The organism is Candidatus Methylomirabilota bacterium, from assembly GCA_035315345.1.
Lineage (GTDB): Bacteria > Methylomirabilota > Methylomirabilia > Rokubacteriales > CSP1-6 > CAMLFJ01.
On the sequence record DATFYA010000080.1, the window covers coordinates 1 to 55,841 of the forward strand.

Annotated in this window: 55 protein-coding genes and 1 tRNA gene; 32 read left to right on the forward strand and 24 right to left on the reverse strand. The window is 70.4% G+C overall.

The window, feature by feature from the left end; all coding sequences use genetic code 11:
- Positions 1–84: 84 nt before the first annotated feature.
- Positions 85–414 carry a hypothetical protein gene (locus VKN16_09600; GenBank protein HME94456.1) on the reverse strand — a complete coding sequence of 110 codons (330 nt, stop codon included), beginning with the start codon at positions 412–414 and terminating at the stop codon, positions 85–87.
- 88 nt (positions 415–502) lie between these two features.
- On the opposite strand from VKN16_09600, the gene VKN16_09605 reads away from it, so the two are divergent.
- From VKN16_09605 to VKN16_09620, 4 genes are all read left to right on the forward strand, one after another.
- The gene (locus tag VKN16_09605) at positions 503–2,089 is read left to right on the forward strand and encodes an FAD-dependent thymidylate synthase (protein HME94457.1); all 1,587 of its coding nucleotides are present in this window, start codon (positions 503–505) and stop codon (positions 2,087–2,089) included.
- Positions 2,090–2,205: 116 nt separating this feature from the next.
- Positions 2,206–2,814: a TetR/AcrR family transcriptional regulator gene (locus VKN16_09610; GenBank protein ID HME94458.1), complete on the forward strand. Its 609-nt coding sequence runs from the start codon at positions 2,206–2,208 to the stop codon at positions 2,812–2,814.
- The gene (locus VKN16_09615) at positions 2,811–3,380 is read left to right on the forward strand and encodes a DinB family protein (GenBank protein HME94459.1); all 570 of its coding nucleotides are present in this window, start codon (positions 2,811–2,813) and stop codon (positions 3,378–3,380) included. Before VKN16_09610 ends, VKN16_09615 begins: the two co-directional genes overlap by 4 nt.
- A gap of 22 nt (positions 3,381–3,402) precedes the next feature.
- Positions 3,403–3,885 carry a hypothetical protein gene (locus tag VKN16_09620; GenBank protein HME94460.1) on the forward strand — a complete coding sequence of 161 codons (483 nt, stop codon included), beginning with the start codon at positions 3,403–3,405 and terminating at the stop codon, positions 3,883–3,885.
- On the opposite strand, the gene VKN16_09625 is transcribed toward VKN16_09620, so the two are convergent.
- The 5 genes from VKN16_09625 to VKN16_09645 form a co-directional block, all read right to left on the reverse strand.
- Positions 3,882–5,165: a M20 family metallopeptidase gene (locus VKN16_09625; GenBank protein HME94461.1), complete on the reverse strand. Its 1,284-nt coding sequence runs from the start codon at positions 5,163–5,165 to the stop codon at positions 3,882–3,884. The two genes, VKN16_09620 and VKN16_09625, sit on opposite strands and share 4 nt — an antisense overlap.
- Positions 5,162–6,331, reverse strand: coding sequence for a M20 family metallopeptidase (locus VKN16_09630; GenBank protein HME94462.1), 1,170 nt, complete (start codon positions 6,329–6,331; stop codon positions 5,162–5,164). Before VKN16_09630 ends, VKN16_09625 begins: the two co-directional genes overlap by 4 nt.
- A gap of 79 nt (positions 6,332–6,410) precedes the next feature.
- Entirely contained in the window at positions 6,411–6,599 is a 189-nt protein-coding gene (locus VKN16_09635) for a hypothetical protein (GenBank protein ID HME94463.1), read from the reverse strand.
- An 88-nt stretch (positions 6,600–6,687) separates the two neighbouring features.
- Positions 6,688–7,989 carry an ATP-binding protein gene (locus tag VKN16_09640; GenBank protein ID HME94464.1) on the reverse strand — a complete coding sequence of 434 codons (1,302 nt, stop codon included), beginning with the start codon at positions 7,987–7,989 and terminating at the stop codon, positions 6,688–6,690.
- A 163-nt stretch (positions 7,990–8,152) separates the two neighbouring features.
- Positions 8,153–9,277 (reverse strand): M48 family metallopeptidase, encoded by a 1,125-nt coding sequence (locus VKN16_09645; protein HME94465.1) that lies wholly within the window; start codon positions 9,275–9,277, stop codon positions 8,153–8,155.
- 90 nt (positions 9,278–9,367) lie between these two features.
- Between VKN16_09645 and VKN16_09650 the strand changes: the two genes are divergently transcribed.
- From VKN16_09650 to VKN16_09670, 5 genes are all read left to right on the forward strand, one after another.
- On the forward strand, positions 9,368–10,282 hold the full coding sequence (locus VKN16_09650; protein ID HME94466.1) for a MoxR family ATPase: 915 nt from the start codon (positions 9,368–9,370) through the stop codon (positions 10,280–10,282).
- Positions 10,283–10,287: 5 nt separating this feature from the next.
- Positions 10,288–10,848, forward strand: coding sequence for a hypothetical protein (locus tag VKN16_09655; GenBank protein ID HME94467.1), 561 nt, complete (start codon positions 10,288–10,290; stop codon positions 10,846–10,848).
- 30 nt (positions 10,849–10,878) lie between these two features.
- The gene (locus tag VKN16_09660; protein HME94468.1) at positions 10,879–12,288 is read left to right on the forward strand and encodes a VWA domain-containing protein; all 1,410 of its coding nucleotides are present in this window, start codon (positions 10,879–10,881) and stop codon (positions 12,286–12,288) included.
- The gene (locus VKN16_09665) at positions 12,270–12,929 is read left to right on the forward strand and encodes a DUF3047 domain-containing protein (GenBank protein ID HME94469.1); all 660 of its coding nucleotides are present in this window, start codon (positions 12,270–12,272) and stop codon (positions 12,927–12,929) included. The genes VKN16_09660 and VKN16_09665 overlap by 19 nt, the downstream gene beginning before the upstream one ends.
- 395 nt (positions 12,930–13,324) lie before the next feature.
- Entirely contained in the window at positions 13,325–14,134 is an 810-nt protein-coding gene (locus tag VKN16_09670) for a hypothetical protein (protein HME94470.1), read from the forward strand.
- Here VKN16_09670 and VKN16_09675 read toward each other — a convergent pair.
- From VKN16_09675 to uvrA, 5 genes are read right to left on the reverse strand one after another with little or no spacing between them, the layout of a single operon-like run.
- Positions 14,082–14,588, reverse strand: a complete 507-nt coding sequence (locus tag VKN16_09675) for an OB-fold domain-containing protein (protein ID HME94471.1) — start codon at positions 14,586–14,588, stop codon at positions 14,082–14,084. The genes VKN16_09670 and VKN16_09675 overlap by 53 nt on opposite strands.
- A gap of 4 nt (positions 14,589–14,592) precedes the next feature.
- A complete protein-coding gene (locus VKN16_09680; GenBank protein HME94472.1) occupies positions 14,593–15,807 on the reverse strand; it encodes a hypothetical protein in 1,215 nt (404 codons plus the stop codon).
- 44 nt (positions 15,808–15,851) lie between these two features.
- Positions 15,852–17,108 (reverse strand): MFS transporter, encoded by a 1,257-nt coding sequence (locus tag VKN16_09685; GenBank protein ID HME94473.1) that lies wholly within the window; start codon positions 17,106–17,108, stop codon positions 15,852–15,854.
- Positions 17,095–18,348 carry a LytS/YhcK type 5TM receptor domain-containing protein gene (locus tag VKN16_09690; GenBank protein HME94474.1) on the reverse strand — a complete coding sequence of 418 codons (1,254 nt, stop codon included), beginning with the start codon at positions 18,346–18,348 and terminating at the stop codon, positions 17,095–17,097. Before VKN16_09690 ends, VKN16_09685 begins: the two co-directional genes overlap by 14 nt.
- The gene (gene uvrA, locus VKN16_09695; protein HME94475.1) at positions 18,348–21,155 is read right to left on the reverse strand and encodes an excinuclease ABC subunit UvrA; all 2,808 of its coding nucleotides are present in this window, start codon (positions 21,153–21,155) and stop codon (positions 18,348–18,350) included. The genes VKN16_09690 and uvrA overlap by 1 nt, the downstream gene beginning before the upstream one ends.
- Positions 21,156–21,259: 104 nt before the next feature.
- Between uvrA and VKN16_09700 the strand changes: the two genes are divergently transcribed.
- The 4 genes from VKN16_09700 (at position 21,260) to VKN16_09715 (ending at position 24,197) form a co-directional block, all read left to right on the forward strand.
- The gene (locus VKN16_09700) at positions 21,260–21,739 is read left to right on the forward strand and encodes a transcriptional repressor (GenBank protein ID HME94476.1); all 480 of its coding nucleotides are present in this window, start codon (positions 21,260–21,262) and stop codon (positions 21,737–21,739) included.
- A gap of 56 nt (positions 21,740–21,795) precedes the next feature.
- Positions 21,796–22,245, forward strand: coding sequence for a rubrerythrin family protein (locus tag VKN16_09705; GenBank protein HME94477.1), 450 nt, complete (start codon positions 21,796–21,798; stop codon positions 22,243–22,245).
- A gap of 87 nt (positions 22,246–22,332) precedes the next feature.
- The gene (locus VKN16_09710) at positions 22,333–23,619 is read left to right on the forward strand and encodes an anaerobic glycerol-3-phosphate dehydrogenase subunit C (GenBank protein ID HME94478.1); all 1,287 of its coding nucleotides are present in this window, start codon (positions 22,333–22,335) and stop codon (positions 23,617–23,619) included.
- Positions 23,607–24,197, forward strand: a complete 591-nt coding sequence (locus VKN16_09715) for a DUF3501 family protein (GenBank protein HME94479.1) — start codon at positions 23,607–23,609, stop codon at positions 24,195–24,197. The genes VKN16_09710 and VKN16_09715 overlap by 13 nt, the downstream gene beginning before the upstream one ends.
- 25 nt (positions 24,198–24,222) lie before the next feature.
- On the opposite strand, the gene VKN16_09720 is transcribed toward VKN16_09715, so the two are convergent.
- Positions 24,223–24,924 (reverse strand): urate hydroxylase PuuD, encoded by a 702-nt coding sequence (locus VKN16_09720; protein ID HME94480.1) that lies wholly within the window; start codon positions 24,922–24,924, stop codon positions 24,223–24,225.
- Positions 24,925–24,964: 40 nt separating this feature from the next.
- On the reverse strand, positions 24,965–25,201 hold the full coding sequence (locus tag VKN16_09725) for a hypothetical protein (GenBank protein ID HME94481.1): 237 nt from the start codon (positions 25,199–25,201) through the stop codon (positions 24,965–24,967).
- Positions 25,202–25,548: 347 nt separating this feature from the next.
- Here VKN16_09725 and VKN16_09730 point away from each other — a divergent pair, with 347 nt between their 5' ends.
- The 4 genes from VKN16_09730 (at position 25,549) to VKN16_09745 (ending at position 27,466) form a co-directional block, all read left to right on the forward strand.
- Positions 25,549–26,247: a hypothetical protein gene (locus tag VKN16_09730; protein ID HME94482.1), complete on the forward strand. Its 699-nt coding sequence runs from the start codon at positions 25,549–25,551 to the stop codon at positions 26,245–26,247.
- A complete protein-coding gene (locus VKN16_09735) occupies positions 26,244–26,660 on the forward strand; it encodes a response regulator (protein ID HME94483.1) in 417 nt (138 codons plus the stop codon). Before VKN16_09730 ends, VKN16_09735 begins: the two co-directional genes overlap by 4 nt.
- A gap of 320 nt (positions 26,661–26,980) precedes the next feature.
- The gene (locus VKN16_09740; protein ID HME94484.1) at positions 26,981–27,229 is read left to right on the forward strand and encodes a hypothetical protein; all 249 of its coding nucleotides are present in this window, start codon (positions 26,981–26,983) and stop codon (positions 27,227–27,229) included.
- Between the two features lie 161 nt (positions 27,230–27,390).
- Positions 27,391–27,466 (forward strand) — tRNA-Met (locus tag VKN16_09745).
- A gap of 110 nt (positions 27,467–27,576) precedes the next feature.
- Here the strand turns inward: VKN16_09745 and VKN16_09750 are convergent.
- Complete coding sequence (locus VKN16_09750; GenBank protein ID HME94485.1) at positions 27,577–30,432, reverse strand: AAA family ATPase; 2,856 nt, start codon at positions 30,430–30,432, stop codon at positions 27,577–27,579.
- Between the two features lie 102 nt (positions 30,433–30,534).
- On the opposite strand from VKN16_09750, the gene VKN16_09755 reads away from it, so the two are divergent.
- Positions 30,535–31,809 carry a vanadium-dependent haloperoxidase gene (locus VKN16_09755; protein HME94486.1) on the forward strand — a complete coding sequence of 425 codons (1,275 nt, stop codon included), beginning with the start codon at positions 30,535–30,537 and terminating at the stop codon, positions 31,807–31,809.
- A gap of 151 nt (positions 31,810–31,960) precedes the next feature.
- Here VKN16_09755 and VKN16_09760 read toward each other — a convergent pair whose 3' ends face one another.
- Positions 31,961–32,104 (reverse strand): hypothetical protein, encoded by a 144-nt coding sequence (locus tag VKN16_09760; protein ID HME94487.1) that lies wholly within the window; start codon positions 32,102–32,104, stop codon positions 31,961–31,963.
- 118 nt (positions 32,105–32,222) lie between these two features.
- Between VKN16_09760 and VKN16_09765 the strand changes: the two genes are divergently transcribed.
- The 13 genes from VKN16_09765 (at position 32,223) to VKN16_09825 (ending at position 43,883) form a co-directional block, all read left to right on the forward strand.
- Positions 32,223–33,419: a CoA transferase gene (locus VKN16_09765; GenBank protein HME94488.1), complete on the forward strand. Its 1,197-nt coding sequence runs from the start codon at positions 32,223–32,225 to the stop codon at positions 33,417–33,419.
- Positions 33,416–34,201 (forward strand): enoyl-CoA hydratase, encoded by a 786-nt coding sequence (locus VKN16_09770; protein HME94489.1) that lies wholly within the window; start codon positions 33,416–33,418, stop codon positions 34,199–34,201. Before VKN16_09765 ends, VKN16_09770 begins: the two co-directional genes overlap by 4 nt.
- Positions 34,202–34,264: 63 nt before the next feature.
- A complete protein-coding gene (locus tag VKN16_09775) occupies positions 34,265–35,299 on the forward strand; it encodes a glycosyltransferase family 4 protein (protein ID HME94490.1) in 1,035 nt (344 codons plus the stop codon).
- 5 nt (positions 35,300–35,304) lie between these two features.
- Positions 35,305–35,706, forward strand: coding sequence for a 6-carboxytetrahydropterin synthase (locus tag VKN16_09780; GenBank protein ID HME94491.1), 402 nt, complete (start codon positions 35,305–35,307; stop codon positions 35,704–35,706).
- Positions 35,703–36,125 carry a 6-carboxytetrahydropterin synthase gene (locus VKN16_09785; protein ID HME94492.1) on the forward strand — a complete coding sequence of 141 codons (423 nt, stop codon included), beginning with the start codon at positions 35,703–35,705 and terminating at the stop codon, positions 36,123–36,125. The genes VKN16_09780 and VKN16_09785 overlap by 4 nt, the downstream gene beginning before the upstream one ends.
- 6 nt (positions 36,126–36,131) lie before the next feature.
- Positions 36,132–36,695 carry a GTP cyclohydrolase I FolE gene (folE, locus tag VKN16_09790; protein ID HME94493.1) on the forward strand — a complete coding sequence of 188 codons (564 nt, stop codon included), beginning with the start codon at positions 36,132–36,134 and terminating at the stop codon, positions 36,693–36,695.
- Positions 36,692–37,408, forward strand: a complete 717-nt coding sequence (locus VKN16_09795) for an SDR family oxidoreductase (GenBank protein HME94494.1) — start codon at positions 36,692–36,694, stop codon at positions 37,406–37,408. The genes folE and VKN16_09795 overlap by 4 nt, the downstream gene beginning before the upstream one ends.
- Positions 37,409–37,493: 85 nt before the next feature.
- The gene (locus VKN16_09800) at positions 37,494–37,820 is read left to right on the forward strand and encodes an iron-sulfur cluster assembly accessory protein (GenBank protein ID HME94495.1); all 327 of its coding nucleotides are present in this window, start codon (positions 37,494–37,496) and stop codon (positions 37,818–37,820) included.
- Between the two features lie 28 nt (positions 37,821–37,848).
- The gene (locus VKN16_09805; GenBank protein ID HME94496.1) at positions 37,849–38,538 is read left to right on the forward strand and encodes a molybdenum cofactor biosynthesis protein MoaE; all 690 of its coding nucleotides are present in this window, start codon (positions 37,849–37,851) and stop codon (positions 38,536–38,538) included.
- Between the two features lie 64 nt (positions 38,539–38,602).
- Positions 38,603–39,943, forward strand: a complete 1,341-nt coding sequence (gene tilS, locus VKN16_09810; protein ID HME94497.1) for a tRNA lysidine(34) synthetase TilS — start codon at positions 38,603–38,605, stop codon at positions 39,941–39,943.
- Positions 39,944–39,964: 21 nt separating this feature from the next.
- Complete coding sequence (locus VKN16_09815) at positions 39,965–41,440, forward strand: DegQ family serine endoprotease (protein ID HME94498.1); 1,476 nt, start codon at positions 39,965–39,967, stop codon at positions 41,438–41,440.
- Positions 41,441–41,514: 74 nt separating this feature from the next.
- Positions 41,515–42,990 carry a sigma-54 dependent transcriptional regulator gene (locus tag VKN16_09820; protein ID HME94499.1) on the forward strand — a complete coding sequence of 492 codons (1,476 nt, stop codon included), beginning with the start codon at positions 41,515–41,517 and terminating at the stop codon, positions 42,988–42,990.
- Positions 42,991–42,998: 8 nt separating this feature from the next.
- On the forward strand, positions 42,999–43,883 hold the full coding sequence (locus tag VKN16_09825; protein ID HME94500.1) for a phosphate/phosphite/phosphonate ABC transporter substrate-binding protein: 885 nt from the start codon (positions 42,999–43,001) through the stop codon (positions 43,881–43,883).
- A 9-nt stretch (positions 43,884–43,892) separates the two neighbouring features.
- Here the strand turns inward: VKN16_09825 and VKN16_09830 are convergent, their stop codons facing one another.
- Positions 43,893–44,945 carry a prolyl oligopeptidase family serine peptidase gene (locus VKN16_09830; GenBank protein ID HME94501.1) on the reverse strand — a complete coding sequence of 351 codons (1,053 nt, stop codon included), beginning with the start codon at positions 44,943–44,945 and terminating at the stop codon, positions 43,893–43,895.
- Between the two features lie 240 nt (positions 44,946–45,185).
- Here VKN16_09830 and VKN16_09835 point away from each other — a divergent pair, with 240 nt between their 5' ends.
- A complete protein-coding gene (locus VKN16_09835; protein HME94502.1) occupies positions 45,186–45,659 on the forward strand; it encodes a hypothetical protein in 474 nt (157 codons plus the stop codon).
- A gap of 29 nt (positions 45,660–45,688) precedes the next feature.
- Here the strand turns inward: VKN16_09835 and VKN16_09840 are convergent, their stop codons facing one another.
- From VKN16_09840 to VKN16_09875, 8 genes are all read right to left on the reverse strand, one after another.
- Positions 45,689–46,291, reverse strand: a complete 603-nt coding sequence (locus VKN16_09840; protein ID HME94503.1) for a class I SAM-dependent methyltransferase — start codon at positions 46,289–46,291, stop codon at positions 45,689–45,691.
- Positions 46,292–46,445: 154 nt separating this feature from the next.
- Positions 46,446–47,633: a hypothetical protein gene (locus VKN16_09845; protein ID HME94504.1), complete on the reverse strand. Its 1,188-nt coding sequence runs from the start codon at positions 47,631–47,633 to the stop codon at positions 46,446–46,448.
- Positions 47,620–49,407, reverse strand: a complete 1,788-nt coding sequence (locus VKN16_09850) for an ABC transporter ATP-binding protein (GenBank protein ID HME94505.1) — start codon at positions 49,405–49,407, stop codon at positions 47,620–47,622. Before VKN16_09850 ends, VKN16_09845 begins: the two co-directional genes overlap by 14 nt.
- Complete coding sequence (locus VKN16_09855; GenBank protein ID HME94506.1) at positions 49,404–51,704, reverse strand: glycosyltransferase; 2,301 nt, start codon at positions 51,702–51,704, stop codon at positions 49,404–49,406. Before VKN16_09855 ends, VKN16_09850 begins: the two co-directional genes overlap by 4 nt.
- A gap of 592 nt (positions 51,705–52,296) precedes the next feature.
- Positions 52,297–53,643 carry a magnesium transporter gene (gene mgtE, locus VKN16_09860; GenBank protein ID HME94507.1) on the reverse strand — a complete coding sequence of 449 codons (1,347 nt, stop codon included), beginning with the start codon at positions 53,641–53,643 and terminating at the stop codon, positions 52,297–52,299.
- A gap of 9 nt (positions 53,644–53,652) precedes the next feature.
- Entirely contained in the window at positions 53,653–53,961 is a 309-nt protein-coding gene (locus VKN16_09865; GenBank protein ID HME94508.1) for a LapA family protein, read from the reverse strand.
- Positions 53,958–55,349 carry a bifunctional oligoribonuclease/PAP phosphatase NrnA gene (locus VKN16_09870; GenBank protein HME94509.1) on the reverse strand — a complete coding sequence of 464 codons (1,392 nt, stop codon included), beginning with the start codon at positions 55,347–55,349 and terminating at the stop codon, positions 53,958–53,960. The genes VKN16_09865 and VKN16_09870 overlap by 4 nt, the downstream gene beginning before the upstream one ends.
- Before the next feature lie 54 nt (positions 55,350–55,403).
- Positions 55,404–55,829 (reverse strand): hypothetical protein, encoded by a 426-nt coding sequence (locus VKN16_09875; GenBank protein HME94510.1) that lies wholly within the window; start codon positions 55,827–55,829, stop codon positions 55,404–55,406.
- Positions 55,830–55,841: the final 12 nt, after the last annotated feature.

Genomic DNA, 55,841 nt, shown 5'->3' on the forward strand with positions numbered 1-55,841 from the left:
GATCTCGCGCTTCTGCTGGTCGGTGCGGCCGGCGTACCACTGAACCGTGATGTTGGGCATGGCAGCCTCCTCTGGTCCCGTCGGCTACTTGAGCCGGCGGAGGTCGTCGGGAAAGTTCGAGGTGAACGAGTACGACTTGACGATCCAGTCGTTGTTGAAGCGTACCGTGAGGTCCTTGCTGACCTCGTAGCCCGCGTCGCGCTGTCCGTAGAACCATCGCCACGTGGTGTCGCCGTTGTCCAGGCCCATCTGATAGGGCTCGCCGAACATGCGCACGAGACCGTAGCGGTCGGTCTTGCCGTTCACGATCCATCGCGACTCGGGCGAGGGGAAATCGCGACCGAACGTGACCGAGACGCACCCGGCGAGGAGGACCAGCGCGACCAGACCGAGCAGCCATCCGCGCCGAGGCATGCCGCGGATTATTGCATCGGACCTCGGAGCGTGCAACCGGACGCGCCGACGGGCGCTCGCGGCGGGCCGCCGCGACGTGCGTGCTAAGATGACCGCCGTGGAGACCTTCACACCCGAGGAGCGCGCCGCCCTCGGGCCGTACTTCACCAATCTCGACGGGCCGGTCTTCGCGCTGGTCAACCTGCCCGAGGTGGTCAAGGGCGCGCTGTTCGCGCGGTACTCCCGCTCCGCGAAGTCGCTCCGCCGTCTCTTCCTCGACGAGTTCCTGGAGCCGGCGCGGGGACCGGTGACCGCGGAGACCATCGGCACGAGCCGCGCCGATCGGCTCTACGAGCGGGTGCTCAGCGACTACGGCGACGATTCGGTCGCTCAGCTGGGCGGCGTCCACCTCGCGGTCGAGGGCGCATCCAATCTCCTGACCAAGGTGCTCGAGTGGGGCCGGCTCATGGCCTACCTCGAGCAATCCACGCGCTACGTGCCGTACACCGATCGCCCGGACGGGCGCTTCAAGTACCACGTGCCCGCCGAGCTCGACGATCATCCCCTGCGAGCCCGGTACGTCGAGGTGCTCGACCGCGCCTTCGAGACCTACGCCCGCTGGATCGACCCGATGCGGGAGTACTGGATGAGCCGTTTTCCCCCGCCGCCCGGGGAGAGCGAGGCGGCCTACCGCATGACCATCCGCGCCAAGGCCCTCGACAGCCTGCGTGGCCTCCTGCCCGCGGCCACGCGCTCGAACGTGGGGATCTTCGGGACCGGCCAGGGCTACGAAGGGCTGCTCCTTCGCATGCGGGCCCATCCGCTGCGGGAAGTTCGCGACTATGCCGAGCTGATGTTCGCCGAGCTCGACCGGGTGATCCCCGCATTCCTCCGTCGCCTATCGCGGCCGGAGCGGGGCGGCGTGTGGGCGCGCTATCTCGAAGACACCCGCGAGGCCACCGCGGCGGCGGCGGTCCGCCTGCTTGCCGGCATCGAGCCGGAGCCCCGTCCGGAGGTGACGCTGACCGATTTCGATCCCGACGGCGAGGTGAAGGTGGTGGCCGCCGCGCTCTACGCCGCCTCGCGGCTCCCGGACGACCAGCTGCTCGCGGCGGCCCGCCGGCTGTCGGTCGAGGAGCGACGACAGGTGCTGGACGCCTACGTGGGGCGGCGGGAGAACCGGCGCCACAAGCCGGGCCGCGCGTTCGAGCGCACCGCGTACCGCTTCGACGTGCTGGGAGACTACGGCGCGTTTCGCGATCTGCAGCGGCATCGCCTCCTCACGCTGGAGTGGCAGGCCCTCTCGCCGCGTCACGGGCACGTCACCCCCGACGAGCTCGCCGAGGCGGGGGCGCTCTGCGACTGGACGCGCGTGATGGAGGACTCGGCGGCCCTGCACGATGCGCTCACCGCCGAGATGCCGGCGGTGGCCTCCTACGCGGTGGCCATGGCCTATCGCGTGCGGTTCTACATGGAGCTGAACGCGCGGGAGGCCATGCACATGATCGAGCTACGGACCGCGCCCCAGGGCCATCCCGCGTACCGGCGCATCTGCCAGACCATGCATCGCCTCATCGCGGAGCAGGCGGGCCACCGGGCGCTGGCCGGCGCGATGCTCCACGCCGATCATTCGGGCGCCGAGGCCGGGCGCCTCGACGCGGAGCGGGCGGCCCAGCGGCGCCGCCAGGGCGGCTAGACCGCGCGCCCGCGGGCGGCCGAGCCCCGCCGCCCGCTTGACTCCCCCGCTCCTCCGCGGCATACTGCGGCCCGCCATGATAATTGGTCGACCAACCAAAAAACCGTGAGCGGGCGTTGACCCCGAAGCTCGGGGTGCGACCGGTGCGGCGGGAGCAGATCGTGCGGGCCACCATCCGCTGTCTCGCCCGCGACGGGTACGCCGGCCTCACCATGAAGCGGGTGGCCACGGAGGCCGCGCTGAGCCAGGGTATCCTGCATTACTACTTCCGCGACAAGGCCGCCATGCTCGCGGCGGCGGCCCGGCGGGTGACCGCGGACCTCGACCGCCGCGTGGCCGCGGAGGTGCGCGGCGCCCGGGACGCCCGCGCGCGACTGCGCGCGGTGATCCGGGCGTGCCTGGAGACCGCCATCGAGAGCCGCGACTTCTGGACCGTGTTCATCGAGTTCTGGGGCGAGGCCTTCCACGACCGGCGGCTCGCCGCGGTGAACCGCCAGGCCTACGCGCGGGCCCGCCGCCTGATCGGGGTGCCGCTGGCCCAGGGCGTGGCCGACGGCCGGTGGAGACGGGTGGACGTTGAAGAAGCCGCCGCGGTGGTCCTGGGACTGCTCGACGGCCTCTCGCTTCAGCTCACGTTCGATCGCGGATTGATGACGCCGTCGCGGGCGGCAAGGGTCGCCGAGGACGCGCTGGTGCGCTATCTCTCCGCCGGAGACTTCTCATGACGATGCCCGCCGAGCAGGTGAAGGCCATGGCGTACCTCAAGGAGCGCGGAACCGATGCCCCCCTCGCGCAGATTCGGGAGCGGGTGGCCGACGCGTTCGCCACCATGGATACCCTGCTCGACTCCGTGTCCGCGGCGCAGGCCGGGAAGCGGCCGGGCGACGGCGAGTGGTCTCCGCACGAGGTGGTGGACCACCTCGTGGAGACGCACCCGCGGGCCCTGGAGGAGATGCGCGCGCTGATGGACGGCCGGCATTCCCCGGTCAGCCCGATCCCGGCCGGTCTGCAGTCGGCTCACCCGATGGCCCGGAGCTGGAGCGACCTGCGCGCCGCCCTGCGGTGGCTTCATCGGGAAGTCCTCGACGTGCTCACCGTAGCTCCGGATCGCCTGACCGAGGTCCGCGCGCCGATCGTCATGGTGATCAACGTCCGCGCATCCGATGGGACCGTGAAGCCGTTGCACTGGACCGAGCACTGCGACTGGAAGGCGTGTGCGATCATCTTCCGTCTCCACGAGATGGACCACCTGACCCAGATCAGGAAGGCGCTGCGGGCCCGCGGCGATTGACCGCACGTGTACACTACACGACATGCTCCGGCTGGTCCGACTCCTGCTCGTGGCGCTGGCCCTGCCCGCGTCCTGGTGGGGGACGGCTCTCGCCGCCGACGCTCCGGAGGAGCCGGCGCCGGTCTCGCTCTCGCGCGCCATCCCGGACCTACACCTCTCGGTCGCCGACATGCCCGGTGAGACGACGGTGCGCCTGCCGCTGGCGTCGGACAGCTACCGCCTCTACGGGTTGCTGAGCCCGTACCTGTCGCTGGGCTCGAGCGGTTCCCCCGGCGTGTCCTGGAACTCCACGCTGCCGCCGAGCCTCCGGAGCGACCGCGACGGGGCTGACAGCGACCTTCGACTCGGGGCGGGGTTCGCGCTGCCGCTGTCCAGTCGCGCCCAGCTCTACGGGGAGTACCGCTTCCTGCGTGGTCGCCTCGACCCCGGCGTCGGCCGGGGCCTGCTCCAGCGCGAGCCGGACTCGGCGGACTTCCGCGCCGGGGTTTCCATCAAGCTGAACTAGCAGCTCCGCGCGAACTCGTCCTTCGCCCTCTGCAGCTCCTCCGGCTGCGCCAGCAGGTCCAGCGCGGTCATGGCCAGCGCCTTGGCAGCGGCCACCATGCCGGAGCGGGCGATCGGCGATCTGGCCCACTCCGCGAACTCCCGCGAGTGGCCGGGCACCCCGTCCGGGGAGATGCGGATGTAGGGGTGGATGGTGGGGAGGGCCTGGCTCACGTTGCCGCAATCGGTGGAGCCATAGCCCGCCTCGCCGTCGTCAGGGTCCACCGGGAAGTCGATCCGCGCCAGGTTGCGGCCGAACAGCTCGGCCATCGCGATGTTAGCCTTCAGCGGGTCGTGGATGATGGCGTCCGCGGTCACCTTCACGGTGCAGCCGGTGGCGGTGGCCGCGCCCTCCGCGCACGCCTCGAAGCGGCGCAGCAGCTCGCGGCAGTAGTCGCGGGTGGGCGCGCGCAGGTAGAACTCGGCGGCGGTGTGCTCGGGGATGATGTTGGCCTGATCGCCGCCCTTGGTGATGATTCCGTGCACGCGTGCGTCCGGGCGCAGCTGCTGCCGCATGCCGTCGAGCGAGACGAAGAGCTGGATCATCGCGTTCAGCGCGTTGATTCCGCGCCACGGCCAGGACGACGCGTGCGACGCCCGTCCGAGGAAATCGCACCGCACCTTGATGATGCCGAGGGTCGGACGCCACACCTGGGTGCCGCACCGGCCGTGGATCATCATCGCGGCGTCGACCTCCTCGAACACGCCGGCCTCCAGGAGCCGCACCTTGCCCGCCCCGCCTTCCTCGGCGGGCGTCCCGATCACCTGGATGCGCCCGGGGAAGGGCAGGGTCCCGAGCGCCGCCGCGATGGCCGCGCCGGCGCCGGTGCCCGCGGTGGCGATGACGTTGTGACCACACGCGTGCCCGATGTTCGGCAGCGCGTCGTACTCGGCCATGATCGCGATGGTCGGGCCGGGCCCCTGACCCGCGATGGTGCCGCGGAAGGCGGTGGGAAGCCCGCCGATCCCGCGCTCCACCGCGGCGCCCTGACGAGCGAGGAAGTCGGTGAGCCACCCGGCCGCCTTGTGCTCCTCGAAGCACAGCTCGGGGTTGGCGTGGATCTGATGGCTGATTTGCTCGAGCTGGTCGGCGAGGCGGTCGACCGTCTCGGCGACGCGGGTCTTCGCGTCTTCGAGCGCGCCGCGGTTGGGCCTCTTCGCCCCTGCGGGGGATTTTCTCAGCGGTGGTCCGGAGGACGCTCGCGCGCGGCGGTTGGGCCTCTTCGCCCCTGCGGGGCTCATCGGGTTCTCGCGAATTCTTCCTTGGCGGCCTTCACGCGCGCGGGATCGGCGAGCAGATCGAGGGTGGTCAGCGCCATCGTCTTTGCCGCGGCCACCATCCCGGCGCGCGCGAGGGGCTTCACCGCCGCGTCGGCGAATTCCCGCGTGTGGATTGCCATGCCGGTCGGCGCGATGCCGATCATGGGCTGGATGGCCGGGATGACCTGGCTCACGTTGCCGATGTCGGAGGAGCCGAGGCGGTCGGGAATGGCCGGCCCCTCGGCCAGCCCCACCGTCTTCATGTTGGCCGCGAAGAGATCCAGCATCACGCGGCTCGACTTCATCGGCTCGTAGACGCTGTCGTGCTGGATGAGCTTCAGGGTGCAGCCGGTGGCCTTGGCGGCGCCCTCGGCGGCCGCGGTCACCCGCTTGAACAGATCCCACATCGTCTCGATCCGCGGCGCGCGCACATAGAAGATCGCCGAGGCGTACTCGGGGATGATGTTGGCGGCCGCGCCGCCGTTCGTGATGATGCCGTGGATGCGGCAGTCGGGACGGACCTGTTGCCGCAGCATGCTGACCGCGTTGTACATCCCGATGACCGCGTCGAGGGCGTTGACGCCCTCCCACGGGTCGGCGGAGGCGTGGGAAGCCTTCCCGCTGAACTCGAAGGTCCCCCGCACGATGCCGAGCAGGTCCTGATGCAGGAGGGTGCGGTCGAAGCCGTGGATCATCATGGCGCAGTCGACGTCCCGGAAAATGCCGCTCTTGATGAGCTTGACCTTGCCGCCGCCGCCCTCCTCGGCGGGCGTGCCGATGACCTGGATCCGGCCCTTCGGCAGCCGGGCCCGAACCGCGGCCAGCGCCGCGCCGGCGCCCGCCCCCGACGTCGCGATGACGTTGTGTCCGCACGCGTGCCCGATGCCGGGGAGCGCGTCGTACTCGCAGAGGATGGCGATGGTGGGGCCGTCACCGGTCTCGATGGTGGCCCGGAACGCGGTGTCCACGCCGCCCACGCCCGGCTCGACCTTGAATCCCTGCGCGGCCAGGAAGTCGCCGAGCCACCCGCACGCCTGCACTTCCTGATAGGCAAGCTCCGGATGGGCGTGGATCCGGTGGGACAGAGCTTCCAGCTCGTCGGCGAGCCGATCCACGGCCTGCGTGATGGAATCCTTGAGGGTGTTCATGACGACCTCCGCGGTGGGATCGAACGCTACCGCCCGGAGAGTACCACGCCGGACGGACTCGAATCGGGACGAGGCGGGATCAGGGCGACTGGGCGCAGAAGACGAAAAACAGCGGCCGGTTCTCGCCCGAGCTGCCGCGGCCCGGTTCGTCCACGCAGCGAACGCTCGGCGACGAGCTGGACGACCCGCCCGCCGGCGCGCAGGCCGCCAGGGCGAGGGTGACCGCGGAGAGCGTGACGATGCGGGCGAGGCGGACGGGACGGCGCATGGGTCAGGAAGATTACCACGCGGTCCGGGTACGGCGGGACGACTCCGAGACGCGGAAGGGCGCCCTGGGGAGCGCCGGAGCGGCTAATTTAGATGGAGGGCGCCAGCGCCGAATCGGCCGCGGCAACACCGACCGGCAGCTCCATCACGAAGATCGCGCCGCCGCCCGGACGATTGTCGGCCCAGAGACGGCCTTCGTGCTCGGCGACCACGCTGTGGGCCACCGACAGGCCCAGCCCGCGTCCCTCGCCCGGCCCCTTGGTCGTGAAAAAGGGATTGAACACGCGGGCGAGATCGTCGGGCGGGACCCCGGGACCGTCGTCGGCGACCTCGATTCGCACGCCGTCGTGGCCGGGCCGGACCCGGATCGTGAGGGTGCCTCCGCCCCGGGCGGCGGACATCGCCTGCTCGGCGTTCTGGATGAGGTGGAACAGCGCTTCCTGGAGCTGATTGCTGTCTGCCCAGATCTCGGGCACTTCCTGGAAATCCGTCTGCACCGTGATGCGCGCGCCTTCGAGCCGTGACTGATGCAGCGCGAGCACCTTGTAGATCTGATCGCTCACCTTGCAGCGGCCCCGCCGCAGCGGCGAGCGCTCCGCGAACAGTACGAGCTCGCGCACGATGTTGGCCGCACGCTTGGTGGCGCCGTCGATGGTCTTGAGCCCGTTCAGGACCGACTCGTGATCTTGCGACTGCAACAGCAGATGGACCTGCCCGAGGATGATCATCAGGGGGTTGTTGATCTCGTGGGCCACGCCCCCGGCCAGCTCGCCCACCGCGGCCAGCCGCTCCGCGCGGACCACGTCGGTGTGCGAGCGGCGCAGCTCCTCGAGCTGCAGGCGAGTCTCCGAGTACAGCCGCGCGTTGTCGAGCGCCAGCCCGATCTGGTCGGCGGTGGACTCGAGGAGCGCGATCTCCTCGCCGGTGAATCGCTCCTCGGTCTGCCGGCCGAGCGAGAGCGTCCCGAGGATCCGGTGGCGGGCGCGGATCGGCACGCACAGGAAGCCGCGGATGCCGTCGGCGGAGACCGCGGCGCGGGCGGCGGGCAGCAGGTCCGGAGCCCGGCCGGCTTCGTCCACGCGTCGGACCCGTCCCGAGGCGGCCACGCGGCCGATGAGGCCCTGGCCGATCGGGAGCACCTCGTTGACCTCGCGCAGCCGCGGCGACAGGCCGCGCTCGCCCCGCAGGAGCAACATCTTGCCGTCAGAGGACACCAGGTGCAGGCTCGCGATCTCGTGGCCGGTGACGTGGGTCAGCGCGCTCAGCGACTTCTGGATGACCTCGGTGAGATCGAGGGAGCGGCTGACGGCTTCGGTGACCGTGCGGAGGATCTGGAGGTGACGGATGAGAGACGTGGTGCCGCCCACTCCTCGGTTGCCGACTCGCGCCATTGTCACCTCGGGCTCGCTCCCATTTCCGTTTGAAAAACGGTCTATGGCTGCCAAGCAAGCAAAGTGCCACCGGTCACGATAAAGAAATAGCCTTATAGGGTAATGAGTTCGGTGACTTTTGGCGGCTGCCGTAGAATGGCACCGGTGCTGCCCGGACACACTGTCAAGTCAGAGTCGGGCGAAATTGCCGCGCCTCGGCGATCCGCCCGCCGATGGCGGGGTGGGAGTAGAAAAAGAACTCCTCCAGGGGGTGGGGGTCGCGCTCGGCCAGGTTCAGCCCGGCCAGCCGCTCCAGCGCCCCGATGAAGGCGCCCGCGTCCGGGATGGTCTCGAGCGCGAATCGGTCGGCGCTGCGCTCGACGTGGCGAGACCAGCCGTTGGCCATCGGCAGGGCGAGGAGGCTCACCACCAGCAGGACTAGGCCGAAGAAGGGCAGTCCGGCCGGATCGGCCGGCCCCTCGAGCGCGAGCCAGCGCGCGCCGGCGGTCAGCGCGTGGCTGGCGACCCAGAACGTCACCAGCGTGAGCGCGCCCTGCACGAGGAGGCCGCGCTGGACGTCGCCGTGAAGCTGATGCGCCAGCTCGTGAGCCACCACCGCCGCGATCTCGTCGGGCGTGAACTCGTTCAGCAGCGTATCGAAGAGCAGGATCCGTCGGGTCCGGCCGAGGCCGGTGACCGCGGCGTTCGCGGTGCGGCTCTTTCGTGACTGATCCACCACCCAGATTCCGGTCACCGGCACTCCGACGCGCGCCGCGAGCGTGACCAGCCGCGTCCTGAGCGGGCCGTCCGGCAGCGGAGTGACCCGATAGAAGAGCGGCACGAGCCAGACGGGCGCGACGAGCGCGAGCAGGGCGTAGCCGGCCAGGAAGATGGCGGCACCCCAGAGCCACCACCACGGCGTGACCCGAAGCAGGCCGTACACGATCTCGACCGCGGCCAGGCCGAGCCCGGCGCCCAGCAGGCCCGCCTTGAGCACGTCGAGCAGCCAGCGACCGAGCGACTGATGGAGCAGGCCGTAGCGGCGCGGGAGCCAGTACCGCGCGATCCAGGTCAACGGCATGGTGAGCAGGCGGTGGGTCGCGGCCAGGATCACCACCGCGATCGCGAGCTCCAGCCACCAGCGGGAGGTCCACTGCCGGATCCACGCGGTCAACCAGACCGCGGCTCTGGTCTCGACGAGGACCAATAGATAGGCCGCGGAGAGCGCGATCTCGGTCAGCGACAGCGCGAGCTGACGACGGTGATAGGCCCGTGCGCGCGACTTCTCCGGCGCCGATCTCGCGTCCATGCAACGAGTGTCGCACCGTACGACGGCGCCCGCCAATCGGCGGTGGCGATTGTGCTACACTTGCCGGCAGTTCACACTCAGGGAGCCGCCATGTTTCAGTCCGTGGAGGACGTCCAGCAGCAGTTCAAGAACGCGCGCTACATCGCCAATCGTCGCATCTCCACCGTCGTGTTCCTCGCCTCGCGCATGGGCCGTCCGGTCCTCATCGAGGGGCCGGCGGGCGTGGGCAAGACGGAGCTGGCCAAGACGCTGGCCGAGGTGACCGCGCGCCATCTCATCCGCCTCCAGTGCTACGAGGGCCTCGACGAAGGCAAGGCGCTCTACGAGTGGAAGTACGCCAAGCAGCTCCTCTACACCCAGCTGCTCCGCGAGCGCATCGGCGAGCTGATCGCCGACGCGCCCTCGCTGCCCGACGCGGTCGCGCGCATCTCGGGCCAGGACGACGCCTTCTTCTCGCATCGTTTCCTGGCCCCGCGGCCCCTGCTGCAGGCCATCGAGTCGCCGGATCCGGTGGTGTTGCTGGTCGACGAGATCGACAAGGCGGAGCCCGAGTTCGAGGCTTTCCTCCTCGAGGTGCTGTCCGACTTCCAGGTGTCGGTGCCGGAGCTGGGCACCATCCGGGCCACCCAGATCCCGCTGGTCGTGCTCACCTCCAACAACGCCCGCGAGCTGTCGGACGGGCTCAAGCGGCGGTGCCTGCACCTCTTCATCGACTTCCCGCCGGCGGACGAGGAGCTGGCCATCATCCGGCTGAAGGTTCCCGAGGTGTCCGAGCGGCTGGCCCAGACGGTGGTCACCGCGGTGCAGCGCATCCGCGGGCTCGAGCTGCGCAAGGCGCCCTCGATCTCGGAGAGCCTCGACTGGGCGCGCTCCCTGGTCATTCTCAACGCGGAGACGCTCGATCGCGAGCTGGTGGAGTCCACCCTGACCATGCTCGTGAAGCACGAGAAGGACCTGGAGCGGGTCAAGGGCGCCCTCGACAAGGTGCTGGCCGACCTGGGCTAGAGCCCATGAGCGGGGCCTGGTCCACCCTCACCGAATTCCGCGAGCTGTGGTTTCCGAGCCCGCGGATTCGCCTGTCCGAGCTGGGCACGGCCGGGCCGGTCTACATCGAGGGCGGCCGCTGCATCTCGGGCGCGCTCGGCGAGTACAGCAAGCTGTGGATCCTCGCCGCGGCCCGCTGGCACTTCTACTACGTCCATCCCACCCCGCGCGACTTCTATCGCGTCACCATGCCGGAAGCGATGCCCCACCTGCTCCATCCGGGAGAGATGACGGTGGAGACGCTGCGGCAGGGCCTGTCCTACAAGGTGGTGCTGGGGCTGCGCTGCACCGAAGGGCCGGTCCGGGTCCTGCACCTGGTGGGCGACGTCGCCGACGTGACCCGGGCGCAGGAGCGCGACGAGGAAGCGCCGGCCGGGCCGCTCGGCTGGAAGCTCGAGATGACGCATCTCATCGCCCAGGGCTCGTTCCACGGCCTCATCCGCCTCGAGGACGGGCGCCTCTACCCGATCAGCCGTGACGGCGGCGAGGACGTCTTCAAGTCCTCCTGGGTCCACTTCAGCCGATGAGTCCGAGATGATTCACGCACGCGGACTCTGATGGATCAGCGGATTCTCGAGTTCATCGGCGATTTGCGGCGGGCCGAGATGCGCATCTCGCCGAGCGAGGCGCTGGATGCGCTGGCCGCCTCCACCGAGATCGGGCTGGAGGATCGCGAGACGTTCAAGAGCGCGCTGGCCACGACGCTGGTCAAGGAGTCGCGCGACCTGGCGACCTTCAACCGCATCTTCGATCTCTACTTCCTGGATCTGCAAGCTCTCGGCGAGGGCCTCAAGAAGGCGCTCGGGCCGGAGGACCCCAAGATCCAGGAGATGCTCGATCGGCTCACCTCCGAAGCGGGCATGGAGCTGGACGACCTCACCGAATTGATGCTGAGCGGGCAGGGCACCGACATGGAGATGGCCATTCGCCAGGAGGGCCAGGGCACCGGGCTCGAGCGGCTGATGTATTTCCTCCAGGTCGGCTACTTCTCGCGACGCATCTACGACAAGTTCGACTGGGAGGCCATCGAGCGGGATCTGAGCCGGATCATGCAGCTGCTGGAGGCCAAGGGGCTGGATCCGGGCATGCTGGCGCGCATCCGCAACTACCTCGATCTGCGTCTGGAGGCGTTCCGGCGCATGATCCGTCAGCACGTGGAGCGCGAGCTGGAGCGCCGCGCCTTCCGTCAGGGCGAGAAGCTGACCCGCGAGGTGCTGAGCGACAAGCCGCTGTTTGCCCTCTCCGCCGACGAGGTCGCCCAGATGAAGGCGGTGGTCGCGCGATTGGCCCGCAAGATCAAGGACGCCCTCGCTCTCCGGCAGCGGCAGGAGGAGAAGGGCCGGCTCGATTCCCGGCGCACCATCCGGCAGAGCCTGCAGTACGGCGGCGTGCCGATGGAGGTGCGCTTCCGTCGACGGCACCGCGAGAAGCCGAAGCTCATCACCCTCTGCGACGTGTCGGACTCGGTCCGCAATGCGTCCCGCTTCATGCTGCAGCTGGTGTGGAGCCTCCAGGACTGCTTCTCGCGGGTTCGCTCCTACGTCTTCGTGTCCGAGATCGCGGAGGTGACCCAGGCCTTCAACACCTATCCGGTCGACACCGCGATCGACTGGGCACTGAAGTCCTCCTCGGTCGACTATCACTGCCGGTCCGACTTCGGGTACGCGTTCAGCCGCTTCGTCAAGACCGAGCTCGAGTCGCTCGACCGCAAGACCACCGTGCTCGTCCTGGGAGACGCGCGCAACAACTACAACGACCCGCAGGCGTGGGCCATCCGGCAGATCCGGGAGCGCGTCAAGGGCGTCATCTGGCTCAATCCGGAAGGGCAGTGGGGCTGGGGCATCGGAGACAGCGTGATGCCGCTCTACGCGCCGTCGTGCGACATCGTGAAGGAATGCCGCACGGTGGGCCAGCTCGTGCAGGTGGTCGACCAGCTGGTGCATTCGTGGTGGCGGCGCGGGCGCTGATCGTCCTGCTGCTGGTGGCCGCGGCGCCGAGCGTCGGCCGCGTGTGGGCCGCGGAGTGCGTGGTGGTCGACGACTTCTCCCGGGGCAAGGTCGGCGACTTCCCGGTCGACTGGAAGCCGCGCAAGGAGGAGGGCCGGCCGGTGTATGCCATCCGCGAGGAGGACGGCCGGCGCTTCCTGCACGCGGCCTCGCGCGGCGTCGGCATCCAGGCCGGCCGCGAGGTGTCGTGGGACCTGGACGCCTATCCGATCCTGACCTGGTCCTGGCGGGCGGTGGAGTTCCCCAAGGGCTCCGACGAGCGGAAGTCGTCGACCAACGACAGCGCGGTCTCGGTCTACGCACTTTTCCCCGGCCCGATGGGCACCGTGAAGAGCGTCAAGTACATCTGGAGCCGCGTGGTGCCGGTGGGCACGCGTCTGACCTCCAGCGCGGGCAGCACACAGGTGCGGGTGCTCCGCAGCGGGACGGACCAGGCCGGGCAGTGGCTCGAGGAGCAGGCCGACGTGCGCGAGGACTACCGCAAGCTCTTCGGGGTGGACAAGCCGCCGAAGCCGGCCGGCATCGCGGTCCTCACCGATTCCGACGACACCAAGAGCAGCGCGCAGGGGGACTACGCCAACCTGCGCCTGTGCAAGCCCTGACCTTCTCCCGCGCGCGGCGATGAGCGACGACGAGCTGCTCGATCCGACGGATCCGTCGACCGTCTCGCGCCGCTGCCCCGCGTGTCTCGAGCGCCTCGACGGCCAGCGGGTCACGCGGCTCGATAGCTCGAAGCCGAAGGCAGCCACCTGCTCGACCGGGTCGAGGAGCTGCTCCGCGCGCGGTTCGATCCGCGCGCGATCGTCCGGGTGCGGAAGCCGACCTACGCGCGCCCGGCTCCGGAGGATCTCCGTCGGGAGGTTCTCGAGACCAGCGACGCGCTCGGGGCGATCATCGGCCGGTGACGGTCGCGCACCCGATCCAGCCGCTGACCCGGATGAGGTGCGCGCCGCGCCGATCGCGTCTTCGATGCGATCGTGGCGCGCCTGACCCGCGGGTGACCCTTCTCCTCAAGCTGATCCTGGTGCCGGGGCTCATCGCCCTGGTGACGCTGGCCGGCCGTCGCTTCGGTCCGCGCCTCGGCGGCTGGCTGAATGCGCTCCCGCTGGTGGCCGGCCCGGTTCTTTTCTTCCTGGCCCTCGAGCAGGGCGAGGCGTTCGTGGCGCGCGCCGCCGAGGCGACCCTCGCCGGTCTCGCCGCGGTGGCCGCCTTCGCGGTGATCTACTCGTGGATGGCGATGACGCGCCCGTGGTGGGCGTGCGTGCTCGTGGGCTGGAGCGCGTTCGGCGTGCTGACCGTCGCGCTCCAGGCGGTGCACTGGACGGCGCGGTCCGGCCTCGGCCTGACCCTGGGTGCGTTTGGAGTCGCGCGCTTCGTCCTCCCGCGCCTGCCCGAGCCCCCGCCGCCGGCCCGCGCGCCCACGTGGGATCTGCCGCTGCGCATGGCATCCGCGGTCATGCTGGTGCTGCTGGTCACCGGACTGGCCGGGTGGCTCGGTCCGCGCCTCTCCGGCGCGATCACCCCGTTCCCGATCGCCACCACGATCCTGCTCGCCTTCACTCACGCCCAGCAGGGCACCCCGGCCGCGGTAGGATTCCTGCGCGCGTTCCTGCCCGCGATGTGGAGCTTCGCGCTGTTCTGCTTCGTGCTGGCCGGCGGCGCAGTGGGACTGGGGCGCGACGCCGCGTTCCTGCTCGCCCTCGCCGTGAGCCTGGCCGCCCAGGGACTGGTGTGGCTCGGGCTGGAGGCGCTGGCTAGCCGGGAAGCCGCCAGACGCGGCCCACGGGCGGCTCGTCGGTCAGCGTGAACTGAGGCAGCGCGAAGTCGGCCGAGAGGTCCTGGAAGACGACGCGCACCCGCTTGCCGATCGCCACGTTCGCCTCGGGCTCCGGCTTGAGCTCGGGGGTGACGAGGTTGCCGATGATCCGAAGCGCCTCGTCCGGAGTCGGCGCGCCGCGCTGCTCGTCGAGCTCGACCAGGACCACCGCGTAGGGCGTCCACTCCTTGAAGCCGGGCTGGATCGCGTGGTGCACGACCTCGTACGAGTAGATGTGCCCGCGGCCGCTCACCGGCGTCCACTGCCATTCGAGCGACAGGCACCACGGGCAGCCGTGGCTCGGAGGGTAGCGCATCAGCTTGCATTGCGTGCACGCGCGCAGCATCAGCTGATGGTTGGTGCGCGCCAGCTTGAAGTGCTCGCGCCACTCCGAGTCGTTCTCCGGGACCACCAGGTTCATGCCGCGGTACTCGACGGAGGCCATCGGGCTAGTTCCTCATGATGAGGGCGGAGCCGGTCGGGGGCATCGCCCAGCCGAGATTCATGGTGACGCGCGCGTCCCGGACCTGGCGGCACTTGCCCGGCGAGTAGTCGTAGGTGTGCTTGCCGTCCTCCCCGCCCGGGCAATAGTCGTCCACCTGGCCGCGGAGCTGTCGCACGTTCTCGATCACCATCGAGATGCCGTGGGTGTACCCCTCGCAGAGGTGGCTGCCCGAGGTGTTGTTCGGCCGTTTGCCGCCCAGCTCGATGATGCCGCTCGACACGTACGCCCCGCCCTCCCCCTTCTTGCAGAAGCCGTACTCTTCGAGCTGCAGCATGGTGGTGAAGGTGAACGCGTCGTAGGAGCCGGTGACGTGCACGTCGTCCGGAGCGATGCCGGCCTGGCCGAATACGATGTCCTTGGCGTGGTAGCCGGCGACGCGAGTGATCGGCCCGTAGGCCCAGTGGAAGTCGGTGCGCGGCTTGTTCACGCGCCCGGCCACGCCCATGATGTAGACCGGCTTACGCCGCAGATCGCGCGCTCGCTCCGCGCTCGTCACGATGAGGGCGGTGGCGTTGTCGGTCTCCAGGCAGCAGTCCAGCAGGTGGAGCGGTTTGCAGATCCAGCGGGAGGCCATCACGTCCGCCACCGTGACGCGGTCCTTCAGCAGGGCCTTCGGGTTCTGGGAGGCGTGCTTGCTGTGGGCCACCCGCACGTGGGCCACCTGCTCCGACGTCGTCCCGTACTCGTACATGTGGCGCATGAAGGTCGGGGCGAAGTTCTGGCCCGCGCTCCGCATGCCGAAGGGCACCTGGGCCAGGTCCATGCCCCGCACCGGCTGGGCCGCGCGCGCACCGGTGCCGCCGATGCGGAAGTCGGAGTAACCGTTCATCGACCGGAAGATCGCCACGGTGTGGCACATGCCGGCCTCGATGGCGCCCATCGCGAGCCCGATCAGGGCCTCGGTGGAGGAACCTCCGCCGAAGACGTCCATGTAGAAGTTCAGGCGCATCCCCAGATCCGGCGCGACCCAGTTGGCGAACACCGAGTCGCCGCTCTGGTAGGACATCATGCCGTCCACGCCGTCCTTGCCGAGGCCGGCGTCGCGCATGGCGTTGCCCACCGCCTCGACCGCCATGGCGCGCGTGCTGCGCCCGGACTGCCGGCTGTACTCGGTCTCTCCGACTCCGACGATGCAGTACTTGTCCTTGAGCGAGGCCATGAGCTCCTCCGCGCCGCGACTCTACGCGAGCGCGCCGGGCGGCGTCAAGCGGGCGCGGGCTCGTCGCGCGGCGCGGGCGGGCGCGTGAACGCGAGCAGGCTCAACGCGAGTCCGTTGCACGCGGCGCTGAGCCACCAGGCGAGGCGGTAGTCGCCGGCGCGATCGTAGATGAAGCCGGCCGCGAACGGCCCGCACGCGGCCATCGAGCCGGCCAGCGAGAAGAGCAGCCCGGCGAGGCTCCCCGCGTGTTCGCGGCCGAAGAAGTCGGCGACGGTGGGGGTGAAGAGCGCGGACGCGGCCCCGTACGAGAAGCCGAAGACGACGGAGGCCGCGTAGAGGGCGGCGAGCTCGTTCGACCACGAGAAGCCCATGAAGGCGCCGGCCTGAAGGACGAAGGCGACCGCGAGGGCGGCACGCCGCCCGATCCGGTCCGAGGCCGCGCCCATCACCAGGCGTCCCGCCATCGCGGCGACTCCGACCGCGCTGACCAGCGTGGCGGCCAGCAGCGGCGCGATGCCGAACCCGCGGGCCATGGGCACCAGGTGCACGAGCGGGATGAATACCGGCGTCCACGTGGCCGCGAAGACGCCGTAGAGCATCCAGAACGCGCGGGTGCGCAGCGCCTCCGCCACCGTCCAACCACCCGAGCGGCGGCCCGAGCGAGGGGACGCGGCGACCGCGGGGGCGCCGTCGGGCCGCAGCCCCATGGTCTCGGGATCGCGCCGCATCAGCACGCCGAGGCCGTTGAGGGCGACCAGCACCGCGGCGCCGAAGACGACGTAGGCTCCGCGCCAGCCGAGATGGCTCACCAGCAGGTGGGCGACCGGCGGCAGCGCGAAGGTGCCGAGGCTGCCGCCCGCGCTGGCGAGGCCGACCGCGATACCGCGGCGGCGCGTGAACCACTTCGCGACGGTGGCGTTGCATGGGACGTAGGCCGTCGACATGCCCAGCGCCGCGACGGTTCCGTAGAGCAGGTAGGGCTGCCACAGGGCGGTGACCCGGCTCATCAGCATCAGCCCGATGCCGAGCAGCGCGCCCCCGACCGAGATGACCGCGCGCGGGCCCCACCGGTCGGTGAGGCGGCCGGCCCCGAGCGCGAATACCGAGTACACGAACGCGTACAGGGAGAAGACGCCGGAGAGGCTCGCCCGGCTCCAGCCGAACTCCTCGCCGAGGGCGGCGAGGAACACCCCGAAGGCGTACTGCGTGCCGTAGGCCATGAACAGGACGAGGAACGCCGTCGCCACGACGATCCATCCATAGAAGAGCCTCGGCCGGATGCCGAGGTCAGCGGCCGGCATCGTCCCGGGGCTTCTCCGACGACCGCTTGGTGTCGAGGACGGGAGGGAGCGTGCCGGTGGGGTGCGTGGCCTCCACGCGGACGATCCGACTCAGCCGCGCGACCGCGTCGCGGATGCGCGCCGCCGCGTTGCGGCAGTTGCGGGCCCAGTGACTCTCCTCGGTGCCGGGCGGCAGCCGATCCTCGAGCATCTGGACGTAGCCCGCGATGACCGCGAGCGGATTGTTGATCTCGTGCGCCGCGGCCTGGGCCAGCAGGTTCACCGAGCGCAGCGACGCCGCCTCGCGGCGGGCGTCTTCGCCGGCCAGCCGCTCGGCCGCGTCGCGGAAGATCACGATCTCGTAGCGATGGTGACGATACTCCACGGTGCGCCGGGCGCAGTCCACCGAGAGGACGCGCCCGGCCGCCGTCTCGAACAGGGCCGCGTGCGTCCGGGGCATCCCGTCCTTCCGATCGGCACCGGCTTCATCGGCGACGGCGGTCGTGGCCGGCGACGGCCAGAACGACCGCGAGTCGCGTCCGAGAATCTGCTCGCGCGAGAGGCCGGACAGCTCGCAGTCCGCCCGGTTGCAATCGAGGATCGCGTGGGTGTCGGCGTCCACGATCCGGATCGCGTCGGTGGCCCCGTCGAGCACCGCCCGGAATCGCTCGCGCTCCTGGGCCAGGCCGCGCCGCTCGACGATCGTCGCCATCAGCAGGGCCAGGGCGGGAAGCCCGATCATGGTCAGCCCGAGGTACGACGGCCAGACGCGCGCGAACATGGTGCGACCGCGCTCGCCCAGCAGGCCGAATCCCGCGAACACGATCAGGAACGTGGCCCCGGCCAGGGCGAACGCGTGCCGGCTGCGCACCGCGGTGGTGCCGCCGGCCCAGCGATGGGCCAGCCCGGCCGCCGTCGCCACCGCCACCACCGTCACGATGCCGGCGACGGTGCCGCTGCCCCCGAGCCAGATCCGATAGGCGACCGCGGGCAACGCCGCGAGCATTCCGGCTCCCCAGCCCTCGAAGAGCCCGATGATCGCGACCGGGATCACCCGGCCGTCGACGAAGACTCCCTCGGACGTCTCGATGCGCGAGATCATGAGGAGGACCGCGATACCGCCCCACGCGAGGCCGAGGACGCCGACCCAGAGCGGGCGCCGGCGCGGGTCGTCGGGCTCGAACCAGCCGTAGGCCAGCGAATAGAAGAGGACGCCGGCGACGACGATGCCCGCCGCCTCCAGCAGGTGGTGGAGATCCATTACTTCGAGGCGGACGCGGCTCGTCCGTTAGGCCGGGGCAGCAGGTCGCGGAGGAACTTGCCGGTGTAGGACCCGGACACCTGCGCGACCTGCTCGGGCGTTCCTTCGGCCACCAGCTCGCCGCCCGCCTCGCCCCCCTCGGGGCCGAGATCGATCACCCAGTCGGCGGTCTTGATCACGTCGAGATGATGCTCGACCACCAGCACCGTGTTGCCCGCGTCGACGAGGCGGTTGAGCACCACCAGCAGCTTGCGCACGTCGTCGAGATGCAGTCCGGTGGTCGGCTCGTCGAGGATGAAGAGATGATCGCTGGTGGGCTTGGCGGCCAGCTCCGCCGCGATCTTCAGCCGCTGCGCCTCGCCTCCCGACAGCTTGGTGGCGGGCTGGCCGAGCCGCAGGTATCCGAGCCCCACCTCCTGCAGCACCTTCAGCCGTCGCTGCAACACCGGCTCGGCGGAGAAGAACGCCACCGCCTCGTCCACCGTCTGCTGGAGCACCTGGCTGATGTCCCGGTTCCGGTAGGTGACCTGCAGCACGTCGGGGCGGTACCGCTTGCCCTCGCATTCCTGGCAGGTTACGTACACGTCCTCCACGAAGTACATCTCGAGCTTCTGGAAGCCGTCGCCCTCGCAGGTCTCGCAGCGGCCCCCCGGCACGTTGAACGAGAACGCGCCGGGACCCAGCCCGAGCGTCTGCGCGCGGCTCAGGCTCGCGAACAGACGGCGGATCTCGTCGAAGGCCTTCACGTAGGTGACCGGATTGGATCGCGGCGTCCGGCCGATCGGGTCCTGGTCGATCAGCCGCACGCCCTTGAGATGCGGCAGCCCGCGCAGCTCGTCGTGGGTGCCCGCGACCGCGAAATCGACCTTGAAGTGCCGCGCCACCGCCCGGTAGAGCGTGTCGTGCACCAGGGTGGACTTGCCCGAGCCGGACACCCCGGTCACGCAGGTCAGCGTGTTCAGCGGAATCTTCACCGTCACGTTCTTCAGGTTGTGAGCCCGCGCGCCCGTCAGCACGAGGGCCCGGCGGCCTTCGCGCCGGGCCAGCGGCAGTGGGATGGTGTCGCGGCCGCTCAGGTAGCGCGCGGTCAGCGAGCGCGGGTCCTTGCGGAACTCGGCCTGCGATCCCGCGAAGACGACGGTGCCGCCGCGCTCACCCGAGCCCGGCCCCATCTCGATGAGGTAGTCGGCTACCTCGATCAGCGCCCGGTCGTGCTCCACGATCACCACCGTGTTGCCGGCCGACGCGAGCTCGCGGCAGAGCTCGGCGAGGCGCGTGGTGTCGCGCGGATGCAGGCCGATCGACGGCTCGTCGAGGACGTAGAGCGTGCCGGTGAGCTGCGCGCCGAGCTGGTTGGCCAGATTGATCCGCTGCGCCTCTCCGCCCGACAGGGTGCGGGTCTGCCGCGCGAGGGTCAGATAGCCCAGGCCCACGCGCAGGAGGAAGGACAGCTTGGCCCGCAAGAGCTTCAGGACGTCGCGCGCCACCGTCTGCTGCCATTCAGACAGGGGCAGGGCGGCGAAGAAGGCGTCCAGCTCCTCGACGGTCTGCCGTCCGAGCTCGGCGATGTTGGCCCCGCCTACCCGGACCGCCAGGGCGTCGGGACGCAGCCGCTCGCCGGCGCAGCGCGGGCACGGCGACTGGCTTCGGTAGCGCGACAGGAAGACCCGCACGTGGAGCTTGTAGCGGTAGGATTCGACCTCCTCGAAGAAGCCGCGGATGCCGGTGAGCCCGCCGCCCCCCTCGTATACCCAGCCGCGGTCCTCCGCGGTCAGCTCGGCGTAGGGCCGCGTCACGTCGACCCCGCGCTTGCGGGCCGCCTTCAGCAGCTGCTTCTGGTACCAGCGCCCCGACGGGTGCGACCACGGCTCCACCGCGCCGTCGGCCAAGCTGCGCGTCGGATCCGGCACCACCCGCGCCTCGTCGTAGCGCAGCACGTTGCCGAAGCCCTTGCACTCGGGACAGGCGCCGAGCGGATGGTTGAAGGAGAAGAGCAAGGGCTGCGGCCGGGCCAGGGCCACGCCACAGGCCGGGCAATGGAAGTCTCGGCTGACCGGCACCGCCCCGCGCTCGAGCAAGTCGACGCTGGCGCGGCCCTCGCCCTCGGCCAGCGCGGTCTCCAGCGAGTCGGTGATCCGACGCCGGCTGTCCGGGCCGATCACGACGCGATCCAGCACCACCGCGAGGCGGCGCGGATCCAGGTCGATCGGCTCACCGGCCGGCCGGGCGCTCACCTCGGCGAGGTCCCAGACGACGTCGCCCGCCTTGACGCGGGCGAAGCCGCGCTGCAGCAGCGCCGCGAAGAGCGCCCGGGGATCGCGCGTCGCCTCGGGGGCGAGCGGGAAGCAGATCATGGCCCGGGCCCCGGGGTGGTCGCGTAGCAGGAGATCCGCCACCTGGTCCGCGGAGTCGCTGCGGGCCTCCGCGCCGCAGGTGGGGCAGTGCACGTGCCCGACCTTGGCGAAGAGCAGGCGCAGGTAGTCGTGCACCTCGGTGGCGGTGCCCACCGTGGAGCGCGCGGTGCGGACCGGATTCTTCTGCTCGAGCGCGATGGCGGGCCGGATGTGCTCGATGCGGTCCACGTCCGGGCGGTCGAGCCGCTCCAGGAACATGCGGGCGTAGGTCGAGAGCGATTCGATGTAGCGCCACTGCCCCTCCGCGAAGAGGGTATCGAAGGCCAGCGACGACTTTCCCGATCCGGAAACCCCGGTGATGACGGTGACGCGGTCGTGGGGGATGTCGACGGAGACGTTCTTCAGGTTGTTCTGCCGGGCTCCTTCGATCCGGAGCCATACCGGCTGGGACATTCGAGCGGTCCTCCTGAGATGGAAAGTCTACTCGACCGATGTGGGGCCTTCAATACCGGGACCCTTGACAGGCGCGCGGTCGTCACGTACGCTGCCGAATCGTAATGAGAACCATTCCTAAAAAGAGTTCGGGGGGAGCGGAGAGCGCGATCCGGGCCCGCGGGCTGCGCCTCACCGGTCCGCGTCGGGTGGTGCTCGACGTGATCCGCGCGACCGAATCGCACCCGACCGCGGAGTGGGTCCACCGCATGGTGCGCCGGCGACTTCCCCGCGTGAGCCTCGGCACCGTGTATCGCAACCTGCGGCTGCTGGTGGCCGAAGGGCTGGTCAAGGAGCTGTCGGGCCCCCACGCCCGCTTCGACGGCAACGTGACCGAGCACCACCACTTCACCTGCCTCGGCTGCGGCCGGATCACCGACGTGGACGGGCCCACCACCGAGCCCCACTCCCGGGCGCTGTGCGGGCGAGTGGCCGCCGACGGGGGCTTCAGCGTCACGCATCACCGCATCGAGTTCTACGGCCGCTGTGCCGGGTGCCAGCGCCGTGCCGGAGGCAAGGCACGCCGGCGACGCCCGACCCCGTAGCTCGGAGGCCGTTGCCTCCGAGCCGCCCGTCACCATCCACCAAGGAGGACGTCATCATGGCAGGCAAGGCCCTGAAGGGCAGCAAGAGCGTCGAGAATCTCAAGGAAGCGTTCGCGGGCGAGTCGCAGGCCAATCGCCGCTACCTGTACTTCGCGCGGGTCGCCGACATCGAGGGCTTCCCGGACATCGCGGGTCTCTTCAAGGACACCGCCGACGCCGAGACCGGCCACGCCTTCGGTCACCTCGATTTCCTGAAGGAGGTGGGCGATCCGGCCACCGGAGAGCCCATCGGCAAGACCGAGAAGAATCTCAAGGCGTCCGTGGCCGGGGAGACCTACGAGTATACCCAGATGTACCCGGGCATGGCCAAGACCGCGCGGGACGAGGGGTATCCCGAGCTGGCCGAGTGGTTCGAGACGCTGGCCAAGGCCGAGAAGTCGCACGCCGGCCGGTTCAGCAAGGGCCTGAACCAGGTCGCGGGCAAGGAGCCGGCCGAGGCCATCTAGCCGGCCGCCGGGTCGGGACGGGACCGGGTGGCGGCGCCCCCGGCTCGGTCCGCCTCGACCGCGCGATCCTGTACGGGCAAGAGGACGATGACACTCGATATCCGCGCGCCGGAGTTCTGGCAGCTCGACCGCGTCGACGCGGAGCTGCGCCGGGTCTACGACATCTGCGCAGGCTGCCGGCGCTGTCTGCCGCTCTGCCCGTCGTTCAAGGTGATGTTCGATCGCCTGGACGTGGACGCGGTGGACGGCGACGTGGAGAAGCTCCCCGCGGCCGACGTCAAGGAGGTCGTCGACCTCTGCTACCAGTGCAAGCTCTGCTTCAACCACTGCCCGTACACCCCGCCGCACCGCTGGGCGGTGGACTTTCCGCGCCTGATGCTGCGGGCGCGCGCCGCGGACGCCCGGGCGAAGGGCGTGACCCTGCAGGATCGCTTCCTCGGAAACACCGACCTGGTCGGGCGCATCGGCAGCCTCACCGCCCCGGTCTCGAACTGGATGAACGCGGTGTGGGTCAACCGCAAGTTCATGGAGATGGCGGTGGGCATCCATGCCCGCCGGACCCTGCCGCCGTTCCATCGAGAGACGTTCTCGCGGTGGTTCGACGGGCGGAAGCCGGATCGGCGTCCGCAGCCCGCGCGGGACCGCGTGGCGCTCTTCGCCACGTGCTCGGTGGAGTACAACGATCCGGCCACCGGCAAGGCCGCGGTGACGGTGCTCGAGAAGAACGGCGTCGACGTGACCCTGCCCGCCCAGCGCTGCTGCGGCATGCCGTACCTGGACGGCGGCGCGGTGACCGAGGCCAGGCGGCTCATCGCCGACAACGTGAAGAGCCTCGCCGAGGAGGTGCGGCAGGGCCGGGAGATCGTGGTGCCGGGGCCGACCTGCTCGTACATGCTCAAGCAGGAATATCCCTGGCTCGACGGCTCCGAGGACGCCGACCTGGTGGCCGCGCACACCCGCGACCTCTTCGAGTACCTCGCCTCACTGCACGACCAGGGGCGGCTCGACACGCGCTTCCCCAACGCGCCGGGTACCATCAGCTATCAGCTGCCCTGCCACCTGAAGGCGCAGAACATGGGCACCCGCTCCGCGGACGTGCTGCGGCTGACCGGGGCGCCGGTGGAGGTCATCGAGCGGTGCTCGGCGGTCGACGGCACGTGGGGGATGAAGAAGGAGTATTTCGAGCTCTCCATGAAGCTGGCCGGGCCGCTCTTCCGCGACGTCGAGGAGGCGAAGCCCGAGCGGGTCGCCACGGACTGCCCGCTCGCCGCCTTGCAGATTCATCAGGGCACCGGACGGGTCGCGCGGCACCCCATCCAGATTCTCGCCGAGGCCTACGGCCTCGACCCGGAGGCTCCGGAATGGCGTCCATGATCCGGCTCGGCGACGTCGTCAACTTCTTCGAGTACGAGAAGGTGCGGGAGGAGCGCCGCCGCCGGGTCATCGCGCTCAAGCAGAGACGGCGGCTCGAGGTGGGACCCTACCTGTCGTTCGTGTTCGAGAATCGCGAGACCCTCCTGTTCCAGATCCAGGAGATGTGCCGGGCCGAGCGCATCGTCGACGACGCGAAGGTGCAGGAGGAGATCGACGTGTACAGCGCGCTGCTACCCGGCCCGGGCGAGCTGTCCGCCACCCTGTTCATCGAAATCGCCGACAAGGACGAGATCAAGCCGGTGCTGGATCGCTTCATGGGTATCGACACCGGTCGACACGTCTGGTTCGAGACGGCGCGGGGCGGGGTGGTGCCCGGCTCGTTCGAGGCCGGGCATTCCGACGAAGAGAAGGGGAAGCTGGCCGCCGTCCACTTCGTCCGCTTCGCCTTCTCCTCGCAAGCGGTCGAGGCCTTCCGATCGGCCGACGTGAATCTGGTGGTGGATCACCCAGCCACGCGCGCGCGCACCCGCCTCTCCGCAGAGACCAAGGCCGAGCTGCTGTCCGACCTCGTCCCCTGACGAGCGCGCGCGCCGCCGCGCCCGGCTACTGCATGATCATGAACCAGATGTAGTAGACGAGCGTCAGGATGAAGCCGAACCAGATGGTGCCCTTCACGGTGGCGAGCGGCTTGGCCAGACCCTTGCCCGGCGTGCCGACCAGGGCGTTGATCTCCACGATCACCATGATGGCGAGGGCCACGATCCAGAAGACCAGGCCCGACTTGCCGACGGTCAGCCCCGCGAGGTGGTTGGCCGATCCCATGAAGAACAGCATCGGGACGGACATCACCACGTTGGTGCGGGAGGCCAGGCCGCCGCGCGCGCCGGCCGGAGCGGCCGCCGGATTGGCCGGCTTGCCCGCCGCGGTGTCGAGCGCGTTCTGGATGACGATCTTGTTCTTGGGCCAGATCACGAACCACACATTGGCCCACATGATCGACCCGAGGAGGCCGCCCAGCAGGATCTTCCAGGTGCCGGGGTCGTTGATGCCGCGGATGCCGAGCCAGTAGTGCAGGAGGTAGATCCAGCCGGAGAGGAAGGTGATCATCGCACCCCACCTGAACCACCAGAGCGCCCGCGGCAGGAGCTTCTGCTGGGCTCCCGAGCGCACTCCCGGCTCGGTCTCGGCGAAGAACGGAGTCTGGACGAGGTTGAAATAGTAGAGCAGACCGATCCAGGTGATCCCGGCCAGGAAATGGATCCACCGCAACAGGAATAGCCAGCCCTCGGCATTCATCAGTGCCATCGTCTCCCTCCTGGGTAGGGTCGCCGATCAGTCACCGCAGCTAGTCGTCGTCCGCGTCCTCGTCGTCCTCGTCATCCTCATCGTCCTCGTCGTCGTCGTCCAGGTCGTCGTCGTCGAAATCGTCGTCGTCGTCGAAGTCGTCCTCGTCGTCCAGGTCGTCCTCGTCGTCGAGATCGTCGTCGTCCTCGGCGTCCTTCTCGTCCTCCTCCTCGTCAGCCGCCGCCACGAGCGGCTGAACGTCTTCTTCGATCCACTCGCGATACCCGAGGCGTAGCATGTGCAACTCCTCCCGACGGAATGCTCGTTACGCTGGCGGGATTATAGCAAAGGGGTTTAGCGTGTCCACGCCATTTTGGCGCGTCGACTGCACTTATCCACTTATCCCCATTCGTCCACAACACGAAAACTCGACGCGTGGACGCGCGGTCGCGGGCTTCCGCGTGCGAACGAGCGCGACTGGAGCGCCGTCGAGGTGCGACCGCGTCGCGGCGGGCCATCCGGTGCGGCGATTCACGCGCGCACGCGCGTGCAGCCGCATTTCTAGACCGTTCGCGAAGCCTTGACGGGCGACGATCGCTTCCTTACGATGCGGCCGACCTGCCGAACGAAAGAGGAGAATCAACGATGCCGCTGTTCGCCGTCGAGCGGGACCTCAGCCAGGTTCCACCGGATCGCTTTCGCTCCGATCTGCGCGACCTCGTGAAGGCCTGCGAGCGTCTGCAGGGTGTCGGCAAGAAGGTCCGCTACATCAGCAGCGCGGTCTTTCCGTCCGAAGCGCGCGGCCTCTGTCTATTCGGGGCCGAGGAGCCGCAGTGGATCCGCGACGTCAACGACGCGGCGCGGCTGCCCTACATCCGCATCTTCGCCGTGCTCGATCTCACCCCCACCGGAGTCCGTCGCGACGTCTCGGTGGGCCGTCGTACCCCGCAGCCGGTCGCCGCCGCGGCTCCGGGGCGAGAGGGGAACGGGCACCGCGAATTCCACAACGGGCGCGGACCGCTGAACGGGGGCCCGACGGCACCCCGGATGAGCGACGCGCTGGCCCGCTGGTCCCACGAGGGCCGACAGCTCGTTGACCTCCTGGGTGGCTGGCTGGAGGAAGTGGTGGCGGTCCACGGACAGGCCGAGGCCGTGCAGAGCCAGCGCGATGAGCTCGTCGATGACGTCCAACGGATCCGGGCCGAGAACGAAGAGCTGCGGGCCCAACGCGACGAGCTGCAGCAGACGCTGCAGACCCTCGCCGGTCAGATGACCCACGCCGCGGACGCGGTCCTGAGCCGACTGCGGCGACGCGACAGTCCGGCCGATTCGGCCGCTCGATGAGCGCCCCCCCGACCTCTCGGTGCCGCATCCTGGTGGTGGACGGCGACGAGCGAGAGCGCGACGGCGCGGCACGCGCCCTCACCGAGGCCGGACACGCGGTGGACACCGCGGCCACCCGGGCGGACGTGGTGAGCCTGCTCGGGGAACGGGCCTACGACCTGGTGCTGAGCGACCTGAAGATGCCGGCGCTCAACGGACCCGTCTTCTACCAGTTGCTGAAGGATTCGTGTCGCGGCGGCACGCCGCCCGTCATCTTCTCGATCGCGCGCGGGTATACGCCCGAGTATGCGTCCTTCCTGATGCGGCTCGCGGCTCCCGTTCTCACGAAGCCGGTTCCCGCCGCCGATCTCCGCCAGGCCGTCGCGCGAATGCTGCCGCCACGCGCCGAGGCGAGCGACTCGCTCACGTCCTGATCACCTCCGGCGACGCGCCAGTGGGTCGGGGCCACCGTGTCCTTATCGACACGCTTTTCGATTGCCATCTCACGAGCCGTGGGATAGCGTTGGGCTCCCTTGAAGAAGACCGATTCGACCCAGCGCGCCGCCAAGCGCAAGCGCACGCCGCAGCGGAGCACGGCGGCGACCCGCCGTCCGAAGGGGACGCCGCGCGGTCTCGTGAGTCGGCGCACCACCGCCCGGCAGAAGAGCAAGCTCCGAGGGAGCTGACAACGTCGGACTGAGGAGAGGAGCAGACGGGCGGGCGCCGGGAGGCGTCGGCCTAGCAGGAGGGAGCGATGGACCAGCTGGAAGCGATCGAAACTCCGCCGCTCGTGGTAACGGCCGGCGACATCACCCTGATCGAGGGTGCGGCCAGGGATCTGCACGACCTTGGCGAGGAGCCGACGACTCACGGACACCGCCCGTCGTGGGCCTACTCACAGATTCCCGACGGTCTCGCCCTCTGTGTCGGCTGCTGGCGTCCGATCGCCGCGCAACAGCTGGGCGGCGAGCGGTGCCCGGGCCCGCGGAAGCCGCAAGCCTGAGTCCCGGCCGTCGGTTGCCGTCGCCCGCCTGACGTTCGCGTCTGCCCGCCCTCCGACCGCTCTCCCTCTACCCCAGCCCGCGCGCCAGGCACAATTCCCGGAACGTCTGCCGCGCCGTGGTAGAATCCGTCGCTGCTGCAAGTTATTGATCTGATTATCCAGGCGGCGTAGCTCAGGTGGCAGAGCAGGGGTCTCATAAGCCCCGTGTCGGAGGTTCGAGTCCTCCCGCCGCCACCACATTTCCAAACGCCTCTTGACGTCCTGGGGCTCGGCGCGACCGACGATGTAGACGGCCAGCAGCGCGCCGGACGGATTCCGACGCAGGGTGGCGAGCGCGCGCGAGGGCATCAGCGCGGGCGCGCGTCTGCGCCGGACCACGCGGCGAGGCTGGCCGCGGCCCGCCGCTCCAGCCCGCGCGCGCCCTGCCGTCGTGCGATCTCCAGCGCGGTCAGGAAGCACTCCTGCGGCGCTCGCGCCCCGGGCGTGCCTCCGCGACCGATCGCCCGGCCGGCTTCGCCCTCGAGCCGATGCAGCTCCGCCTCCAGGAAGCGCTCGCCGGTGCGGGCCGCGAGGGTGAGCGCCTCGCCGACGACGTCGAGCGCCGGGTCCGGCGCTCCGGCGCGGAGCAGCCCGGCGGCGAGGGTGGCGAGCAGGTACGTCTGGAGCTGGGCGGAGCCCGAGGCGCGCGCGCTGGCGATCGCGCCGCGCATCTGGGCCACCCCTTCTTCCGGGCGGCCCGTCTCGACCAGCGCCCAGCCGTGCACCGTTTCGGCCCAGGCCAGGAAGAGCCCGAACCCCTGTTCGCGCGCCAGCGCCACGGCGCGACCGGCATGGGCCAGGACCGCCTCGGCGTCGCCGCGGAAGCAGTGCAGGTGCGCGGCGAACACCAGCGCGAGCGTCTCGGTGACCGGATGCCGCAGCCGCCCGGCGAGGTCAAGCGCGTTGCGGCTCGCGGCCGCCGCCTCGCCGGACTCGCCGAGCAGCTCGAGAGTCCAGGCGGCCATGACCTGTGCGCAGACCCCGGGGTCGTGGTTGCCGTACTCCGCGGCCAGCGCGGCGTGCGGAGGCTCGTAGATCGCGATGCCGTGGCGGGCGTGCTCCAGCGCGGCCGTGGGCGCACCCTGGATCAGCCGGGTGGCCCACAAGGCGTGGTGCGCCTGGAGCACGAGGGCGGGCTCGCGCGAGCGCTCCGCCTGGACGCGCAGGCGTTCGCCCAGCTCCTCCGCGGTCGCCAGCTCACCGCGTCCCCAGCGGAACAGCCACAGCCCCCAGAGAGCGGGAAAGAGGCGCGGCGTGTCGCCGAGGCGCTCGGCGAGGGCCTGCGCCCGCGCGAGCGGCTCCTCCACCTCGGGCGCGCCCCAGCCGCGCGTGGCCATCAGGGATCCGCCGAGGGCGATCTGGAGCGCCACCTCCTGCTGCATCGTCTCCTCCACGGCGGGCAGTGCCCGCAGGAGGTCGAGCGCCCGCACGAGGTGTGCGCGCGCCTCCTGGGCCGCGCCCCGCCGGGTCGTCACCGCGGCGGCGCGCCGCAGGTAGTGCACCGCGCGGCGCGCGTCGTGTCCACGCTCGAAGTGCGCGGCCAGCTCCAGCGCGATCTCATCCGCCCGCTCGCCGTGCGCGACGGCCAGGCGCTCCGCGATCCGCCGGTGCAGCTCGGCGCGCCGGCCGGCTGCAATCTGCTCGTACACCATCTGCCGGTGGAGCCAGTGGCGGAAGCCGTATCGCTCTGCCGCGGTTCCGTCCGGCCAGGCGTCGGCCCCGCGCGCGACCAGGAACGCGCCCGGACGTGCCAGGGCGGCGCAGCTCCCCTCCGCGTCCGCCACCGGGGACCCCGCGCCCGCCGCGACCGCGGCGGCCGAGAACTCGAGCCCGACCACGCTCGCCACCTCGAGCACGCGCCGCTCGTCGTCCGAGAGGCGGCCAAACTGGAGCGCGATCACCGCCCGCACGTCGTCGGGGATCGTCAGCTCCAGGATCTCGGGCTCCTCGGTCAGACGCCAGCCCCCATCGGCCTGGACCAGGATCCCGCGCCCGATGAGGTCCTGGATGGCACTGGCCATGAACAGCGGGTTGCCCTCCGTCCGACGATGGACGAGCCGGGCGAGCACGGCGAGCCGATCCGCGGCGCCGTCGTTCGCGGCGGACCCGGGGCGCGGCCCAAGTCGCTCGACGAGATACCGTGCCACCGCCGCCTCCTCGAGGAGATCGAGGACGATCTCGTGCCCGGGCTCGCGGGCCACCAGCTCTCGCAGCACCGCATGGAGCGAATGCCCGCCCGGCGTCGTCGCGACCGGCCGGTACGTCCCGATCACGAGGAGCCGTGCAGGTCCGGGCCGCCGCGTCACGTAGGCGAGCCAGTCGAGGGTGGACCCGTCGCTCCAGTGCAGGTCCTCCAGCCAGAGCGCGAGCGGCGCGCGGTCGGTGAAGGTCTCGATGGCCTCGGCCAGCTCGCGCAGCATGCGCTCCCGCGTGGCCCCCGCGGTGGTGCGCCGGAGCGTCCGCAGCTCGGCCGGCTCGACGAGGGACGGCATCTGAGCCAGCCACGTCGGCGCGTGGCGCCGCAGGATCGGCACGAGGCGACACCCGGGCACGCGCCCGAGACCGGTGAGGGCCTCGAGCAGCGGCAGGTAGGCCTCGCCGACGCCGTAGTGGTCGATGCAGCGCCCGGTGCCGACCGGAAGCCCCTCGCGGGCCGCGCCGGCCAGGAACGCCTCCACCACCGCGGTCTTGCCGATGCCCGGCTCGCCCGAGACGAGCACGACCTGACGCTCCCCCGCTCGCGCGCGGTCGAGGCACGCGCGGAGCCGGTCGAGCGCGAGCGCCCGGCCGACGAGATGCTCCGGCACGCGCAGGAGCGCCCCGCCGTACGCCCGCGCTTCCGGCACCGGGGCGACGAAGCGATAGCCTCTCCGGTGAACGGTCTCGATGTAGCGCGGGCGTCGGGCGTCGTCACCGAGCGCGTCGCGGAGCTCCTGGATGCACGAGGTCAGCGCGGCATCGCTGACCGCGACCCCGGGCCAGACCGCGTCGAAGAGACCGTCCTTGGTGACGAGCGCGCCCGCCCGGGAGACCAGGGTGGAGAGCACCGCCGCGGCCTTCGGCGTGAGCCGGATGACTCGCCGGCCGCGACGCAGCTCGCCGATCGAGGCCTCGAACGTGTAGGGCCCGAAGCGAACTGCCTGATCCGACTGCCCGTCCGCCACTCATCGTCTCCTGGAGAAATCCCACGGGTCTCCTGTGACTCGGCGGCCGCCGAAGGTCTATGACATGGCACAACCCGCGCCGCCGCGCAAGGAGGCCAACGCATGCACTCGATCGCGCATCGCCGGCTCTACCGTCTGCCCCACGCTCTTCTGATGATCGCCGTCGTCCTGGCCGCGGCCCTCCCGGTTCCCCGCGCCGCCGGAGCGGACGCGGTCCTCCAGTGGAACGAGATCGCGCAGCGAACCGTCGCGACGGCCAACCCGCTGGTCCAGTCGCGGAGCATGGCCATCGTCCAGGCCGCGGTCGCCGACGCGGTGGCCGCGGTAGGGCGGGACTACGAGGGCTTCGCCCTGCGGGAGACCGCGGCGGCCGGCGCTTCCGCGCCCGCGGCGGCGGTGGCCGCCGCGCATGCCGCGCTGACCGCGCTGCACCCACCGGCCGCGCCGTCCCTGGACGCGGCCTATACCACGGCGCTGGCCGGCCTCCCGGACGGACCGGCCAGGGCCGAGGGAATCCGGATCGGCAAGGCGGCCGCCGCGGCGATCCTCGAGCAGCGGGCCGGTGATGGCTGGAACGCGCCCGCAAGCTACACACCCGTCGCCCGCGCCGGCCGCTGGATCCCGACGCCGCCCGCCTCCGCGGCCCCGCTCGGGCCGCAGTGGGGGCGGGTCAAGCCGTTCGCGCTCTCCCGCGCCGACCAGTTCCGGGCCCCGACTCCGCCGCCGCCGGACAGCGCCGAGTACGCGCGCGATCTCCGGGAGGTGTACGAGCTGGGTGGCGTGACCTCCCCGAAGCGGACCCCCCAGCTCGCGAACGTGGCCCGCTTCTGGATCATCTCGGGCATGCAGGGCTGGAACCCGGCCGCGCGCCAGGTGAGCACGTTCAAGAAGCTGACGCTTCCGCAGAACGCCCGGCTGCTCGCGCTGCTCAACGTCGCGATGGCGGACGGCCTCATCGCCTGCTGGGACAGCAAGTTTGCCCACGACACCTGGCGCCCGGTCACCGCCATTCACGCGGGCGGGCACGGGGTGGCCGCGGACCCGAGCTGGATGCCGCTGATCGTGACGCCACCCTTCCCGGCGTACCCTTCGGGGCACGCCTGCGCCGGCGGGGCGGCGCGCCTCGTGCTCGAGCGCCAGCTCGGGCCGGGCGGGCACGCCATCACGCTGACCAGCGCGACCGCACCCGGAGTGACCTTCACCTACGACAGCTTCAAGGCGATCGCGGATCAGGTAGACGAGGCGCGGGTGGTCGGGGGCATCCACGTGCGCCACGACCAGACGGCCGGCGGGGAGCTCGGGCGCCGCGTCGGCGAGCACGTCTGCCGCACCGCATGGCGGCTGCGGCCCGGCCCATCCTCCGGGTGCGGACCCTGACGCGCTACCGCCCGTCACCGCTGCGCCCGAGCGGGAGTGGGAAAGGGAGATGGAGGCGGCACCGCAGAAGGAGGAGCGCGATGGCCGACGCGCGTGGGCGCGGAGCCATGCAGCCAGCGAATGAGAGGAGCGCGTGAGTGGGGCTGAGCGGCTACGCCCGGCGGTTCAGGGCGCGCTCCCGCTCTTCCCACTGTTGCTGGAGGCGACGCTTGGTTCGTCGCTCCGAGACCTTGTGGACGAGCCCGAAGAGGAGGGAGAACGTCACGCCGGCGACGACGAGCAGCGCGAGCGTCATGAGCGGACTCGGTTCGGATGCGACGCCATGTTTCGATCGTAACCTAGCGGCAAATCATCACCAAACCCGGCCTCCGATCGGTTGAAGTCCCGTTGCCCCTCCGCTAGACTGTCTCCCCGTGACTCCCACCGATGGACGGCCCCTCGCTCGGTTCTCCGTCCTCGATCTGACCACTGTCCGCTCCGGCCCTACCTGCACGAAAATATTGGCGGATTTTGGCGCGGACGTCGTCCGGATCGAGCGGCCGGGTGGCGAGGGGCGGGAGCGCGTGTTCTTCGACGCCGCCGACCTGCATCGCAACAAGCGCAGCGTGGCGGTCAACCTCCAGGATCCGCGCGGGGTCGCCATCGTCAAGCGCCTGGCCGCCTCGGCCGACGTGGTCGTGGAGAACTACCGCCCGGACGTCAAGCATCGGCTGGGCGTGGACTACGAAACCCTCTCGCGCGACAACCCGCGTCTCGTCTACGCGAGCATCTCCGGCTTCGGCCAGGATGGCCCCTATCGTGACCGTCCCGGGTACGACCAGATCGTGCAGGGCATGTCCGGGCTCATGTGGCTCACCGGCACCCAGGAGAGCGCGCCGCTCCGCGTGGGCATTCCGATCGGCGACCTCCTGGCCGGCTACTTCGCGGCGCTGGGCATCCTCACCGCGCTGCTGGAGCGCGAGACGTCGGGCCGCGGCCAGCGGGTCGAGACCTCGCTGCTCGAGGCCCTGACCGGCAGCCTGTCGTTCCAGGCTGCCAAGTACGTCAACACCGGCGAGGTGCCGCCGCCGGTCGGCAATCACCATCCGCTGACCGCGCCGATGGGCGTGTACCGTGCTCGCGATCAGTTCTTCAATCTGGCCGTCGGCAACGACGACATGTGGCGGCGCTTCTGCAAGGTGCTGGAGCGGCCCGCCCTCGTCGACGATCCGCGATTCGCCGGGATGCTCTCACGGGTGAAGCATCGGCAAGCCCTCGACGCCGTCCTCGGAGAGATCTTCGCGACCCGGCCCGCCGCCGAATGGGTAGAGATGCTCAACGCGGTCGGCGTGGCGTGCGGCCCCATCAATACCGTCGACCAGGTCTTCGCGGATCCGCAGATTCAGACGGCGAACCTCGTCCGCAGCGTCAGCAACGCGGCCTGGGGTCCGCACAAGGTGCTGGCGCTGCCGGTGCATCTTTCCCGAACGCCGGCGCGGGTGGAGCGGGCCGCGCCGATGACCGGAGAGCACACCCGCGAAGTGCTGGCGTCCCTGGGCTACGACGCGGCCACCGTGGACAGCCTGATGGCCGACGGCGTCATCGAGCAGCACAAGGGAGAGACGATATGAGCGACCACATCCTGGTGGAGCAGGACGGTCCGATTGCCACCGTCGTGTTCAACCGGCCGAAGATGCGCAACGCGATCAGCCTGGCCATGTGGTCGGAGATCGCCATGGTGACCGAGCGCCTGTCCAAGGACGATTCGGTGCGCGCGATTGTCTACCGCGGCGCGGGCACCGACGCGTTCGCGTCGGGCGCGGACATCTCCGAGTTCCAGGAGAACCGCAAGGACACCGCCACCGCGCTCAACTACAACAAGCAGACCGAAGCCGCCTATTCCTCGATCCGCGTGTGCCCGAAGCCCACGGTGGCCATGGTGTTCGGCTACTGCATGGGCGGGGCGATGGCCCTCGCGATGGCGGCCGATCTGCGCTTCGCGGCGGCCGGCTCGAAGTTCGGCATCCCGGCCGCGCGGCTCAGCATCATCTACGGGCTCGATCCGGTCCACCAGCTGGTCGACCTGGTCGGGCCGGCGTACGCCAAGGACATCCTCTACTCCGCCCGTACCGTCGACGCCGAGGAGGCTCTGCGCATCGGCTTCATCCAGCGGCTGGTTCCCGCCGGCGAGCTCGAGTCGTACACCTACGAGTATCTCAAGAAGGTCGCGGCCAACGCGCCGCTGTCGGTGCGCGGGACCAAGGCGCAGGTGCAGGCGATCTTCGACGGCATCACCGACGCCCATCGCGATCATCTCCGCAATCTCGGCATCGCGACGTTCGACAGCGAGGACTACCGGGAGGGCACGCGGGCCTTCCTCGAGAAGCGGGCGCCCCGGTTCCAGGGGCGGTAGCCTCTGCGGATCACCGTCCTCTCCTCGACTCCCCTCAATCCGCTGGAGGGGAGTGGCACGTTCGTGGGCATCGCGGGGCTGGCCCAGGGGCTGGCCCAGCTCGGCCACCAGGTCTCGGTACGCCCGCTCGGCCGGCGCACCGGCTTCCACACGCTCGATCGCTGGCTCTACAACGCGGGGGTCTATCTCCGGCCCCCGCGGGATACGGACCTGGTCCTCGGGGTGGACCTCGACGGCTTTCTGTGGGCCCGCCGACGAGCGCTGCCGTTCGTGGCGAGCCTGAAGGGCATCATCGCCGACGAGCTCAAGAACGAGCGGGGCCGCGTGCGCGCGCTGCTCACCCTGCAGGCGCGCTGGGAGCGCCGGAACGTGGAGCGCGCCGACCTCGTGATGGTGACGAGCCGCTACTGCGCCGAGGTGGCGCAGCGCGAGTACGGGGTGCCGCCCGATCGCATCGCGGTGGTGCCGGAGCCGATCGATCTGGAGGTCTGGGACGATCAGTTCTGGCGCGCCCCGCGTCGCGCGCCCCGCGGTCCGGTGGTGCTGTGCGTGGCCCGCATGTATCCCCGCAAGCGGATCGAAGACCTGCTGCGTGCCGCCGTGATCGTGCGGGCGCGGATCCCCGAGGCGTCGGTGCGGATCGTCGGCCGCGGACCCGAATGGCCGGCGGTGAGCCGTCTCCACGCCCAGCTGGGGCTCGGCGAGGCCGCGGTGCTGCTGGGCGACCTCACCCGGGAGCGCCTGGCCGAGGAGTACGCCAACGCGTCCCTGTTCTGTCTGCCGTCGGTGCAGGAAGGTTTCGGCATCGTGTTCCTGGAGGCGATGGCGGCGGAGCTGCCGGTGGTGGCCTGCCGGATCGCCGCGGTGCCGGAGGTCGTGCTGGACGGCGCGACCGGGCTGCTGGTTCCGCCCCGCGACCCCGTCGCGATCGCAGAGGCCCTCGAGCGGTTGATCGCCGACCCCGCGCTGGCCCGGCGACTCGGGCAGGAAGGCCGTCGCCGGGTGCTCGGCTTCTCGCCGCGGCACGTCGCCGACCGCTTCCTCAGCGCGGTACACTCCACCCAGGATCGCCTGGGACAGCGGGCACGAGGAGGCTGAGGGGAATGGTGTACGCGACGCGGAAGTTCACGTTCTCGGCGGGCCACCGCTACTGGCGCCCGGAGTGGAGCGCCGAGGAGAACGCGCGCGTCTTCGGCTCGCTCACGGTGGCGCACGGGCACAACTACGGCCTCGAGGTCACGGTGCGCGGCGAGATCGACCCGCGCACCGGCATGGTGATGGATCTGGGCGAGCTGAAGCGGGTGGTCGGGGAGGCGGTGATCCGCCGCTTCGACCACGCGGACCTGAACCAGGATCCGCTCTTTCCGCCCGGCACCGTCCCCACCACCGAGAACCTGGTCCGGGTGATCTGGGATCTGCTCGGCCCCAAGCTCGGCGCCGAGCGCCTGCACCGGCTGCGCCTGTGGGAGGACCCGACCTTCTACGTGGACTACCTCGGCGAATGACCGATTTCACGGTCACCCGGTCGTACCACTTCAGCGCGGCCCACCAGCTCGCGAACCCGGCGCTCTCCGACGAGGATAACGCCGAGCTCTACGGCCAGTGCTTCCGTCAGCACGGGCACAACTACCAGCTCGAGGTGACGGTCGCGGGGCCCCTCGATCCGGCCACCGGCATGTCCGTCGACATCACCGTGATCGACGCGGCGGTGAAGAAGGCGGTGCTGGACCAGGTCGATCACTACGACCTCTCCGCCACCGTGCCCGCACTGGCGGGCGTGATCACCACCGGGGAGAACCTCGCGCGCACCTTCTGGGACTGGCTGGAGGCGGCGCTGCCCGCGGGCATCCTGCGGCGCGTGACCCTGGTGGAGACGGCCAACAACGTGTTCGAGTACTGCGGCGCGCCCGCCGCCGGGAGGTGATCGTCGATGATTGAGCGCCTCGTCCGCGATCTGCTGAAGGAGATCGGCGAAGATCCGACCCGGGAGGGCCTCGAGAAGACCCCGGTCCGGGTGGCCAAGGCCTGGGAATACCTGACCTCCGGCTACCGGCAGGACGTCCACGACGTCCTGAACGAGGCGCTCTTCACCGAGGAGTACGACGAGATGGTGGTGGTCAAGGACATCGATCTCTACTCGATGTGCGAGCACCACCTGCTCCCCTTCTTCGGCAAATGCCACATCGCCTACATGCCCTCCCGGAAGATCGTGGGGCTCTCCAAGCTGCCGCGGCTGGTCGAGATGTTCGCGCGGCGCCTGCAGGTGCAGGAGCGCCTGACCACCCAGATCGCTCACACCCTGAACGACGTGCTGCAGCCGCGCGGCGTCGCGGTGGTGATCGAGGCCCTGCACATGTGCATGCTCATGCGGGGGGTGGAGAAGCAGAACTCGAAGGCGGTGACCTCGGCCATGCTCGGCGCGTTCCGGGACAACGCGGGCACGCGCGCCGAGTTCATGGAGCTGATCCGGCCTCGCCTCGGAATGATGGTGTGAGGCTCGCCGGACGGGTCGCGGTCGTCACCGGGGCCGGCCGCGGCATCGGCCGCGCGATCGCCGGCGCCGTCGTCCGTGAGGGCGCCTCGGTGGTCCTGGCCGCCCGCTCGGCGGCCGAGATCGAGGCGGTCGCGCGGGAGATCCGGCAAGGCGGCGGCCGCGCCCTTGTGGTGCCCACCGACGTGAGGCAGGAGGCCGCGGTGGAGGCGCTGGTACGGCGGGCCCTCGGCGAGTGGCAGCGGGTAGACCTGCTGGTCAACGCGGCCGGGGTGGCCACCTTCGCCCCGGTGACCGACTCCAAGCTGGACGACTGGGATCAAATGCTCGCGGTGAACCTGCGCGGCGCGGTCCTGTGCTGCCGGGCGGTGCTACCCGCGATGATCGTCCAGCATCGCGGCACGATCATCAACATCGGATCGGTGGTGACCAGCCGATCGCTGACGGGCAGCGCCGCCTACACCGCGTCCAAATACGGGCTGCTCGGCTTCTCGCGGGTGCTCGCCGAGGAGATGCGTGCCCACGGGGTGCGCGTCGGGGTGCTGTCGGCGGGGGCCACCGACACTCCGCTGTGGGATGCCACGTCCGGGGCGCCCGCTCGGGAGCGCATGCTGCGGGCCGATCAGGTCGCCGAGGCCGCCCTTCTGATGGCCGCGCTCGATCCCAACGCGACGCTGGAGGAGATGACCCTGCTGCCCGCGGGGGGCATCCTGTGAGGCGGCCCGCGGGGCTCGGAGCCCTCTGCTATAATGAGGTCGCAGTCTTACACCACGGGCCAGGGACGAGCCCAAGGAGGCAGGAATGATCACGTTGACTGAGACGGCCGCCAAGAAGATCTCGGATCTGCGGCTCGAAGAGGGCAAGCCCGAGTGGGGCCTGCGGATCCGCATCGTGGGCGGCGGGTGCTCCGGCATGTCGTACGAGCTGGGGTGGGACGACACGGCGAGCGAGGGCGACAACGTCGTCGAGTCGAACGGCGTGAAGGTCTTCGTGGACTCGCACAGCGCCCCGTATCTGCAGGGCAGCGAGATCGACTACGTCGACAACAACATGCTGGGCGCCGGGTTCGCCATCAAGAACCCGAACGTGAAGTCGTCCTGCGGCTGCGGCTCGTCGCACCAGTTCTAGAACGCCGCGCGAGGCCCAGGTTCGCTCGATGAAGGTGCAGGTCCGGCTGTTCGCCCGCTATCGCGAGGAAGCGGGCCGTGACTCGCTGGACCTCGAGCTTCCGGATGGGGGCACCGTCGAGCGAGCCTGGGAAGCCGTCACCGAGCAGCTTCCCGTCCTCCTGCCGTACCGCCCCTTCACGCTCTTCGCGCTCCGCAACGACTACGTGGCCGCCGAGCATCCGCTGGGAGACGGCGACGAGCTCTGCCTGTTCCCCCCGGTGAGCGGCGGCGCGGACGGATCCGATTCGGATTGGATCGAAGTCACCACCGAGCCCCTGTCGGAGCGAGCGGTCGCCCAGGCGGTGGAGGATGCGGGGGCGGGGGCCCTGGCCTTGTTTTCGGGAGTGGTGCGGAACCAGACCGGCAGCCGGCGCGTGAAGTTCCTGGAGTACGAGGCCCACGGCCCCATGGCGCTGGCCAAGATGCGCGAGATCGGCCGTACCATCCGCGAGCGCTGGCCGATCGTCAGCCGGATCGCGCTCGTCCATCGCATCGGCCGCCTGGAGATCGGCGAGTCGAGCGTGATGATCGCCGTCTCCTCGCCCCACCGGGGCGAGGCCTTCGAGGCGTGCCGCTTCGCGATCGACACCCTGAAGGAGACGGTGCCGATCTGGAAGAAGGAGCACTTCGAGGACGGCGAGGTCTGGGTCGGCCTGCAGTGTGACCATCGCCAGTAGTCTCGCCGGCCGCGTCCTCGACACCATTCGCCGTCACGGCATGCTCGGTGACGGCGAACGTGTCTTGGCCGCCGTGTCCGGCGGGGCCGACTCGGTCGCCCTCCTCGACGTCCTCGGTGAGCTGCGCGCCTCGCTCGGGCTCGCGGTGAGCGTCGTCCACGTCCACCATGGTCTCCGCCCGGAGTCCGACGCCGATGCCGACTTCGTGCTCGCGCTCTCCGCCCGGCTCGGACTGCCCGCGCACGTCGAGCGCGTGGCCGTGAAGCGCGGCCCGCCGTGGGACGGGCTCGAGGCCGAGAGCCGGCGGGCGCGGCACGCGGCGCTGCAGCGGGCCGCGCGGGCGGTCGACGCCACCCGGATCGCGACCGGGCATACCGCCGACGATCAGGCGGAGACGGTGCTGATGCGCTTGCTGCAGGGCGCCGGCCCGCGCGGGCTCGGGGGGATCCCCCCGGTGCGAGGATGGCTGATCAGCCCGCTGATCGAGACGCGCCGGGCCGAGCTCGTCGAGCATCTGCGCGGGCGAGGGCTGACGTGGGTCGAGGACGCGAGCAACCGCGACGTGCGATTCCTCCGCAATCGCATCCGTCACGATCTGCTGCCGTTCATGGCCGGGCTCACCGGGACTTCGTCGGTGGAGGCGCTGTGTCGCTCGGCCGCCGCCGCCCGCGCGGTCGTCGCCGACCTCGAGGCCCGCGCTCGGGGCGATCTGGAGCGCCTGGCCACGCGCGAGCCCGTCGGCATCACGCTCGACGTGTCCGCGCTGGGGGCCGGCGCCGTGGAGCTGGGTGCGGAGATCTTGCGGCAGGCCGCGGCCGCGCAGGGCGAGACGGGGCCGCTGCGTGGCCCGGCGCAGCGAGCCATTCGCGCGCTGGTCGGTGAGGCGCCCCGCCGGCGGACGGTGCGGCTGGGCCGACTCGTCGCCGAGCGGAGTGGCCGGCGGATCCGGGTCGGGCCGGCCACGCTGCCCGCCCTCGCGGCACGCGTGTGGTCGCCGCCCGGCGATCTGGCGTTGCCCGAGATTGGCCGGTGCCTGACCGCGTCGATCGTCGTGCGCGATCGCGACTACGTCGTGCCGCGCGCGGCCGGGCGGGTGGCCTTCGACGCCGATGCGCTGCCGGCCACCCTCACCGTCCGGGCCCGGCGCCGCGGCGATGTGTTCTCCCCGTTCGGCGCTCCGGCGTCCGGCCCCGGCGCGCTGCGAAGGCTCAAGTCCTTCCTGATCGACGCGGGGGTACCGCGCTGGGAACGCCCGCGTACGCCGCTCGTCGAGGCGGGTGGCCACGTCATCTGGGTCGCGGGCGTGCGACGCGGGCGCCGCGCGCCGGTGACCGCGACCACCGCCCGAGTCCTCGAGCTGACGCTCCGCGACGGCTCGCTGGCCGTCGCTCCACCCCGGCGGTAAGATGTCGCGCGGAGGCCCGAGATGATGATCAGCCGTCGCGCCTCGACCTGGATGCTCGTGGTTTCCGCCATCGTCGGCCTGCTCGCGCCCACGGCCTCCGCGCAGCCCCGGGACGCGCCGCCGGCCCCACCGCTCCCCGCCCCGGACTCGCAGCGGCTGCTGCGCGCGCTGGAGGACGCCTTCGTCTCCGTCGCGGATCGGGCCACGCCCTCGGTCGTCAACGTGAGCGTCAAGGTCAAGCGCGAGGCGCAGCCCGAAGCGGGGCCGTCGCCCGAGACCGAGGAGCGGTTCAAGGAGTTCTTCGGCCCCGAGCTGTTCGAGCGGTTCTTCCGCCGCCGCAATCCGCGAGAGGAAGGACGCGCGGCCGGGTCGGGCGTGATCGTGGACGCGCGCGGCTACATCGTGACCAACAACCACGTGGTGGAGAACGCCACCGAGATCGAGGTGCGGCTCTCCGACGGCCACAAGTTCAAGGCGACCCTGGTGGGCCGCGACGGGAGGACCGACCTCGCGGTGCTCCGCATCGAGAACCCGCCCGGCCCGCTCCCGGTCGCCGAGCTGGGTGACTCCGACCGTCTGCGGGTGGGGCAGTGGGCCATCGCGATCGGCAACCCGTTCGGCCTGGACCGCACCGTGACCGCCGGGATCATCTCGGCCACCGGCCGCACCCACGTGGGGGTCGCGACCTACGAGGCGTTCATCCAGACCGACGCGTCGATCAACCCCGGCAACTCGGGGGGCCCGCTGCTGAACCTCGACGGGCGCGTGGTCGGCATCAACACCGCCATCGTCTCGAGCGGGCAGGGCATCGGCTTCGCGATCCCGATCAACATGGCACGCGACATCACGACGCAGCTCATCGCGCGCGGCCGCGTCGTCCGCGGCTGGCTGGGGGTGGTCATCCAGGACCTGACCGCCGAGCTGGCCGCCGGGTTCGGGGTCAAGGAGGACGCGGGCGTGCTGGTGGCCGAGGTGATGAAGGACGGCCCGGCCGCGGCGGGCGGTCTGCGGCCGGGTGACATCATCGTCGAGTTCGGCGGCACCGCCATCAAGGACGTGCCGGATCTTCAGAAGCGGGTGGCCGCGATCGAGCCGGGCAAGCCGGCGCCGCTCACCGTGGTGCGCGACCGCAAGAACGTCACCCTGAGCGTGAAGGTGGGCGAGCAGCCGAGCGAGGAGGCGCTGGCCGCGGCGGAGAGCGGCGACGACATCCTGGGGCTCTCGGTCGAGCCGCTGACGCCCGACACCGCGCGGCAGTATCGCCTCTCGGCCCGGAGCGGTCTGCTGGTGACCGAGGTCGCCCCGGACAGCCCGGGCGCCGCGGCGGGCATCAAGCCGGGTGACGCCATCATCGAGGTCAGCCGCCGGCCGGTGAGCGATCCTGCCGTCTTCAGGCAGATCGTGGCCGCGCTGAAGCCGGGCGAGTCGGTGCCGGTGTATCTCCAGCGAGGCGGTGGCCGGAACGAGTACGTGATGCTGACCGCTCCGAAGCCCTGACGAAAATCGCTTGACAGTTCTCGCGCCGCTCCCTATGGTGCCGCTCACTGTCCGGGGATGGAAGGAGAGCGCGCGTGAAGGGTCAGCAGTGTCTACGGAAGGACACGGCCGAGCCGGGTGACGGGGCCGCGGCCTACCGACCCCGCCCGGTGGTGCTGGCGATCGACGACGAGCCGGGCGTCCGCGAATCCCTCCAGCTCATCCTGCAGGACGAGTTCGAGGTGCTCGAGGCCGCGGATGGCCCCTCCGCGCTCGCGGTGCTGGCGGAGCGGCAGGTGGACGTGGCCCTGCTGGACGTCCGCATGCCGGGGGAACCGGGCTCCAAGGTGCTGCCCAGGATCCTCGCCATCGACGACTCGATCCCGGTCATCCTGATCACCGCCGATCCGCACCTGCGGATGGCGGTCGACGCGATGAAGGCCGGCGCCTACGACTACGTGGCCAAGCCCTACGACGTCGACGAGATCCTGACCCTCGTGCGCCAGGCTGCCCAGCAGCGCGGCCTGGAGCGCGAGGTACGCTACCTGCGCGCCGAGCTGGACCGGGCTCACGGCTTCGATCAGCTGGTGGGCCGCCACCCGCGCATGGTGCGCCTGTACGAGACGATCGCTCGGATCGCCCAGACCCCGGCCACCGTGCTGATCACCGCGGAGAGCGGCACCGGCAAGGAGCTGGTGGCGCGCGCCATCCACAATCAGAGCCCCCGCCGGGCGCAGCCGTTCGTGGCCGTGAATCTGGCCGCGATCCCGGACACCCTGCTCGAGTCGGAGCTGTTCGGCCACGAGAAGGGCGCCTTCACCGGCGCGCACTCGCGCAAGCTGGGCAAGTTCGAGCTGGCCCACGGCGGCACGCTCTTCCTCGACGAGGTCGGCAGCCTCCGCATCGACCTGCAGGCCAAGCTGCTGCGTGCGCTCCAGGAGCGCGAGATCGAGCATCTGGGCGGGACCCGCACCATCCAGGTCGACGTGCGCGTGATCGCCGCGACCAACACCGATCTGCGCCAGGCGATCCGGGCCCGGACGTTCCGCGAGGATTTGTACTACCGGCTACACGTGGTGCCGATCACGGTGCCGCCGCTGCGGGAGCGGAAGAGCGATCTGCCGGACCTCGCCGCGCACTTCATCCGCAAGTACGCCCAGGAGTTCAAGAAGGACGTGCGCGGCGTCTCGCGCGGGGCCCTGGTGGCCCTGGACGCCTACGACTGGCCCGGCAACGTGCGCGAGCTGGAGAACATCATCGAGCGCAGCGTGGCCCTCGCCACGCGGCCGGTGATCCGGCTGGACGACCTGCCGCTCGATCTGGCCATCAACGAGGTGGCTCCGGGGCGCGGCGAGACCGACGCGGCGCCGCTCAGCCTGAAGGAGGCCCGCGATCGCTTCGAGCAGGCCTACGTGCTGCGCGCTCTCGAGCGCGAGGACTGGAACCAGAGTCGCGCGGCCAAGGGGCTCGGCGTCCATCGCAACACGCTGATCGCTCGCCTCGGCGCGTGGGGCATCAAGCGGGACCGCTCCGCGACGTCGATCCGGCCCGCGGCAAGGGAAGGCGCCTAGGGCGTGGCGTGATCGCGCGCATCGCTCGTTCCGCACTGGCGATCCTGCTCACACTGTCCGCCCTGCTGCTCGGCGCTGTCGCCGGTGGCGCGCAGACGCAGCTCACGCTGGCCCTGACGCCGTCCCGCGACCCGACCGCGCTGAAGGAAGCGGGCGACGCGTTCGCCCAGGCGATCACCCGGATCTCCGGCGTTCCCGTGAAGGCGATCGTGGCCTCGGACTACGCGGGGGTGATCGAGGCGCTTCGAAGCAAGCGCGTCGACCTGGCCTTCGTCCATCCGGTCGGCTATGTGCTGGCCAACCGCGAGGCCGGCTGTCAGATCCTGGTGCGCGACGTGTGGCAGGGCAAGACCGCCTACACCGCGCGATTCTACGTCCGCAAGGACCGCGGGATCCGGCGCGTGGAGGATCTGCGCGGCAAGACGGTGGCCTTCGTGGATCCCGCGTCGTCGTCCGGCTACATCTATCCGATGGTCCTGCTCATCAAGCAGGGACTCGTGCGGGATCGCGACCCGAAGAGCTTCTTCAAGGACGCGCTCTTCACCGGCACGCACGAGGCCGCGCTGCAGTCCGTGCTGCGCGGCCGGGTGGACGCGGCCGCCTCCTTCGACAAGGCGCCCGAGCTGCACCTCAAGGACCCCGCGCTGATCGCCCAGCTGGGATTCGTGGGCGAGACGCCGGAGATCCCGGAGGCCGGGATCTGCGCGCGACCGGACCTGCCCGCGGACCCGGTGGCCCGGGTCAAGCGCGCGCTGCTGTCCATCAAGTCGCCCGAGTACGCCGCCCTGCTCAAGCAGATCTACGACATCGACGGATTCATCGAGGCCAGCGATCGCGACTACCAGCCGGTGCGCGACGCGATGGCCTTGATGAACTTGAGCCCGCCCAGGTAGGCGCCCGTCTCAGCGCTCCGCATCACGACGGAAGGCGAAGAACGCGGCCCACAGCCGCGCGAGATCGCCGAGCTCGGCGAGGCGCCCGGCCTCCACGTGCGCCACCGCGCCCACGATGGCGACCCGCACGGGACGACCCGCCGCGCGAGCCGCCGCCGCGAGCCGGAGACTCTCGGTGAAGGGGACCGCCGGATCCTCCCGGCCGTGCACGAGCACGAGCGGCGCGCGCAGTCCCGACACCACGCGCGCCGGAGACAGCGCCTCGAGCAGGCCGCGCGTGTGCTCGGGTAGTGCGCCGGCCAGCGCATCGAACGCGGCCGGATCGCGATTGTCCACGAGGCGGCGTCCGGTCTCGCCCACCAGCTCGGCGTTGGCTCGGGAGAACTCGGCGATGGCGTCCTCGAGGACCGGCCGGCGTCCGGTGACGCCGTCGTACGCGTAGGCGCCGGTGAGCGTGTAGCGGAGCAGCTCCATCGCGGAAGCGTAGCCGCCGAGCGCGAGGACCGCCGACACGGCGGGCGCCACGGACGGGTCCGCGGCGGCCAGCAGCGCGGGGCCGGCGCCGAGACTGATGCCGAGCACGGCCACTCGCTCGTAACCGGCGGCGCGGAGCGCCTGCACGCCGGCGCCGACGGCGCCGGCGTCCTCGGGCCGTAGCCGCAGCGCGGTGAGCCCGGTCACCGTCGGCACCGCGACCGCCCAGCCGGCTCGCGCGAGCAGCCGCGCGGCGTCGCGGAGCCGCGCGTCGTCCTTGCCTGCCCGGGACAGGCCGTGCACGAGCACCAGGCCGGGCGGCCGCAGGAGCGCCGGGCATGCGTAGAGATCCACCGCGACCGGTCCACCGGATCCGGTCGAGGCATCCAGCGCGCGCACGGCGGGCTCCGGGCTGATCACGGTCAGCGGGTGCCAGCGTCCCTGGCCGAGGAACTCGAGCAGGAAGGCGCTCGTGAGAATCATCGACGACGCGGTCGTGACGACGGGCAGGGCGAGGACGATGGCCAGGGTGAGCCGGAGCCCGGCACGCAACGGCGATGCGCCCTCGCTCGCGACCGCGGAGCTCACGCGCTCATGATGGCGAAGCCCCCCACCGGGCTGCAACTCTCCCGATTCACCGAGTAAGCGCACGTCGGTTGGCCGCGCGCGGGCTTCTTCGGGCATTTCTCCGCCGGGCCGGCCCGGTCGAGGCAGGATGCCCGCGCCGGGCTCGATGGCGCGCAAGAGTTGCGAGTGATTCCAGCCGGTTAGCCCTTACAGCGCGTGGCATTCCCGATGCTCTCTCCGACCCCGAGGAGGGCCACTGACATGAACGCGATGACCGGACGAGTGCTGATCGTTTTCGCGGTGGCAGTCTGTCTCGTTGCCCTCGGCGGACTCGAGATGCTGACCGAGCGTGCGGGCATGGATCGCGCGGCCGTGTCCACGCTGCGCCTCGGCGTCGTCGAGCGCGACCCGGTCTGGGACACGATCGCGCCGGCAGAGTCTTCCAACCCTGCGCTCGATACCGCGCACCTGACGATGGCGGGCCCGGGCGGACGGATGACCGTGCTGGACGTCGACGAGAAAGCCGGACGGCTCGTGGCGGTGAGCGGGAGCGGGCGCGTGCTCGAGTCCGAGGTGGATCGCCGCACGGTGGTGGTGAACGAGGGCAAGCCGATCGGTCGTGTCGCTCTGCTCCAGGCGGGCGATGTCATCCGATTCGAGCCGGCCACGGGGCAGGTCCGGACGATCGTGCTGCTGCGGCAAGCCGGGCGTCAGCTGGAGAGCCCCGACCAGTAGGGCGCCCGAGCGCCCGGCGCGAGGCGGGTCTATTTAGGGTTGACGCACTTGATCAGCCGCCACCCGTTGAACAGATTCACCTTGGTGGTGATCTCGGGGATCAGGCCCACCTGACGCAGGAGGGGCTCGAGCGACAGGTTCGACTTCCATCCGAGGCGGGTGCAGACGGGCGCGACGAGGTCTTCGAGGCGGCCCACCACGGGTCGCTCGCTTCGGAAGTGGTTCAGGATCACGATGTTGCCCCCAGGCTTCACGACCCGCTTCATCTCGCGAAGCACGCCGACCGGGTCCGGCACCGCGCTGATGGTGTAGGTGGCCACCACCGAGTCGAACTCCCCCTGCCCGAAGTCCATGGTGGTGGCGTCCATGGTCTTCAGCGTCACGTTCCCCAGCCCCAGCTCCACCACCTTGTCCTGGGCCTTCTGGAGCATCTCCTCGGAGAGATCGATGCCGGTCAGTCGGCAGTTGGTGGGGTAGAGGGGGAGGTTGAGGCCCGTGCCGATCCCGACCTCCAGCACGTTGTGGCCGCGCTGGATGTCGAGAAGCTGGATGGCGGCCTCACGGCCGGGGTGGAAGATCCAGTCGAAGACGAAGTCGTAGGCGGGCGCGTAGAGCTTGTACGCCCGCTTCACCTGCCTCTTCTCCAGTGCTGCGTCCAAGCCGGCAGTCCTCCAGGGTTCGAGACGCCCCGCCCTCCGCACTTTTAGCATAGCCTGACGCAGGTTGCCAAGCGCTTTGTACCCTGCTGATCGTCAAACGGGACGGGAAGTTACAGCGAACCGCCCGCTACAGGTCGGCCTCGCGGCACAGCGTCGAGAGCACCCGATCCGCCCCGAAGAATTCCTCTGCGATTCGACGGGCGGCCCGGCTGTGGAGGGGGTACTCGCGGTTGATCGTCTCGATGGCGGACGCGGCTTCCTCCATCGACTCGAAGGCGAACAGGCCGGCCCCGGTCGGCACGAACTTGCCGAATCCCGTGTCCTGGGTCACTACGGGCTTGCCCGCGGCCAGGTAGCAGACGCTCCGGTCGCTGAACCACCCGCTGCGGGTCCGGACCACCAGGTCCTTCGAGACCGTGAACTCGCCCCGGGATCGGGAGACGTGCTGCTGGTAGGCGTCCAGGCTGTGCGAGGCCTCGAAGGCGTCGGTGAGGATCCAGCCGTGGCCGGTCAGCAGGTCACGCGCGGCCGCGTCGCCGCCTTCCAGGGCCAGCTCGAGGGGCTGGGAGGTGCGTCGGGGCAGGTCGAGCAGGCGCAGGAAGTTGAGGTGCTTGGACCAGTAGTAGGTCTCCCCCCTGAACGCCAGGTCCTTGCCCGTGTTCTTCCAGGTGCACACGGTCGAGAAGCGCTCGGAGGCCGGATTGCAGGTGGCGTCCCACAGCGCGGGAATCACGGGCGGGCGGGTCGGCCGCCAGTTGAACTTCTCGACGGGGATCGGGGAGTCGGGCTGTCCGAGGTTCTCACCGTACGTGAAGTGATGCGTATGGTTCCCAAGAGCGTCGATAGCGTGCTGGTCGCCCAGGGCCACCCGCACCTGCTCGAAGACAGGGTCCGTCTCCACGTAGACGCGGATCGGGCAGCGCATCTGCTCTTCCCACAGTGGGTTGGCGCCGCACACGTTGAAGATCGCGTCCGCATTCCGATACAGGTCGTCCAGCCGCTGGCGTGATAGGCCATGGTATGTGCCGATCACTCGCCGGTGTTCACCGTCCGCACCCCTGTCCACGTAGCTCCAGCGGTCGGCCAGGTCGAAGCGGCTCATCACGTCGGCGAGAAAGGCCACCCCGTAGCTCGAGTCCTCCACCACGCTCTTCACGCGGGGATCGTAGGGATGGGCACCCGAGTCCTCGACGTAGTAGACCTCGTGGCCGAGACGGGAGAGGCCGAGCACGTAGTGCAGCGCCTGCCAGCCGATGCCGCCGAGAGGATAGCGGCCGGCCAGGTGCAGCACCACGACCCGCCTACGGGATGACAAGCGAATCTTCCTGCCGTGGCTCCTGCGACTGTGACCCGTACATGGCGGCGAAGGGACCACGGCGGGCGAGCAGGGTCTCCAGCGAGCCGTGCTCGACGATGCGGCCGTCCTTGAGCACCACCACCAGGTCCGCCATCCGCACCGTCGAGAGCCGGTGCGCGATGATCAGGGTGGTGCGGCCCGCCTGCAGCTGCTCGAGGGCCTCCATGACGAAGCCTTCCGTCTGCGGGTCCAGGGCGGAGGTGGGCTCGTCCAGGATCAGGATCGGCGAATCGCGCAGGATGGCGCGGGCGATCGTGATCCGCTGCTTCTCGCCCTCCGACAGGGTGACGCCCTGCTCGCCCACCGCGGTGTCGTAGCCGCGGGGCAGACGGGTGATGGTGTCGTGGATGCGCGCGGCCTTGGCCGCCGCCACGATCTCCTCGATCCGGGCGTCGGGCCGGCCGAAGGCGATGTTCTCGCGCACGCTCACCGGGAATAGCAGCGGCGGCTGCAGCACCATCGCAATCTGCCGGCGCAGGGAGTCCAGCCGATACTCGCGGGCATCCACGCCGTCGATCAGCACGCGCCCGCGCGTCGGATCGTAGAAGCGGGGCAGCAGGCTGAGCAGGGTGGACTTGCCGGCGCCGGTGGCCCCCACCACCGCCACGCGCTGGCCGGGGGCCACGCGCAAGCTCACTCGATGGAGGACCGCCGCCCCCGGCGAGTACCCGAACTCCACGTCGCGCCACTCGATCTCGCCGCGGGCGCCCTCGGGCGGGAACACCCGGGTGCCGTCGGGCAGGTCCCGCTCCACGTCGAGCACCTCGAGCACGCGCTGCACGCCGACCCGGGCGCTCTGGGCCAGGCCGTACACCTGGAACATGTTGTTGATCGGCACGTAGAGCGAGGCCAGGTACGAGATGAACACCACCAGCCCGCCGACGGTGAGTGTGCCGTCCATCACGTGGCGGGCGCCCATCCACACCACCGCGGCGGTGCCGACCGCGATGACCAGATTGACCACCCCCGCATAGAACGTCTGCAGGGTGTAGAGGCGGAGCCCGGCATCGAGGCTGCGCTCGCTCGCGGTCATGAACCGGCGATGCTCCTCGTTCTCCCGGGTGAAGGCCTGGATGACCCGCATCGCGGCCATCGCCCGCTGCACGACGCCGTACACCTCGCTCTCCCGCTCGCGCACCTCACTGGCCGCCGCCGTGATGCGGCGGTTCAACCGGCCGATGGTCAGGAGCAGGAACGGGCACACCGCCAGCGCGAGCAGGGTGAGCTGCCAGTCGAGGCGCAGCATGATCACCGCCATGCCGACCAGGAGGATCAGCGCGGTGGCGGCCGGGAACAGGCAGTTCATGGTGAGCGACTGCAGCGCGAACGTGTCGGCGGTCACCCGGTAGAGGAGGTCGCCGGCCTGGGCGCGGCTGTGGAACGCCATCGAGAGCCGGTGGAGATGGGCGTAGAGGTCGCTGCGCAGGTCGCGCACCATCCGCTGGCCGATGCTGATGGTGGTGTAGTTGCACAGCACCGTGAACGCGCCGACCGCGGCGTAGATCACCACGAGCATGAGGCACGCGGCGAGGAGCAGGCCGCCCGCGGTGAAGGTGCCCCCCAGTCCGGCGGGCAGCGGCTGCCCGCCCAGCACCGAGTCGATGATCAGCTTGACCGGCCAGGGCTTGAGCAGCTCGAAGCCGCTGATCAGGCAGACCTGCAGCAGCGCCCACAGGATGCGCCCGCGGTGCGGCCAGAGGTAGGCGGAGACGCGGCGGACGAAGTGGCTCACTGCACCTCGACCGAGCGCGCGTCGAGCGGCGGGGCATAGTGGAGCTTCGCGCGCCGGGCCACCGCCTGCAGGGCGTCGTTGAGCGTGCGTCCCAGCGCCATCGCTTCACGGACGAGCGCGGCGGCCGCCACCGCGCCGGTCGCGACTCCCGCCGCGATCAGCGCGGGAAGGCCGAGGTGCAGGCCCAGTCCCGCGAGCGCCACGCCGCCCACCACCATCCCCTGGGCCACCCGCGAAGGGCGGAGCGCGCACTTCACCCGCAGCACGCGGCGCTCGCCGCCGTGATTCTCCGTGCACACCTTGATCCGGCCGCGCGACCAGATGCCGCCGTGCGCCTCCAGATCCCACTCGCTCCAGCCCTGATCGACCAGGACGAAGTACTTTCGCGCGCCCAGGACGTCGATCATGCCGTGCAGCAGCGTCTCCTTCTCGAGCGCGTCCTCGGTCCAGAAGGCGGCCGCGAACGCCCGCTCCCGCCACGACCACGGCGGCGACTGCGACGGCTGCTCCGACGACGACGGCTGAGCCGCGGTGAGACCGCGCACCCACCAGCGATAGCGCTCCAGCGACCGCAGCAGCGGGCCGAAGTAGGTGAGGACGGAAATCAGCAGGCGGCCCCGGAGTCCGCCGGCCAGAGGATCGACCCGGGCGCGCATCGCGGCCACGAGACAGCAGGCGAACGACAGCGCGATGGGCGCGGCGCCCACCCAGTACCAGCCGCCGCGGATCGCCCCGTAGAGCAGCAGCAGGGCGCCGACCAGGTTCCATTCGAGCGTGAAGGGCAGGTAGGAGAGCACGGTGGACGGCGGCTGATAGAGCGTCTGGAAGAGACCGCGGCCGAACACGCCGCCGTAGATCACCGGGCGCCTCAGCGAGAACAACGCCGAGATGCCCCCGTAGATTCGCCCGCGCCAGCGCGAGTAGCCGAGCGCGTTGAAGCGCTGCGGGTGACGGAAGTAGAGGAGCGCCTCCGCCTTGCCGTAGCCCTTTTGCTGCCCGATGTAGGCCTTCATGGTGTTGCGCCGGAAGTGCCACACCATCGCGGCGGGGCTGAAGCCGATGCGATAGCCGCGGTCCTGCAGCCGCCAGCACACGTCCACGTCGTCGCCCGCCGACCGGTAGATCGGATCGAAGCCGCCGATCTCCTCGAGCACCTCCCGGCGGAACGCCATGTTGCAGCCCGGAATGTGCTCGGCCTCCACGTCGTCCAGCAGCACGTGGAGCGGCCCACCCGGCGACGCGGCCACGCAGGCCGCGACCATCGAATCCTCCGGCGGCGGCAGGTTCGGCCCGCCCACCGCGGGGAGCCCGGTGTGTAGGAACGTGGCGACCAGGTAGTGCAGCCAGTCCGGATCCACCACGCAGTCGGAATCCGTGAAGGCCACGATCTCGCCGAGCGAGGCGTTGATGCCCACGTTGCGCGCCGCGCTCAGGCCCTTGTTCTCCTGATGGATGACGTGCATGCCCTCGAAGCGGTCGGCGATCGCCCCGGTGCGATCGGTGGACCCGTCGTCCACCACGATCACCTCGAAGGCAGGATAGCGGAGCTTCTGCAGCGACGTGAGGCAGGCTTCCATGGTGGGCTCCGCGTTGTACGCGCAGATGACCACCGAGACCTTGGGATACTCGGGGAGGGCCGGCAGCCCCGCCGAGGCGTACCAGCGCTGCACCGCGTGGAACGCGGGCTTCTTCCGCCGCTCGCGGTCCACGAGCCCGAAGGCCCAGTTCGCGATGTCGCATCCGCCGGTGTGCCACTCGTCGGTGTAGGAGAAGACCACCGTGCCGGCCGCGCCCATCTCGAGCGCGGCGCGCACCTGCCAGGACAGCGTGGCCGCCTGCACCATCTCGCCTTCACGGATGGAGTCGATGCCGAACTCGGTGAGCACGAGCGGCCGGTCGCCGGCGAGCGTGTGCAGCCGGGAGAGGTACTTCCGGAACTCGGGCTCCGAATGCAGGTACACGTTGAAGGCGAGGAAGTCGGTGAAGTCGGTCTCGAGGTACTCGGTCGACGGGAAGTTCGCGTAGCCGACCGGCGTGTTCGGCTCGATGCGCTTGATCAGCGATACCAGCTCGCGCAGGAACCCGGTGATCCGCTGTGCTCCGTACCAGCGGACGATGTCCGGCGGGATCTCGTTGCCGACCAGGAAGGCGCCCACCGCGGGATGGCCCTGACAGGCGACCACCACGTCGGTCACGGCGCGCCGGACCGTGTCCGTGATCTCCTCGGAGTCCAGGAAGCAGACGTGCTGGGCCCACGGAATGCCGACGAGCACCCAGAGGCCGCGATCGGCGGCCATGTCCAGCAGCCATCGCGGCGGCGGCGTGAAGAGCCGGAGGCAGTTGGCGCCCAGCTCGACGATCAGGGAGAGGTCCCGCTCGACGACCTCCGGAGCCGGGTATCTGAAGCTATTCGCGTCCGGGGCGAAGGGGCCGTATGTGACGCCCCGAAGCGGTACCTTGTCCTCACCAGCGAAAAAAAACTTTCCTCTGACTTCCAGCCGGGGTCGAGACTCCGCCGGCTCCGCGCGCCGGATGGCACGCGACGTGGATTCGAGCGTCACGGTCCTGAAACCTCCTTGAACGCCTCAGCGGGGGCGCTCAGGTTCATAGTGCTCCTCGTGACCCTCGGTGCACCCGTAGCAATAAGGCCGTAAGGCTGGGAGCGGTCCGCGCCGAGGGCGGCTCGGAAGTGGCTGAGATTCAGGAGCCACTTCCCCGGCGTGGTCTAAGGCAACCCGCATGCCAGCGTGCGTCATGGCCGGCGGATCGGACGTTACCTCGGAACGCATGATTTCGCAAGGGTCTGGCGCTCGGAAGGTTTTGCGCCCTCGCAAGGAGCGAAACTCGCGCCTCGTTTTTACACGACCACAAGTAATTCTTACCCCCCGATTACAGCAGGAAGCGGATCAGGAGGGTGGCCAGGCCCAGGAACGAGAAGAAGCCGAAGACGTCCGTGAAGGTCGTGATGATGACGCTCGAGGCGATCGCCGGATCCACCCGGAAGCTCTTGAGCAGGAGCGGGATCACCACCCCCACCACCGCCGCAACCACCATGTTGAGAGTCATGGCCACTGCGATGATCGTGGCCAGCAGCGCCTGGCCCTTCCAGAAATAGGCGATGACGGCCATGACGAGCCCGGTCGCCAGCCCGATGGTCAAGGCGAGGGTGGTTTCCTTCCGCAGCACCCGCCAGACGTGACCGCCGGTCATGTCCCCCAGAGCCAGTCCGCGGACCACCACGGTCGCGGTCTGGGTGGTGCCGATACCACCCATGGACGCCACGATCGGCATGAACACCGCGAGCAGGGCCAGCTCACGGATCGAGCTCTCGAAGAGGCCGATGACGGAGGCGGCCAGAATGGCGGTGGCCAGGTTGATCAGGAGCCAGACGAGGCGCTTCGGGAATACCGTCTGGGCCGAGTCGAGCACGGTCTCGTCGCCCGCGGCGCCGCCGAGGCGCTGGATGTCCTCGGTGGCTTCCTCGCGGATGACGTCGATGACGTCGTCGACCGTGATCACCCCTAGCAGGCGGTGGTCGGCGTTCACCACCGGAATGGCCACCAGGTTGTACTTGGCGACCAGCCGCGCCACCTCCTCCTGGTCCGTGTCCGGCCTGACGCTCACCGACTCCTCCTGGCGGAGCAGTCGCACCGGCGCGGCGGGATCGGCGGTGACCAGTCGGCGCCAGGGCAGGCTGCCGACGAGGTGCTCGTGGTCGTCCACCACGTAGAGCGTGGGCGCGGTCTCGGCGACCGGCGACTTGCGGATCTGATCCACCGCCTGCGCGACCGTCATGTGCTCGGGCACCGCGAGGATGTCCGGGGTCATGAGGCGACCCGCGGTCTTCTCGCCGTACTCGAGCAGCTCCTGGACCTCCTCCGACTTCTCTTCCTTCATCAGGTCGAGGACCTTCTCGACCTGCTCTGCGGGCAGCTCCTCGAGGACCTGGGCCGCGTCGTCCGGCCGCATCCGATCGAGGATGCTCGAGATCTCGCCCTCGTCGAGGGCCCGCGCCAGCTCGTAGAGCGGCTGATCGTCCAGCTCGGCCAGCACGGCCCCGGCGGACTCGCGTGCGAGCAGCCGGAAGAGCGTCACCTGATCGGGCAGCGCGAGGTCTCGCAGGGCCGCCGCGATGTCGGCGGCGTGGGCGTCCTCGAGAACCTGACTCAGTCGCTCGCGGCGTCCCGACTCCAGGAGGTCCCGGACGGTGTCGGTGAGACGGGCCGCCTCGGCCATGACTGCCGGTTACGCCGGGAGGGTCGGGCTCGGGCCCTGGGGCGGGCGGGAGGAGGTGGACGCGGGCTGGGTCGCGATGAGCTGCGCGACCTGGTTCTCCAGCTGACGGATGCGATACCGCATTCGCAGCACCTTGACCAGCCCGCTCAGCGAAGCGAACGTGACGCCGACCAGCAACGACAGCAGGATGACCAGCGCCAGGGGCATGCCGGTCACGCTCCAGGCCAGGAAGGAGATCTGCACCGGGTCGCGATTCTGCAACGCGAACACGGTGGCCGCGCTCCCGAGCAGCGCCATGAGCAGGTAGATGAAGATCATGACTGGGAGCCCTCCGCCGGCTTCCCGGCTCCGAGTGCGCGCAGGAAGCGCTCGACGATGCGATCCTGGCAGACACCGGCGCCGGCGGCCTCGCCCGCGGCGCGGCCAAGCTTCTGCACCGGGAAGATGGCCTTGGCCATGGTCCGGTGCCCGCCACCCACGCCCAGGTCGCCGAAGGCGGCGCGGGTCACGTCTCCCGCGCTCTTCACGTATCCGACGTTCCGGACGGAGACGTGCACCTCGTCGCCGACGATACCCGAGACCACCGACCACTGCACACCCTCCGCCTGCAGCCCGAAGTCGGCGAACTGCGGGATCAGGTCGACGGTGGACACGCGGCCCAGGTGGGAGAAGAACACGCCCTGCACCACGCGACGCTTGGAGAGGCCCTGGGCGAGGACGTCGAGGGCGTCCTGCGAGAGCTCGGGCCGCTCGATGCGCCGGAGCGCGTTGTGGTTGGCGAGGAGGTACAGATACGAGAAGGCCTCGAGATCGGCCTTGGTCCCGCCGCGCTCGAGCCCGAGGGTGTCCGACTTGATGCCGTAGAGCAGCGCGGTGGCCAGCCGCTGCGTGATCTTGATGTCGGCCGCCCGCAGGTACTCGACCAGGATCGTGGACGTCGCTCCGTAGGATGGCCGCACGTCCTTGATGCGCGCGTCGATCGGGTGCTCCACCGGGTGATGATCGATCACGAGATCGACCTGCTCGAAGCGCTCCTCCAGGAACGACGGCTGCACGTCCACCATCGCGACCCGATCGAACTGGGCCAGGTCCTCGGCCCCGATCTCCTCGATCTCGATCTCGAGGATCTTGCACATGGCCACGTTCTCAGGGCGGGTGATGGTGCCGAACGTGCACATGGGCGCGGACGTACGGGTGCGGCCCAGCAGGGTCTTGAGCGCGAGCGCCGACGCGATGGCGTCGGGGTCGGGGTCGTCCTGCATCAGGATCAGCACACGCTCGGCGTCGTAGAAGTGAGCGCGCAGCCGGTCGGCGCGAACCCGCTGGGCCGCGCGATCCACCGCGGGCTGGATGATGCGCTCGCCGAAGGCCGACAGCGGCACCACGGTGGCCCCCGACATCGGCCGGTCATCGTCGCGCAGCACGAGGAGCGGGGAATCGGGCGCGGCGTCCTTGACCGCGGCGGCCACCCGTCCGAGCTGTCCGGCCGGAGCGGCCACCACCACCGGCCCGCGCCCGCCCTTGAGCGCGTCGTGGATGAACTCGGGATCCGTCACCTTGCCGGCGAGGGCGCGGTCTCCATGCCGGCCAAGCCGCGCGCGCAGGCTCGCCCGCGGGACCAGGTACAGCGGCCGCTCGCCCGGGAAGGCGGCGGCCGCGACCATGTGTTCGAGGAGGTCGTCCGGACAGATCAGAACCGGTCGCATCGTCGGCCTATTCTCAGCCTACCCCCCAGGAGGGCCAAGTGAAAACCCCCTCGTCTACCGCCGGCCCCCGTGATAGGCCGAGCGTCCGGCGTGGACGCCGGCCTTCAGGCCCCGGGTGAGCAGGGAGACCTCGCGGCTCATCTTCTTCTGCGACTCGTCGAGGGTCTTGCCGAGGCGGTCGAGCGAATCGCGGACGCTGGCTCGGGCCTGGGCGATCTGCCGCGTGGCCTCGGCGCGAGAGCGCGCGCTCAGGAGCCGGCGGCCGAGGCGGGTCACCGAATCCGTGAGGCCGGCCTGGGCGCGGGCCACGTGTCGGGCCATCGCCTTCTCGATGCCGGCCAGCTTCACGCGGGTGAGGCCGCCGCGTGCGGCGGTGCTGCGCACCCGGGCGAGATCGGCCTCGACCTGAGCCAGGCGGGCCTCGAGCTGCTTGATCTTGGCCGGTGTCCGAGATGCGGAAGCCCTGCGTCGCTCCGTCATGGCGTCTCCTCC

What these genes read in the sequence shown, in the direction of transcription:
- VKN16_09600 (HME94456.1), bottom strand. Translation starts at nt 414, where the DNA reads ATGCCTCGGCGCGGATGGCTGCTCGGTCTGGTCGCGCTGGTCCTCCTC.
- VKN16_09605 (HME94457.1), top strand. Translation starts at nt 503, where the DNA reads ATGACCGCCGTGGAGACCTTCACACCCGAGGAGCGCGCCGCCCTCGGG.
- VKN16_09615 (HME94459.1), top strand. Translation starts at nt 2,811, where the DNA reads ATGACGATGCCCGCCGAGCAGGTGAAGGCCATGGCGTACCTCAAGGAG.
- VKN16_09620 (HME94460.1), top strand. Translation starts at nt 3,403, where the DNA reads ATGCTCCGGCTGGTCCGACTCCTGCTCGTGGCGCTGGCCCTGCCCGCG.
- VKN16_09625 (HME94461.1), bottom strand. Translation starts at nt 5,165, where the DNA reads ATGAGCCCCGCAGGGGCGAAGAGGCCCAACCGCCGCGCGCGAGCGTCC.
- VKN16_09630 (HME94462.1), bottom strand. Translation starts at nt 6,331, where the DNA reads ATGAACACCCTCAAGGATTCCATCACGCAGGCCGTGGATCGGCTCGCC.
- VKN16_09635 (HME94463.1), bottom strand. Translation starts at nt 6,599, where the DNA reads ATGCGCCGTCCCGTCCGCCTCGCCCGCATCGTCACGCTCTCCGCGGTC.
- VKN16_09640 (HME94464.1), bottom strand. Translation starts at nt 7,989, where the DNA reads ATGGCGCGAGTCGGCAACCGAGGAGTGGGCGGCACCACGTCTCTCATC.
- VKN16_09645 (HME94465.1), bottom strand. Translation starts at nt 9,277, where the DNA reads ATGGACGCGAGATCGGCGCCGGAGAAGTCGCGCGCACGGGCCTATCAC.
- VKN16_09650 (HME94466.1), top strand. Translation starts at nt 9,368, where the DNA reads ATGTTTCAGTCCGTGGAGGACGTCCAGCAGCAGTTCAAGAACGCGCGC.
- VKN16_09655 (HME94467.1), top strand. Translation starts at nt 10,288, where the DNA reads ATGAGCGGGGCCTGGTCCACCCTCACCGAATTCCGCGAGCTGTGGTTT.
- VKN16_09660 (HME94468.1), top strand. Translation starts at nt 10,879, where the DNA reads ATGGATCAGCGGATTCTCGAGTTCATCGGCGATTTGCGGCGGGCCGAG.
- VKN16_09675 (HME94471.1), bottom strand. Translation starts at nt 14,588, where the DNA reads ATGGCCTCCGTCGAGTACCGCGGCATGAACCTGGTGGTCCCGGAGAAC.
- VKN16_09680 (HME94472.1), bottom strand. Translation starts at nt 15,807, where the DNA reads ATGGCCTCGCTCAAGGACAAGTACTGCATCGTCGGAGTCGGAGAGACC.
- VKN16_09685 (HME94473.1), bottom strand. Translation starts at nt 17,108, where the DNA reads ATGCCGGCCGCTGACCTCGGCATCCGGCCGAGGCTCTTCTATGGATGG.
- VKN16_09690 (HME94474.1), bottom strand. Translation starts at nt 18,348, where the DNA reads ATGGATCTCCACCACCTGCTGGAGGCGGCGGGCATCGTCGTCGCCGGC.
- uvrA (HME94475.1), bottom strand. Translation starts at nt 21,155, where the DNA reads ATGTCCCAGCCGGTATGGCTCCGGATCGAAGGAGCCCGGCAGAACAAC.
- VKN16_09700 (HME94476.1), top strand. Translation starts at nt 21,260, where the DNA reads ATGAGAACCATTCCTAAAAAGAGTTCGGGGGGAGCGGAGAGCGCGATC.
- VKN16_09705 (HME94477.1), top strand. Translation starts at nt 21,796, where the DNA reads ATGGCAGGCAAGGCCCTGAAGGGCAGCAAGAGCGTCGAGAATCTCAAG.
- VKN16_09710 (HME94478.1), top strand. Translation starts at nt 22,333, where the DNA reads ATGACACTCGATATCCGCGCGCCGGAGTTCTGGCAGCTCGACCGCGTC.
- VKN16_09715 (HME94479.1), top strand. Translation starts at nt 23,607, where the DNA reads ATGGCGTCCATGATCCGGCTCGGCGACGTCGTCAACTTCTTCGAGTAC.
- VKN16_09720 (HME94480.1), bottom strand. Translation starts at nt 24,924, where the DNA reads ATGGCACTGATGAATGCCGAGGGCTGGCTATTCCTGTTGCGGTGGATC.
- VKN16_09725 (HME94481.1), bottom strand. Translation starts at nt 25,201, where the DNA reads ATGCTACGCCTCGGGTATCGCGAGTGGATCGAAGAAGACGTTCAGCCG.
- VKN16_09730 (HME94482.1), top strand. Translation starts at nt 25,549, where the DNA reads ATGCCGCTGTTCGCCGTCGAGCGGGACCTCAGCCAGGTTCCACCGGAT.
- VKN16_09735 (HME94483.1), top strand. Translation starts at nt 26,244, where the DNA reads ATGAGCGCCCCCCCGACCTCTCGGTGCCGCATCCTGGTGGTGGACGGC.
- VKN16_09740 (HME94484.1), top strand. Translation starts at nt 26,981, where the DNA reads ATGGACCAGCTGGAAGCGATCGAAACTCCGCCGCTCGTGGTAACGGCC.
- VKN16_09755 (HME94486.1), top strand. Translation starts at nt 30,535, where the DNA reads ATGCACTCGATCGCGCATCGCCGGCTCTACCGTCTGCCCCACGCTCTT.
- VKN16_09760 (HME94487.1), bottom strand. Translation starts at nt 32,104, where the DNA reads ATGACGCTCGCGCTGCTCGTCGTCGCCGGCGTGACGTTCTCCCTCCTC.
- VKN16_09770 (HME94489.1), top strand. Translation starts at nt 33,416, where the DNA reads ATGAGCGACCACATCCTGGTGGAGCAGGACGGTCCGATTGCCACCGTC.
- VKN16_09780 (HME94491.1), top strand. Translation starts at nt 35,305, where the DNA reads ATGGTGTACGCGACGCGGAAGTTCACGTTCTCGGCGGGCCACCGCTAC.
- VKN16_09785 (HME94492.1), top strand. Translation starts at nt 35,703, where the DNA reads ATGACCGATTTCACGGTCACCCGGTCGTACCACTTCAGCGCGGCCCAC.
- folE (HME94493.1), top strand. Translation starts at nt 36,132, where the DNA reads ATGATTGAGCGCCTCGTCCGCGATCTGCTGAAGGAGATCGGCGAAGAT.
- VKN16_09800 (HME94495.1), top strand. Translation starts at nt 37,494, where the DNA reads ATGATCACGTTGACTGAGACGGCCGCCAAGAAGATCTCGGATCTGCGG.
- VKN16_09805 (HME94496.1), top strand. Translation starts at nt 37,849, where the DNA reads ATGAAGGTGCAGGTCCGGCTGTTCGCCCGCTATCGCGAGGAAGCGGGC.
- VKN16_09815 (HME94498.1), top strand. Translation starts at nt 39,965, where the DNA reads ATGATGATCAGCCGTCGCGCCTCGACCTGGATGCTCGTGGTTTCCGCC.
- VKN16_09835 (HME94502.1), top strand. Translation starts at nt 45,186, where the DNA reads ATGAACGCGATGACCGGACGAGTGCTGATCGTTTTCGCGGTGGCAGTC.
- VKN16_09855 (HME94506.1), bottom strand. Translation starts at nt 51,704, where the DNA reads ATGGCCGCCGATCGCGGCCTCTGGGTGCTCGTCGGCATTCCGTGGGCC.
- mgtE (HME94507.1), bottom strand. Translation starts at nt 53,643, where the DNA reads ATGGCCGAGGCGGCCCGTCTCACCGACACCGTCCGGGACCTCCTGGAG.
- VKN16_09865 (HME94508.1), bottom strand. Translation starts at nt 53,961, where the DNA reads ATGATCTTCATCTACCTGCTCATGGCGCTGCTCGGGAGCGCGGCCACC.
- VKN16_09870 (HME94509.1), bottom strand. Translation starts at nt 55,349, where the DNA reads ATGCGACCGGTTCTGATCTGTCCGGACGACCTCCTCGAACACATGGTC.
- VKN16_09875 (HME94510.1), bottom strand. Translation starts at nt 55,829, where the DNA reads ATGACGGAGCGACGCAGGGCTTCCGCATCTCGGACACCGGCCAAGATC.